The sequence below is a fragment of the Pseudofrankia asymbiotica genome, from assembly GCF_001983105.1.
Lineage (GTDB): Bacteria > Actinomycetota > Actinomycetes > Frankiales > Frankiaceae > Pseudofrankia > Pseudofrankia asymbiotica.
This window is the reverse complement of sequence record NZ_MOMC01000085.1, coordinates 1-40,735: the sequence shown is the minus strand read 5'-3', so window position 1 is coordinate 40,735 and position 40,735 is coordinate 1. Positions and strand designations below refer to the sequence as shown.

The window sequence follows — 40,735 nt, the reverse complement described above, 5'->3', positions numbered from 1 at the left end:
TGCATGAGCCGGCCGCGGGTGGTGACGAGGAGCGCGGCGTCGGGGAGAGTCAGGGCGCCGGCGAGGTGGGCCGCGGACAGGCCGCCGATCGAGTGGCCGGCGAGCAGGTCCGGGACGACGCCGTGGGCGGCGAGCAGGTGGTGCAGCGCCACGTGGTAGGCGAAGAGGGCGGGCTGGGTGTAGCGGGTCTCGTCGAGCAGGGCGGCCTCGGAAGTGCCCGCCCCGGCGAACATGAGGTCGCGGAGGGGACGGTCGAGGTGGCGGTCGAGCGCGGCGCAGGTCTCGTCGAGGGCGTCGGCGAAGACGGAATGGGTGCGGTACAGGTCCCGGCCCATCCCGGGGCGTTGTGAGCCCTGCCCCGAGAACAGGAACGCCGTTCGCCCGGACAGCGCGACGCCGTGGACCGCGCTGGTCGCCGTCGCGCCGGCGCTGACCGAGCGCAGGCCGGCGAGCAGCTCGTCGCGGTCGGCCGCGACGACGGCCGCGCGGTGCTGGAACGCCGTTCGCCGGGCCAGCGCGCCGCCCGCCGCCGCCAGGTCCAGGTCGGTGTGGCGCGCGACGTGGGCGACGAGCCGGCCCGCCTGCGCGCGCAGCGCCGTCTCGTCACGCGCCGACACGCGCCACACCAGTGGTACCGGCTCGACCGGTATGCCGTCGCCGGCGGGCTGGTCGGCGCCGGCGGGCGGCGGCTCGTCGGCTGGTGGGGTGGCTGTGGTGGGTGCCTGTTCGAGGATGAGGTGGGCGTTGGTGCCGCTGATGCCGAAGGAGGAGATCCCAGCGCGGCGGGGGTGGCCGTTGTCGGGCCAGGGCGTCGGGGTGGTGAGGAGGCGGACCGCCCCGGTGTCCCAGTCGACGTGCGAGGACGGGGTGTCGGCGTGCAGGGTGCGGGGGAGCTCGCCGTGCCGTAGGGCGAGGACCATCTTGATCACACCTGCGACGCCGGCGGCGGCTTGCGCGTGGCCGATGTTCGATTTGAGGCTGCCGAGCCAGAGGGGTCGGTCGTTCGGGCGGTCGCGGCCGTAGGTGGCGAGGAGGGCGCCGGCTTCGATGGGGTCGCCCAGGGTGGTGCCGGTGCCGTGAGCCTCGACGGCGTCGATGTCGGTGGTCTGGAGTCCGGCGGAGGTGAGTGCTTGGTGGATGACGCGTTGTTGGGCGGGTCCGTTGGGGGCGGTGAGGCCGTTGCTGGCGCCGTCCTGGTTGACGGCGCTGCCGGCGATGATGGCGAGGAYGGGGTGGCCGTGRCGCTGSGCGTCGGAGAGCCGCTCCAGCACKACSAGRCCSACSCCCTCRCTSMARSCRGYSCCGTCSGCSSYSKCCSCGAACGMCTKGCACCGSCCGTYCGGKGMSAGSCCGCGCTGCCGGCTGAACTCGATGAACACGCTCGGCTTCGCCATCACCGTGGCGCCGCCGGCGAGGGCGAGGTCGCACTCGCCGTCCCGCAGSGCGCGGSYGGCGAGGTGCAGCGCGACSAGSGACGACGAGCAGGCGGTGTCGACGGTGATGGCGGGGCCYTSGAGGCCGAGGGTGTAGGCGAYCCGGCCGGASGCSAYSSWCGCSGCGCTGCCGTTGGTCAGGTACCCCTCGAACTCCGGCGGCGGGCTGCTSGYSARCCGSSWGGCGTAGTCGTTGTACATGAYSCCGRYGAAGACGCCGGTGMKGSTSYCSYKSAGYGTYGTCGGRTCGATGCYGGCSYGTTCGAGMGCCTCCCAGGCGGTYTCSAGCAGGAGGCGCTGCTGGGGGTCGGTGGCCAGGGCTTCGCGTGGGCTCATCGCGAAGAAGGCGGGGTCGAAGTCGGCGGCGTCGTGCAGGAAGCCACCGTGGCGGGTGTAGCTGGTGCCGGGATGGTCCGGGTCGGGGTGGTAGAGGGTGTCGAGGTTCCAGCCGCGGTTGGTGGGGAACTCGGTGATGGCGTCCGTGCCGGCGGCGAGGAGGTCCCAGAGCTGTTCGGGGGTGGTGACGCCGCCGGGGTAGCGGCACGCCATCCCCACGACGACGATCGGGTCGCCGGGGGCGCCGGCCGCTCCGGTCGACGTGGGCGCGAGCGGAGCGGCCGGCCGTGCCTCGAGGGGAATCAGATCCGTCAGCAGATGCCGGCTCAGCGCGAGCGGTGTCGGATGGTCGAACACCGCGGTGGCGGCGAGCCGGACCCCGGCCGCCGCGTTCAGCCGGTTGCGCAGCTCCACCCCGGTGAGCGAGTCGAACCCGGCGTCCTTGAACGACCGGTCGGCCTCGACCAGCCCGGCGCTCGCGTGCCCGAGCACCGCCGCGACCTCTCCCAGCACCAGGTCGACGAGCAGCCCCTCCCGCTCGTCGGCCGGCACCGCGGCGAGCCGGGCCGCCCACGAGGCCGCCGAGGCCGCCGCCGCCGGCGCCGTCCCGCCCGCCGCCCGTCGGATCGCCGGGCGGACCAGGGCGTGCCAGAGCGGTGCCAGCCTCGGCTGGGCGCGCAGAGCGGCGAGGTCGAGGGCGGCCGGGACCAGCGCGGGCCGCGGGCTGGCCAGGGCCTCGTCCAGGAGGGCGAGCGCCGTGTCGGTGGGCAGCGGGCTGATACCGGTCCGGCCGAGGCGGCTCTGGTCGGCGGTGCTGAGATGCGCCGTCATGGTGCTGGCCTGCCGCCAGAGGCCCCACGCCAGGCTCGTGGCCGGCAGCCCCCGCGCGTGACGGACATGCGCCAGGCCGTCGAGGTAGGCGTTCGCGGCGGCGTAGGCCGCCTGCCCGCCGCCACCCACGACCCCGACGACCGAGGAGAACAGCACGAATCGCGCGATCGGCAGGTCGCGGGTCTGCTCGTGCAGGTACCAGGCCGCGTCGACCTTCGGGGTGAGGACCCGGCCGAGCCGCTCCGGCGTGGTCGCGGTGAGTGTGGCGTCGTCGAGGACGCCGGCGGTGTGGAACACGCCGGTCAGCGGATGGTCACTGGGGACGTCGGCGAGCAGGGCGGCGAGCTGGCCGGGGTCGGCGACGTCGCGGGCGACGATCGTGACCTGGGCGCCCAGGTCCTGGAGACGGGCGCGGAGCTGGTCGGCGCCGGGCGCGCCGGGCCCCTGCCGGCTCGTGAGCAACAGGTGGCGGGCCCCATGCCGGCTGACCAGATGCTGGGCGACGAGCCCACCGAGGGTGCCGGTGCCGCCGGTGATCAGGACGGTGCCGTCCGGGTCGAGCGCCGACGCGGCGTCGCCGGGCGCGGCGTCGCCGGACGCGGCGGCCGAGCTGTCCTCGCCCCGCCCCCGCGCCGCCGCGGACGCGTGGGTGAGCCTGGGCGCGTACGCGACACCCCGGCGCAGGGCGAGCTGTGGTTCGCCGTCACCGGTCGCCAGCGAGGAGAGCAGGACCGGGAGGGCGGCCACGCTCGCCGGGTGGTCGTCCAGGTCGAGAAGCGTGAAGCGGTCGGGGTGCTCGGCCTGGGCGGTGCGCGCGAGCCCCCACCCGGGCGTGGCGGCCAGGGCGCGGACCGGGTCGTCGTCGGCGATCGAGACGGCCCCGTGGGTGACGAGCACGAGCTGGGAACGCTCGAACCGCGGCTGTGCCAGCCAGCTTCGCAGCAGCTCCAGGACCCGCCCGGCGCCGGCGTGCGCCGCCGCCGGTGACCCGTCCGCGTCGCCATCCTCCGGCCCGCCCGGGCCGCCCGCCGGCGGCTCGCCCGCGGGCGCCGCGAGGTCGGCGACGACCAGGTCCGGTGCGGCCGCGCCGTTCTCGACCGCGGCCGTCAGCGCCGGCAGGCCGTCGTGCGTCGCCTCCGGCCGCAGCGCCTCGGCCAGCGGCCCGCCGTCGGCCCCCAGGGCCAGGACGGCGACGGTCGGGCGCACCAATGTGGGATCCGTCGCCGGGAGCGCGTTCCAGGCGAGCTCGTACATCGGCGCCGAGCCCGCCGCGGCGGCGGTGAGCGAAGCGCGGGCGACCGGCCGCAGCACGACGCCGTCCACCGCGGCGATGGGCGCGCCGGCCGGGTCGACGACCCGCAGGTCGAAGGAGTCCGGTCCGTGGGGGGCCAACCTGACCCGGGCCGCGGTCGCGCCGGTCGCGTACAGCCGCACGCCCGACCACACGAACGGCAGACGCACCTGGTCGTCAGTCCGGCCCGCGGCCAGGTCCTCGGCCGGGTTCCGCAGGGCCGCGTGCAGGGCGGCGTCGAGCAGCGCCGGATGGATGCCGAACCCGGCCGGGTCCAGCGCGTCCCCCTCGCCCAGCTCGATCTCGGCGAAGACCTCGTCGCCCCGCCGCCAGGCCGTTCGCACGCCGCGGAAGGCCGGCCCGTAGTCGTAGCCGTCCCCGGCCAGCGCCGGGTACAGCGCCGCGGCGTCCACCGGGCGGGCGCCCACGGGCGGCCAGGCGAAGCCGGCGTCCGGGCTCCCGGGCCAGCCCGTGGCCGCGTCGCCGCCCAGTCCCGTCGCCGCGCGGGCGACGACGGTACCGGCGGCGTGGCAAAGCCACGGCGCGGCCTCGTCGTCGCCCGCCTCGTCGTCGCCCGCCTCGCCGTCGGGCCTGGCGTGGACCGTCACCTGCCGCCGGCCGGCGGCGTCCGGGGTGTCGACGACCACCTGGATCCGCGTCGCGCGGTCGTGCGCCAGGACGAGCGGGGCCCGCAGCGTCAGCTCGTCGAGGTCGTCGAGACCCAGCCGGCGACCCGCGTGCAGGACGAGGTCGACGAACGCGGTGCCCGCGAGCACGGGCACGCCGGCCACCGCATGGTCGGCGAGCCAGGGAAACGCCGCGAGCGAGATCCGGCCGGTGAACACCGTCCGCCCGTCGTCGGCCAGCCGGACCGCGGCGCCGAGCAGCGGGTGGCCGGCCGGCCGCAGGCCCGCGGCGGCCAGGTCGCCCGACCGGGCAGGCCGCTCGATCCAATAGCGCTCGCGCTGGAACGGGTAGGTGGGCAGGCTGGCCGGGGCGACCCTGCCAGCCCGGCGGGCGGCCTCGGCGTCGGGACCGTTTCGCGCCCCGGCGGCGAGCGCACCGCGGTCGACTGGCACGCCGTGCGCCCAGGCGGTCGCCAGCGACAGCCGGAACCGGGCCAGGTCGCCCTGGTCACGCCGCAGGGTGGGGTGGGCGGCGCCGGTCCGTTCGGCCGCCTCGATGGTGTCGCCGAGGGCGCCCGTCAGGATCGGATGCGGGCTGATCTCGACGAAATGCGTGTGGCCGGAGCGCAGGAGCTCCTCGACCGTGGGGTGGAACCGCACGGTGTCGCGCAGGTTGTCGTACCAGTAGGCGGCGGTCAGCACCGTCGTGTCGAGCGGCTCCGCGGCTCCGGCCGGCCGGTCGGCCGGCGACCGGCCGCCGACAGTCGAGTAGAACGGGATCACCGCCGGCCGAGGAGCCAGATCGGCGAGCGCGTCGAGCAGCGCGTCACGCAGCGGCTCGACGTGGGCCGAGTGTGACGCGTAGTCGACCGGGATCGTCCGTGCGTTCACCCCGTCGCGCTGGTACTCGTCGACGACCGCGCGCARCAGGTCGGGGTCGCCGGAGATGACGGTCGCCGCCGGCCCGTTCACCGCCGCCACGTGCAGCCCGCGTGCCTGGGCCCGGTCGCCGACCCGGTCGGCGGGCAGCGGGACGGAGACCATCCCGCCGGAGCCCGCCAGGCGGCCGAGTGCCTGGCTGCGCAGCGCCACCACGCGGGCGGCGTCCTCGAGGGTCAGCGCCCCGGCGACGTGCGCGGCGGCGATCTCGCCCTGGCTGTGGCCGATGACCGCGTCGGGCCGGGTGCCGTATCGCTCCCACAGCCGGGCGAGCGCGACCATCACCGCGAACAGCGCGGGCTGGACGACGTCGACCCGGTCGAGCGGCGGCGCGCCGGGCGCCGCCCGCAGCACGTCGACGAGATCCCAGCCGGTGAACGGGCGCAGCGCTTCGGCGGCCGCGTCGAGGTGCTCACGAAAGGCCGGCTCCGTCTCGTACAGGTCCAGCGCCATGCCGGCCCACTGCGATCCCTGCCCGGGGAAGACGAAGACGACCTTCCCGCCGGTCGCCCGCGCGGCCGCGGTTCCGGCCGGCTGGGCGCCGTCCGCCAGGCCGGCGAGCCCGCGAAGCAGGTCCGCGCGGCCGGTGGCGACGACGGCGGTCCGGTGCTCGAACTCGCCGCGGTAGGCCGCGAGCGCCCGGGCGGTGCCGGCGAGCGGCACGGACGGTCGCGTCGACACCTGTTCGAGCAGCCGGCGGGCCGCCGCGCGCAGTGCCCGCTCGTCCTTCGCCGACAGCAGCCAGCTGACCGGCTCCGGCTCCTCGTCGGCCGCCGCGTCGAGGGCGACGTCCGGGCCGGTTCCTGGGCTGGCCGCGTCGTCGGCGGCCGGGCCGACGGACGGCTCCCCGTCCGTCCCCGTCCCGGTGTTCGGCGCGGTCGGTCGTTCGAGGATGAGGTGGGCGTTGGTGCCGCTGATGCCGAAGGAGGAGACGGCGGCGCGGCGGGGGTGGTCGTTGTCGGGCCAGGGGGTTGGGGTGGTGAGGAGGCGGATGGCGCCGGTGTTCCAGTCGATGTGGGGTGAGGGTGTGTCGGCGTGCAGGGTGCGGGGGAGTTGGCCGTGCCGTAGGGCGAGGGTCATTTTGATGACGCCTGCGATGCCGGCGGCGGCTTGGGTGTGGCCGATGTTGGATTTGAGGCTGCCGAGCCAGAGGGGTCGGTTGCGGGGGCGGTCGCGGCCGTAGGTGTTGAGGAGGGCGCCGGCTTCGATGGGGTCGCCGAGGGTGGTGCCGGTGCCGTGGGCTTCGACGGCGTCGACGTCCGCCGTGGTGAGCCCGGCAGCCGCCAGGGCGTCCAGGATCAGCCGCTCCTGCGCGAGCCCGTTCGGCGCGGACAGCCCGTTGCTGGCGCCGTCCTGGTTGATCGCGCTGCCGCGGATGACGGCGAGCACCGGATGGCCGTGACGCCGGGCGTCCGACAGCCGTTCGACCACGACGAGACCGACCCCCTCGGCCCAGCCCGTGCCGTCCGCCGCGGCCGAGAACGCCTTGCACCGCCCGTCCGGTGACAGGCCGCCCTGCCGGCTGAACTCGGCGAACATGCCCGGCGTGGCCATCACGGTCACGCCGCCCGCGACGGCCAGCTCGCACTCGCCGTCCTGCAGGGAGCGCGCGGCCAGATGCAGCGCCACCAGCGAGGAGGAGCAGGCCGTGTCGACGGTGAGCGCCGGGCCTTCGAGGCCGAGGGCGTAGGCGACGCGGCCCGAGGCGACGCTCGTGGTGCCGCCGGTCAGCAGGTAGCCGCCGGTGCGATTGTCGCCCTCGTCGAGCCGCGGGCCGTAGTCCTGGGCGGTCGCGCCGACGAACACCGCCGTGCGGCTGCCGCGCAGCGAACCGGGGTCGATGCCGGTGCGCTCCAGCGCCTCCCAGGTGCATTCGAGCAGCAGCCGCTGCTGCGGGTCCATCGACACGGCCTCTCGCGGGCTGATCCCGAAGAAGGCGGCGTCGAACCGGTCCGCGTCGTGCAGGAACCCGCCGTGCCGCGTCGCCGACCGGGCCGTCCCCTGGCCGTCGCCGGGCGCCAGCAGCGTGGCCAGGTCCCAGCCGCGGTTCGTGGGGAACTCGCCGACGGCGTCGGTGCCGGCCGAGACCAGCTCCCACAGTTGCTCCGGGCTCGTCACCCCGCCGGGGAGACGACAGGCCATCCCCACGATCGCCACCGGCTCGTCGGGGTCACGCCGCGGCGCCGCGCCCGGCCGCCGCGCGCCGTGCGCGGTGGGGCCGCCGCCGGCGGCGAGATGGCGGGCGAGGGCCGCCGGGGTCGGATAGTTGAACAGCAGTCCGGCGGGCAGCGGGACGCCGGTCGCCGAGGCAAGCCGTTCGCGCAGGTCCATCGCGGCCAGCGAGTCGAACCCGAGGTCGGAGAACGCGGCACCCGGTTCGACCGCGTCACCCGACGGGTGTCCCAGCACCGCGGCCGCCTCGGCGCGCACCAGGTCCAGGGCCGCCGGCGCCGTGAGCGCCGAGGAGACGCCGGCCGCGGCCTCAGTCGCGCCCGGGTCCGCGTCCGGCCGTCCCTCGCCGCTGTCGGGGGCGGTCGCCTGGACGGCGGATCCGGCCCTGGTTCCGCCGCCCGCCGCGGCAGTGTCGACGGTGCCCTCACCGGCGGGAGCGGCGCGTCCCAGCGCGGGAGCGCCGTCACCGGAGGCGCCGTCGTCCGTGACGGGGTCGAGCCAGTACCGCTCGCGCTGGAAAGGGTAGGTCGGCAGGCCGATCCGCAGCGCGTGCCGGGGATGGGCCGCGGGCGGCCAGGCGACCGGGGCGCCCGCGGCCCAGGCCGCCGCGAGTCCGAGCGCGAACGTGTCCGGCTCGGGCCGGTCCGCCCGCAGCGACGCCACCGCCGTGGCGGGCGGGGTGTCGCCGGCGGACGCGGCCGGCTCGGCGGGGGCCGCCGGGCCGGCCGGCTCGGCGGCGAGACACGCGCGGACCATGGCGGTGAGGGTGGCGTCCGGCCCCAGCTCGAGGAACGTGCCGACGCCGGCGCGGCGCAGCGTCTCGACACCCTGGTGAAACCGCACGGCCTGGCGGATGTGCTGAACCCAGTACTCCGGGTCGGCGAGCTCGTCGGCCCTCGTGAGCTCGCCGGTCAGGTTGGAGACCACGGGGATGGACGCCGGCCGGAAGACGAGGCGGCCGGCCACCGCCCGGAACTCGTCGAGGACGCCGTCCATGTGCGCCGAGTGGAAGGCGTGGCTGACCGTCAGCGACCGGGTCCGGCGACCGGCGGACCGCCAGTGCCCGGCGCACCGGCCCACCAGGTCGAGGTCACCGGACAGCACCACCGAGCGCGGCCCGTTCACCGCCGCGATCCCGACCGTCGCCCCGCGCCCCGCGCCGCCCTCCGCGCTGTCGGCGTCCAGGCCGCCCACGCCGTCCGGCGCGCCTGTGCCGGTGGAGTCTCCCGGACCGCGCGCGGCCGTGGCCGCACCGGCGATCGCGGCCAGCTCGGGCGACGACAGGAACGCGCGCATCTCCGCCTCGGTGGCCTCCACCGCCGCCATGCCGCCGCCCGGGGGGCCGGCCTGCATCAGCCGGCCGCGGGCGGCGACCAGCGTCGCGGCGTCGGCCAGGTCGAGGACGCCGGCGACGTGCGCCGCGGCCAGCTCGCCGACCGAATGGCCGATCAGGTAGTCCGCGGCGAGCCCCTGGCTGCGCACCAGCCGGTACAGCGCCACCTCGATCGCGAACAGCGCGGCCTGGGTGTACCGGGTCTGGTCCAGCAGGGCGGCCTCGGCCGAGCCGGCGGGCGCGAACAGGACGTCGCGCAGCGGCCGGTCGAGGTGTGGGTCGAGCGCGCCGGCCACCTCGTCGAGCGCGGCGGCGAAGACCGGGTAGGCGGCGTGGAGCTGCCGGCCCATGCCCGGCCGCTGGCTGCCCTGCCCGGAGAACAGGAAGGCGGTGGCACCCCGCGAGGCCCGGCCGCGCGCGACCCCTGCGCCGCCTCCGCGGTGTGTCCCGTCCGTCCCGCCGCCGCGGCCGTCGCCGTCCGCGAGGCGGGCCAGCCCGTCGAGCAGCGCCGCCCGGTCACGACCGACGACGGCGGCGCGGTCGGGCAGGCCGGAGCGGGTGTGCGCGAGTGCGGCCGCCACGAGGGTGGGGTCGAGCTCCGGGCGCGCCGCGGCGAAGGCGTGGACCTGGCGGGCCTGCGCGCGCAGCGCGGCTTGTCCGCGCGCGGACAGTGGCCACGTGACGGGTGCGCCGCCTGCCCAGGGCTGGCCGGCCGTGCCCGGGACCGGTGGCGCGCCGAGCACAACCGGCGTGTCGGGAATGCCGGGCGCCTCGGGAGTGCGCGGTGCCTCGGGGGTGCCCGGCGCCTCGGACCGTCCGACGGGGTCACGACGCCGCCCGGCGGTGTCCGGCGGGGCGCCGAGGACCAGGTGGCAGTTCGTCCCGCCCATGCCGAACGAGCTGACCCCGGCGACGAGCCTGTCGGCCGGGTGGGGCCACGCCGACGGCTCGTGCTGGACCCGCAGGCCCAGGTCGTCGAGCGGGATCGCCGGGTTCGGCGCCTGGTAGTTGAGGCTGGCGGGCAGCCACCGGTGGTGGATGCTCAGCGCCGTCTTCAGCAGCCCGACGACGCCCGCCGCGCCTTCGAGGTGGCCCACGTTGGTCTTGGCGGACCCGACCCGCAGCGGGGCCGGCCGGGTCGGCCCGGCCGCCAGTGCCGCGCCGAGCGCCGCCGCCTCGACCGGGTCGCCCACCCGCGTCCCGGTCCCGTGCAGCTCGACGTACTGCAGGGCGTCCGCCCCGATGCCCGCGCGCTGCCAGGCGGCCCGCAGCACCGCCGCCTGCGCGGCGGCGTCCGGCACCGTGATGCCGTCCCCGCCCCCGGTGCCGTCGTTGTTGACGGCGCCGCCGAGGATCACGCAGTAGACCGGGTCGCCGTCGGCGAGCGCCGCCGCCAGCGGTTTGAGGACGACGACGCCCGCGCCCTCGCCGCGGACGTAGCCGTTCGCCCGGGCGTCGAAGGTGTAGCAGCGGCCGTCGGGGGACAGYGCGCCGAACCGTTCGGTGCCGAGCATCGTCTGCGGTGCCAGGTTCAGGTTCACCCCGCCGGCGAGCGCGACCGTCGACGCGCCGGAGCGCAGGCTCTCGCAGGCCAGGTGTATCGCGACCAGCGAGGACGACTGCGCGGTGTCGACCACGAGGCTCGGGCCGCGCAGGCCGAGCAGGTAGGAGACCCGGTTCGCGATGAGCCCGCGGGACAGCCCGGTCACCGCGTAGCGGCCGGTGGGCCGGCCCGGCTGGGTGGCGAGCGTGGCGTAGTCGTCCCAGATGGCGCCGACGAAGACGCCGACCCGTTCCGCGTCGAGGCGGTCCGGCGGGAGCCCGGCGTCCTCGAGCGCCTCCCAGGCCAGCTCGCCGACGAGCCGCTGCTGCGGGTCCATCGCGGCGGCCTCGCGCGGGCTGACGCCGAAGAAGGCGGCGTCGAACTCGTCGACCCGGTCGAGGAAGGCGCCGCGCCCGCCGGCCGGCCCGGCGGCCCACGCCGCCGCGTCCCATCGTCCCGCCGGGACCTCGCCCACCGCGTCGCCGCCCGACTCCAGCAGCGCCCAGAACGCCGCGGGGGTCGGCGCCGCGGGCAGCCGGCAGGCCAGTCCGACGACCGCCACGGCGTCCTCGGGCGGGGCCTGGTCCCGGCGTCCGGGCACGGTCTCGGCGTTGCGGTCGGTCAGACGCGGCATGGCACGCTCACTGCCTCTCGTCGAGGACGATCCTTCGGGAACGGTCGAGGAACAGCCGCGACGGCCGGTCGCCTCCGTCCCGGCTCACCGCGGCACGGGAGTGCCGGCCTCACGCCGGGTGGCGGTCCCCAGCGGCGGCAGCGCCGCCCGCAGCGCGCGGAAGAACCCCGCCGGGTCGTCGCCGACGAAGAAGTGCCCTCCCGCGATCGTGTGGATGGCGGCCGGGGCGGTCGTGTGCAGCGGCCAGTCCGCCACCCGTTCGGCCGGCAGCAGCGGGTCGCTGGCACCCCTGAAGACGTCGATCGGGACCCGCAGCGGCTCGGTCTCGCGGTGCTGGTAGCTGTGGCAGACGGCCAGGTCGTCGCGCAGCAGCGCGACCGCTGCCCCCGCCCAGGCCGGATAGCGCAGCAGCTCCGCTGACATGCCGCCGATGCTGACCAGCCACCGGGCGACGTCCTCGTCGTCGCGGAAGGTCAGCTCCCGCAACGGGGGGCCGAGGTGTGGCGCCGGGTAGGCGCCGACCAGCAGCCGTCGCGGCAGCGGCGCGTGGTGGGCCTGCAGGTGTCTGGTGAACGCATAGGCGACCAGCGCTCCCATGCTGTGGCCGTAGAACGCGTACGGGGTCCGCAGCAGTGGCCGGAGATGACGGTCGAGCTCGTCGACCAGGGTCGCGACGTCCCGGATGCGTGGCTCACCGGCCCGGTACTCCCGGCCGGGAAGCTGGACTGGCAGGACGTCGACCTCGGGGCCGAGCGCGGCGGGCCAGTCCGCGAAGGCGGACGCGGCGCCGCCCGCGTGGTGGAAGCAGAACAACCGCAGGCGGCCGCCGGGTCCCGGCTCACGGGTCAGCCATCGGTCCTGGGTGCGCCTCGCGATCGGGGCAGGACTGGTCATGCGCTCGCTCCCGTCAGGCTGGTGGTCAGCTCGACGTGCTCCGGCGGCGGGCTGATCTCGGTCAGGTCGTGGCGGAACAGCAACTCGCCGCCGTGGTCGGCGATGAGCTGGAAGCCGGCGCGCGGGTAGAAGTCCCGGACCTTGCCGTTCTTCGCGGTCGGCCGGTACCCGGCGGTCACCGCCGACGCGCCGGCGGCCAGGGCCGCGCGCAGCACCGCGGTCAGGCAGGCCTGCTCGATGCCCCGGGCGAACACCCGGCAGCTGAGCAGGAAGTTGTCGATGTGCACGAGGTCGTCGTCGCGCCGGGTGAACACGGCGCCCACCAGCCCGTTGTCGCCGAACCGGTCGGCACCGCGGATGCCGAGCACGGACCAGGCTGGATCGGCGGCGAGGTCGGCGACCTGCTGCGGCTGCAGCCGCCTGGTGGTCAGGTTGAACTGGTTGGTCCTGGCGGTGAGCTGCGCGACGCGTGCCAGCTCGGGCTCGGTGGCCGAGGCCAGCCGCACCTGTACGCCCAGTTCGCGCAGGTAGTCCTCGAGGGAGCTGAAGGTGTCGAGGAAGTCGGACCTGACCAGGTCCTCGCGGTACTTCGCCGTGCGGGTACGGTCCTCGGCGGTGAGCTCCCGGACGTCGAACCAGCCGTCCCGCAGCAGCCGTTCGACGTGCAGCGCCGGCTCGTCGTCTACCCGCACCACAGCGACCGCCGGAAGCTCCCGGCGCACGAGGCCGGCCTCGTAGGGGCTGTCGTCGACGAAGACGAAACTGTCGACGCCGAGGTTGAGCGCCCTGGCGAGGTCCGCGAGGTTGTCGTGCTTCGGGCGCCAGTTCGCGTTGACCCGGACGAAGTCGTCCTCGCCGAGCACCATGCCGGGGTGCTCGCGCAGCACCTGGCGCACCGGCTCGACGTCGTTCTTGCTGACCGCCGCGAGCAGCACGCCCTGCGCCATCAGCTGGCGCGCGACGCGCTGGAACGCGGCGAACGCCTCGCCCCGGTAACCGGTGCCCACCTCGACGCCAGCCGGGCCGACCTCGCCGAGGACGCCGCCCCAGACGGTCTCGTCGAGGTCGAGGACCAGGGTCTTGCGGGTCCGCCCCGCCTGCGCCCGGGCCAGGTGCCCCAGCTCCCGCGCGTAGAGCCGCAGCAGGCCGGGCGACAGGTGCGACTGGGTGTAGGCGGCGAGCCGCGGGTCGACCGCCGGCCCGGAGGCCGCGATCAGGGGGTCGAGGTCGACGACGACCACGCGGGGCTGGCGCTCGGGCAGCCGTAGCAGCGCCGCGTTGTGCTCCCGCCAGAGCGCGCCGAGGGCGGCCCTGGACCGCGCGTCCACGAGCTGCGCGGTGTGCTGGCGCAGCAGCGGCAGCGTGTTGAGCACGACGGTGACGTGGGGCTGGGCCGCGCAGAAGGCGCCGACTACGCCCTCGACCAGGCGTAGGTTCTCGGCCAGCACCCGCGCGACGTCGTCGGGCCGCCAGGGTGTGCCCACCTTCTCGAAGATCATCGCCGGGGTGAGCAGCACGGCGACGATGTCCGGGTCCGCCTGGGCGAGGTCGCCGTCCGGGTCGGTGAGCTCGGCGACGTAGCCGTTGAAGCCGCCGACGTAGGGGCGCAGCAGCAGGCCGTGCCGGGCCAGCTCGGCGTGTAGCGGCGGGACGAGGTCGCGCAGCGTGCCGTGGCCGGTGACGGCGACGCTGACGACCGGCGTCGCCGGGTGCTCGCGCAGCACCGCGTCCGCGCCGACCCGTTCGAGGTGCCGCCCGGTGCGGACGAACTCGTCGCCCGGCTCGTCCAGGCCGCCGCCCAGCTCCGCCAGCAGCCGACCGGCGAGCGGGTACTCGGCGGCGAGCCGCCCCGCCCGGCGCAGCGACCGCAGCGCCTCGGCTGGCCCGTCCGGCGAGCCGCGGTCGGGTGGCTGCCAGGCACTCGGCGGCGTCGGCGATGGCGATGGGGGATCGGGCGGCGGACCGCCCGTGGAGTGTTCGGTGGCGGCCGGTGGACCGGGCACTGCCATGGAACTGGAGGACGTCGACATCCCGCGCTCCTGCCCTTCGCGGTCGGCGAGTTCGTGGTCCCTGCGGAGCCGTTTCCACGGTCACCGGCGCGGCTAAGCGGCCGCTTGGCGCGCTCTAAAGTGGTCCCGCCGCGGCCGAGGGGCGGGCGCCCACCCCGGTCGGGCGCGTCCGCGCACGGTCGCCGGATAGGGGTACTCGGACGCCGCCGGGCGGCTTAGCCTCGCTGTCATCCGCGGCGGGCGACACCGGCGCGCGGTCACCGAACCGGGAGCAGCCGATGGGAACCCCACCTCTGCCCACGCTTCACCTGGCGGTCGCTCTGGACGGCGCGGGCTGGCACCCGGCCGCGTGGCGGGAGCCCGACGCCCGGCCCGGCGAGCTGCTGACCGCCGGGTACTGGACGGACATCGTCCAGGAGTCCGAACGAGGGCTGCTCGACTTCGTCACGATCGAGGACACGCTGGCGTGGCAGCCCTCGCGGCTGGCGGTCGACGACCGGACGGACCAGGTCCGCGGGCGGCTCGACGCGGTGCAGATCGCGGCACGAGTCGCGCCACTGACGCGGCACGTCGGCCTGGTACCGACGGTGACCGTCACGTACACGGAGCCGTTCCACACCTCGAAGGCGATCGCCACCCTGGACTACGTCAGCTCGGGCCGGGCCGGGCTGCGCCCACTGGTCTCGTCGCGGCGATCGGAGGCACGGCACTTCGGCCGCCGCGACCTCCCCGAGCTGCGGCTCGCCGACCGCCACCGGCCCGAGGTGGTCCAGCTGATGAGCGACCTGTTCGACGAGGGCGCCGACTACGTCGAGGTGGTGCGGCGGCTGTGGGACAGCTGGGAGGACGACGCCGAGATCCGGGATGTGGCCACGGGCCGGTTCATCGACCGGGACAAGCTGCACTACATCGACTTCGAGGGCCGCTGGTTCCGCGTCCGGGGCCCGTCGATCACGCCGCGGCCGCCGCAGGGCCAGCCGCCGGTCATGGCGCTCGCGCACGCGGCCATCCCGTTCCGGCTGGCGGCCCGGGCCGCCGACGTGGTCTACGTGACGCCGCGCGACGCCGACCACGCGCGGGACGTCGTGCGGGAGGTGCGGGCGGAGCAGGCGGCGGCCGGGCGGTCCGGCGAGCCGCTGCTGATCTTCGCGGACCTGCTGGTCTTCCTGGACGACGACACACCGTCCGCGGCCGGGCGCAAGGGGYGGCTGGACACGCTCGCGGGTGCCGAGCTGGTCTCGGACGCCCGGGTCTTCGTGGGGACGCCCAGCACGCTCGCCGATCTGCTGACCRTGTGGCGGGAGGCCGGGCTGGCGGGGTTCCGGCTCCGGCCCGGAGCGATTCCCGGCGACCTGCGGGCGATCACCAGGGGGCTGGTTCCCGAGCTCCAGCGGCGTGGTCTGTTCCGCCACCGGTACGAGGCGGCCACCCTGCGCGGGCTGCTTGGGCTGCCCCGCCCGGCGAACCGGTACGCCGGGCGGTGACCCGGTAGGGGCCCCCTACCGGCGCGGCCGAACAGTAAGGGCTCACGCACCATCACACCCCTTCTCTCGGGGGTGTCGACAGCGGTAATAGGGGTATTCCGTCGGGCTTGGCCATCGCCTAGTGTCTCCGTGTGCGGCCGGTCGACACCGTCCGAGCGCCGATCGTTTCTTCCCTGGCCGGGCCGCCCGCCGAAAAGCATTTGAACGGCTTCGAGTGCGCCCCGGCAGTGGATTCCCCTGCCCCGCCTCGCCCTGCCCCGCCTCGCCCTGCCCCGCCTCGCCCTGCCCCGCCTCGCCCTGCCCCGCCTCGCCCTGCCCCGCCTCGCCCTGCTCCGCCGAGCCACGGGAGAATTCGCATGCACCGGGTCGGACCGGCATTTCCGCCAGTCGTACTCGCGCTGGTCGCGGCCGTCCTGGCGCTGGCCGGTTGCGGTGGTGGATCCGCCGCCCCCAGCTCCTCGACGCCGATATCCGGCGGTTCGCTGACGTACGCGATCGACACGGCGCCGACCTGTTTCGACCCGCACGTCAGCGGCCAGGACATCACCGCCGAGATCGACCGCAACGTCTTCGACTCGCTGGTCTCGGTGGACGCGAAGGCCCAGTTCCATCCCTGGCTGGCGACGTCGTGGGAGGCCGCTCCCGACCTGACGTCGTACACCTTCCACCTGCGCCACGACGTCACCTTCACCGACGGGGAGCCGTTCGACGCGGCAGCGGTGAAGGCCAACTTCGACCACATCGTGGCGCCGGCGACCAAGTCGCGCTACGCGGCGAGCCTGCTCGGCCCGTACGCCGGCACCGAGCTGCTCGACCAGTACACGGTCAAGGTCGACTTCTCCCGGCCGTTCGCGCCGTTCCTCCAGGCCGCGAGCACGGCCTACCTTGGCTTCTACTCGCCGAAGGCGCTCACGGCGAATGCCGACAAGCTGTGTGCCGGTGGCCCGGCGAACGTCGGCTCCGGCCCGTTCATCTTCAAGAGCTACACCAAGAACCAAAGCGTCGTGCTCACCCGGAACCCGGCATACCGGTGGGCGCCCGAGACCGCGAGGCACGACGGGCCCGCCTATCTCGACACACTTACGTTCCGCATTCTTCCCGAGGATTCCGTCCGGGTCGGGGCGCTCTCGAGCGGGCAGGTGGACGTCGCCCGCGCACTGCCTCCGGTAAATGTGCCGGCGGTGTCGAAGGACGGCGATCTACGGGTGACGCGGGCCGCTGTGCCAGGCAGCGTCTACAGCATCTACCTGAACACCGGGCTGGCGCCGTTCGACGACCCGCGCGTCCGTTCCGCGGTCCAACTCGGCATCAACATCGACCAGGACGTGAAAACGGTCTACTTCGGCCAGTACCAACGCGCCTGGAGTCCCATCTCGCCCAGCACGCCCGCGTACGACACCAGCCTCGAGAAAAGCTGGCCCTACAACCCGAAGCGGGCGGGGGAGCTGCTGGACGAAGCGGGCTGGACCGGCCGCGACGGCCAGGGCTTCCGCACGAGGAACGGCAGCCGGCTGACCGTCGTCTGGCCGGCGCCGCCGCGGGAGTACGTGCGCGAGCAGCGTGACGTCCTCGCCCAGGCGATCCAGCAGGACCTCGCGAAGCTGGGGGTGGAGGTCACCCATCCCTCCCTCGCCATCGGCGAGTACACCACCCAGGCGTACTCGGGCAAGTTCCACATGCTCGACCTCGCCTGGGCGCGTTTCGACCCCGACGTGCTGCGGCTGTTCTTCGACAGCGCCAGCGGGCCACCGACCGGGCAGAACGCCTCGTTCCTGCGCGACGCCGACGTGGACTCCTGGACGGCGGCGGGCGCCGCCAGCCTCGACCCGGCGGTCCGCGCGGACGCCTACGGCAAGGTCCAGCACAAGGTGGTCGACGTGGCCGCCGTGGTGCCGATGTACGTCGAGACGGCGATCATCGGAAGCTCCCGGCGCGTGCGGGACCTCGCCCTGGACCCGAACACCTGGACGCTTTTCCACGACGCCTGGCTCGACCGCGCATGACCCCGGCGTTCGCCCGGCGCACCGGCGACACGTCGGGCACCATCTCCGCCGAGCCGGGCACGACCGATCTCGCGGCTCCGGCGGGTGCGACCTCCGCCGCCGGCCCGGGGCGCGAGCAGGCGCCGCCGTCCGGCACCGGTGCCGCCGTCGCCCCGGACGCGGCCGTCGCCCCGGACGCCGCGGACGGCCTGGACGGCCTGGACGGCCCGACCGCGATCGGTGGCGCGCCCGCCGCCGGCCGGGGTCGGGGTCGGGGTCGGCGGATCGTGGTGGCGGCCTTGCGGGCGGTGGCCATCCGGGTGGCCTCCGCCCTGGCGGTGATGCTGGGGGCTGCCACCGTCGCCTTCGCCGCGCTCGCGCTGCTGCCCGGCGACCCGGTGTCCCGCCTGCTGGGCCCGATGACCACGGCGTCCCCGGCGGTGCGGGAGCAGATCCGCGAGGACTACGGGTTCGACAGGCCGCTGGTCGCGCAGTACGGGCACTACCTCGGTCAGCTCGCCCGCGGCCGGCTCGGCGAGTCGTACCAGCTCCAGCAACCCGTCTCGGCGCTGCTGAGGGACAGCCTGTGGCCGACGGCGCAGCTCGCGCTGGCCGCCCTCGCGTTCGCCCTGCTGGTCTCGACGGCCATCGCGGTGTCGACGGCGGGCCGGCGCCCCTGGCTGCGGGCCGCCGCCTCCCTCGGCGAGTTCACCGCGGTCTCGGTGCCCCCCTTCTGGCTGGGAATCCTGCTGCTCACGCTGCTCTCGTTCCGGTTCCAGATCTTCCCCGTCGCCGGCGCGAACGGGAGCCTGGCGCTGGTACTCCCGGCGCTCACCCTCGCTCTGCCGATCATCGGCGTGCTGTCCCAGGTGCTGCGGGAGGGGCTGGAGCGGGCGCTGCGCGAACCGTTCGTCGTCACGGCCCGTGCCCGCGGGCTCAGCCAGACGGCGGTGCGCGCGCGCCACGCGCTGCGCCATGCGGCGCTGCCCCTCGTGACGCTGACGGGCTGGCTGACCGGGAACCTGCTCGGGGGAGCGGTGCCGGTGGAGTCGGTGTTCGGCCGGCCCGGCGTCGGCTCGCTCGTGCTGGCGGCGGTGCAGGACGGGGACATGCCCGTCGTGATGGCCGTGGTGGTCCTCTCCGCGCTGGTGTTCGTCGTCCTGTCGACGGTCGTCGACCTCGTGTATGTCGTCGTGGACCCGCGCCTGCGCACCGCGGCGGGTGTGGTGTGACGGCGGGCGCGGCCAGGTCGGTGAACGGCGCACGGCCGGAGCCCGCGGTTGGGACGGCGCCCGCGCAGGCACCGGCCGGTCCCACGTCGCTGGCCGCGGTCGGAGTCGCGGCGCCGGCCGTGGCCGACACGCGCGGAGCGGCTGGCGGATCCGGCGCGCGGCGCGCGTTCGGCGCAGTGCCCGGCGTGCTACGGGGTCGGGCCGGCGTGGTCGGAGTGGCCCTCGCGGCGCTCGTGCTCGGCCTGGTGGTGCTCGCCGCGGCCGTCCCGAGCCTGCTGACATCCCGGTCCCCGACGGCCACCGACCCCGTGGGCGCGCTGGCTGGCCCGGGCACGGCGCACTGGTTCGGCACCGACCAGCTCGGCCGGGACGTCTACGCCCGGGTGGTGTTCGGCACCCGCTCGGCGCTGCTGATCGGGTTCGGGGCGACCGTGCTCGGGGCGTGCGGCGGCGCGGTCCTGGGCCTGACCGCGGGGCTCGGCGGCCGGGTCGTCGACCAGGTCCTGATGCGGCTCGCGGACGTGCTGCTCGCGCTGCCGCCGCTGCTGCTCGGCCTGCTGGTGGTGGCGGTGCTGGGCGGGGGCACCGTCGAGGTCATGATCGCGGTGGCGGTCGCGTTCGTGCCGCCGTACGGGCGGGTGGTACGGGCCGAGACCATGGTGGTTCGCCGGTCGGGCTACGTGGAGGCGGCCGTCGGGACCGGTCTTCGCCGGTGGCGGCTGATTCTCCGACACATCCTGCCGAACACCCTGGGATCGCTGCTCGTGCTCGCCACGGTCGGGTTCGGCGGCGCACTGATCTCCTCGTCGGTGCTGAGCTTCCTCGGCCTGGGCCCACGCCCGCCGGAGCCGGACTGGGGCTCGATGCTGTCCGAGGGCCGTGACTTCCTCTCGGTCGCCTGGTGGCTGGGTGTCTTYCCGGGCCTGGCGCTGACCGTCACGGTGATCGCCGTGAACGTGCTGGGCCGCGGCGCACAGGCTCGCCTGGGCGGCGGGAGGCTCCGGTGAACGGGTCGCCGTCGGCACCACCCGCCGAGCAGGCGCCGGCGCCGGGGGCCGGGTCGACGTCGGCGCCGCTCCTGCGGGTCGAGGGCCTGGAGGTGTCCTTCGGCACGGCGGGCGCGCCGGTGCGCGCCGTGCGCGGGGTGTCGTTCGAGCTGGCGCGTGGCCGTTGCCTGGCCGTGGTCGGTGAGTCCGGCTCGGGCAAGAGCGTCACGGTCCGGACGCTGATCGGGCTCGCCGGGGCGGGGGCGGCCGTGCGGGCCCGCCGCGTCGAGTACGACGGCATCGACCTCGCGGGCCTGACCGAGTCGGGATGGCGGGCCGTGCGGGGGCGGCGGATCGCACTGGTGCACCAGGACGCGCTGGTCTCGCTCGACCCGCTGCGGCGGGTGGGCGCCGAGGTGGCGGAGACGCTGCGGACCCACCGGGTGACCAGCCGGGCGGGCACGGCCGAACGGGTTCGCTCGCTGCTGGCGGACGTACGGATTCCCGACCCGGCCCGGCGGGCCCGGCAGTACCCGCACGAGCTGTCGGGTGGGCTTCGGCAGCGGGCCCTGATCGCCGCCGCGATCGCCGCGGAGCCGGATCTGCTGTTGGCCGACGAGCCGACGACCGCCCTGGACGTGACCGTGCAGGCGCGGGTGCTGCGCCTGCTGGCGGGTCTGAAGCAGCGGGGGACAGCGGTTCTGCTGGTGAGCCACGACCTCGCCGTCGTCGCCGGGCTCGCCGACGAGGTGGCCGTGATGCTCGACGGGCTGATCGTCGAGCGCGGCCCGGCGGACAGCGTGCTCGCCCACCCGCGCCACCCCTACACCCGCGCGCTGCTCGACGCCGTGCCGACCGGCCGCGCGCGGGACCGCCGGCGGCTCGCCGCCGCCGTCGCGCGGCCGGCACCCGGTCCGGCCGGGTGCCCGTACGCCGCTCGGTGCCCGCTGGCGGACCAGCGGTGCCGGGACCGGCTGCCGGACCCCGGTGACCCGCCCGAACCACCGGGGCGACCCGCCGGCGAGGCCGGCCACACGGCGCTGTGCTGGTATCCGGGCGCACGCCAGCCCGCGGCGCCGCCGGCCGCGGCCCCGTTCCCGGCGGCGTCCGGAGGCCCGGTGCCCGCGCCGGCCCAGTCCACGCCGGCCCAGTCCACGCCGACGCCCACCGGACCGGCGCCGGCGCCGGTGACGGCGACGACTACGACGGCGGCGGCGAGATCGGCGCCAAGCGGGCGAACTCCGGGCGAGCCGAGGCCTGTCGTTGAGGTGGAGGGCATCGCCAAGCGGTTCCGGATGCCAGGCGGCGGCTGGCTCGACGCCATGCGTGACGTCTCGTTCCAGCTCGACGCCGGCGAGACGCTCGGCGTCGTCGGTGAGTCCGGCTCGGGCAAGACGACGGCGGCCCGCGTCGTGCTCGGCCTGGTCACTCCGGACCGGGGCGTGGTGCGGTTCCGAGGCGCTCCCTGGAGCGGCGTGCGGGAACGTGACCGGYGCCCGATGCGCCTGTGGATGCAGGCCGTCTACCAGGATCCGCTGAGCTCCTTCGACCCGCGGTACACAGTGGAGCGGGTCGTGGGCGAGATGGTCGCCGCCGCCGGGGTGCCGCGCGGCCCGCGCCGCCGTGAGCGCGTCGTCGAGCTGCTCGACCTGGTGGGCCTGCCCGCTGGCCTGCTCGCCCGCCGGCCGCGGGAGCTCTCGGGCGGCCAGCGCCAGCGGGTGGCCATCGCGCGGGCGCTCGCGCCGTCGCCGGAGGTGGTGGTGTGCGACGAGCCCGTGTCGGCTCTCGACGTGTCCGTCCAGGCGCAGATCCTCGACCTGCTGGTCGACCTACGCGACGAACTCGGCGTGGCGATGCTGTTCATCTCGCACGACCTGGGCGTGATCCGGTACGTCAGCGACCGGGTGCTGGTCATGAAGGACGGTCTGGTCGTCGAGGCCGGCGACACGGACGAGCTGTTCGACCATCCGTCGGACCCCTACACGAGGGACCTGCTGGCCGCGCTTCCGACGGCCCCGGGCTCGCTCCCGCGACACCATCATCCCGACAGGAGAGGCGGTGGCGAGCATGCCCCCGACGAGTGACATCCCCCTGTCCGTTCTCGACCTGGCGCCGGCGGTCTCCGGCTCGACGGCCGCGCAGGCGCTGCGGAACACGATCGATCTCGCGCGGAAGGCCGAACAGTTCGGCTACCAGCGGTACTGGCTGGCCGAGCACCATCTGACGCCGGGCTACACCTCGTCGGCACCGGCGGTCCTGATCGCGGCGGTGGCCGCGGCGACCCGCCGGATCAGGGTGGGCTCGGGCGCCGTCCAGTCGGGCTACACGTCCGCGGTGCTGATCGCCGAACAGTTCGGGACGCTGGCGCAGCTGCACCCGGGGCGTGTCGACCTCGGCCTGGGCCGGACGAGCGCGGGGAAGCTGGTCGGCGGCTCCGGCCCGGCCGGCCCCGCGCCGGCTGGCTCCGGCGGCCCCTCGGCCCCGTCCCTCCCGTCCCTCCCGTCCCTTCCGGCGGTCACCGGCGCGCGGGCGGCCGCGCCGAACGGCCTGCTGATCCCGGCACCGACGAAGCTGCCCATCGACACCGAGCGGCTGCGGCTCCTGCTCGACGTCGTGGGCTACCGGAGCGGGGCGGCGGACGACTACGAGGGGCTGGTCCGCGACATCCAGGCGTTCATCGCCGGCGACTACCGCTCCGCGGACGGGGTCGGCCTCTCGGCGCCGGTCGTGGAGGGCTCCGACCTCCAGTTGTGGATCATGGCCGCGACCGCGGGCGGCAGCGCGCGGACGGCGGGCGAGCTGGGACTGCCGCTCGCGGCCAGCTACCACATCTTCCCGTCCGCGGTCCTCGACACGATCGGCTCCTACCGGGCGGCGTTCCGGCCGTCCGCGGCGTTGCCGGAGCCGCGCGTCATGGTGTCCGCCGACGTCGTCGTCGCGGCGGACGACGCGACCGCGCGCCGGCTCGCGAGCGGGTACGGACCGTGGGTGGCCAGCATCCGGTCCGGGAACGCCCGGCCCTATCCGTCGCCGGACGAGGTGGCGGCGCTCGACTGGACCGACGACGACCGCGCCCTGGTCGCCGACCGTGTGGACACCCAGTTCGTCGGCTCCCCGACGACGGTGCTGCGCGGCCTGCGGACTCTGTGCGAGGCGACGGGGGCGGACGAGCTCCTCGTCACCACGATCACGCACGACCACGCGGACCGGGTCAGGTCCTATCAGCTGCTCGCCGAGGCATGGCGGCGGTTCGACTGAACTGCCCGGCGAGGGCAAGGGCGTGGACGAGCGCGAGCACGGACCGGAAGGCGACGAGCGATGGCACCGATCGACGGGCCGGTGAGGCAGCTGCGTCTCGCCGCCCACCTGCCCGGCGTGAACAACACCGTCGTCTGGAGCGACCCGGAGTGCGCGAGCACGATCGAGTTCAGCTCGTTCGTCCACTTCGCGCGGACGGCGGAACGGGCCAGGTTCGACTTCTTGTTCCTGGCGGAGAGGCTGCGCCTGCGCGAGCACGCGGGGCGGTTCCACGACCTGGACGTGGCGGGCCGGCCTGACACGTTCACCGTGCTGGCGGCCCTCGCCGCCGTCACGGAGCGGTTGGGGCTGGCCGGCACGATCAACTCGACGTTCAACGAGCCGTACGAGGTCGCCCGTCAGTTCGCCAGCCTCGACCATCTTTCCGCGGGCAGGGCGGGATGGAACGTGGTGACCAGTTGGGACGCATTCACGGGGGAGAACTTCCGCCGTGGTGGCTTTCTGCCGGAAGACCAGCGCTACGAGCGGGCGCAGCGGTTCCTGCACGTCGTGAACCTGCTGCTCGACTCCTGGCAGGGGGACGAGATCGTCGCGGACAAGGCGTCGGGCGAGTTCCTCGGYGACCGGTGGGCTGGCGCCTTCGACCACCGCGACGATCACTTCGACATCTCCGGCCGGTTCAACGTCCCACCCGGCCCGCAGCACCGTCCGGTGATCTTCCAGGCCGGCGACTCCGACGCGGGCCGCGAGTTCGCGGCGTCGGCGGCGGAGGTGGTCTTCAGCCGGCACGGTGAGTACGAGGCGGGCCGCGCGTACTACGCCGACGTCAAGCGCCGRCTCGCCCGGTATGGCCGCACTCCCGACCAGCTCCTCGTGCTGCCGGCTGTCGGCGTCGTCCTCGGCGACACCGACGCGGACGCCCGGGAGCGCGCGGACGTCGTGCGCCGCCAGCAGGTCAGCGGGCAGACCGCGATCCGCTTCCTGGAACGGGTGTGGAACCAGGACCTGAGCTTTGTCGACCCCGACGGGCCGCTACCGGATCTCGACCCGGTGACGAAAGGAGACCCGATCCCGCAGGGCCTGGCGAGCACTCGGCTCTTCGCGGACCGGCACGCGACCGTGCGCCGCTGGCGCGAGATCGCCGCGGCGGGCAACCTCTCCGTCCGGGACCTCGTCATCGCGGCCACCAGCCGGCAGACGTTCGTCGGATCGCCGGCGACCGTCGCCGAGGAGATGATCAGGTACGTCAGGGACCGCGCCTGCGACGGCTTCATCCTCGTGCCGCACGTCATTCCCGCCGGCCTCGACGACGTCGCGGACCGGGTGGTGCCCCTGCTCCAGGAACGCGGCGCCTTCCGGCATGACTACGCGGGGACGACCCTGCGCGACCACCTCGGGCTCGCGCCCGTGGCCCCGTCCCGGCGCGCCGGGCAACCCGTCGGCGGACAGCCGCACCCCTGAGTTCGCGGCCGTCGGTGACCGCGCGACGTTCCAACCTGTGGGTTCCGGAACGCGACCGCCGGGATTGAACTGGATTATGCGCTTGCCTGCCCGACGGTGATATTCGGCCCTGTCGGGGTAGGCGTCCAGACGCTGGCCTGCCGTCATCCGAGGTTCTCGACCGGTCGATGGGCAGCGCGTTGACAACGGGTTGCCCCGCGGATCGCGGGCTGCGGAAGAGGTGGCGCGATGCGGGTGCTCCCGGCGACATCGACGGGCCGCGGTGACGGCGCCGCGCCGCACCGGACCGCGCGCACGCTCCGGTCATGCCTCGCCCTCGCCGTGATCGTCCTGCTGGCGTCGATAGCCGCGCGGCCGGGCGTGCGCTCGTTGTTCGTCGCCCCGGAAGGGGACGCGCCGGCGGGTCCCGTGGAGGCGGACTACTCGTCGGCCGGCCGCTACGTGACGACGACCCAGGTCGTGGCGGACCCGGCTGGCACCGCGCGCTACCAGCTTTTCCGGCCGGCCGACTACTCGACGCTCGGGTTCCTGAGCCCGATCGTCACCTGGGGAGACGGGACCGGCGCCACCCCCGGCCAGTACTCGGCGCTGCTCGACCATCTCGCGTCCTACGGGTTCACCGTGATCGCGCCGGACCAGCGCAACACCGGCAGCGGCGACGAGATGGCGGCGGCGGCGCGTTATCTGATCGCGCAGGCCGGCACCGCCGGAAGCATCTTCAAGGGCCGCCTCGACGTGGACAGGGTGGCCGCGGCCGGCCATTCCCAGGGAGCCGGCGGCGCGGTCCGGGCGGCCACCGGAAACCCGGGGTTGATTGACACCGTCGTGACTATCTCGCTGCCCAGCACGAGGTGGGTCATGGCCAACGCGGACTGCCCCACGAAGGCCGAGTGCATGTTCGACGTGGCCCGGCTGAGCCAGCCAGTGTTTCTCGTCGGGACGCATGGCGTGTTCGATTCGGTCATCGCCAGCGCCTCGACCGAGCGGGGCTTCTACGACCAGGTGCCGGGCCGCGCCGTGCTCGGCCTCATCCGGAGCTCCGGCGGGAAGGTGGCCGACCACAATTCCGTGACGGACGGAGACGGGCCCCGTGGCTTCCTCGGCTACGTCACGGCGTGGCTGTGCGCCGAGCTGCGCGGCGACACCACGGCGGCCGCCGCGTTCGACGGCACCCGTCCTGAGCTCGTCGACAACGCCAACTGGCCCGGCAGCGCCGCCAGATGATGTTCCTCTGCCGGACCGCGAGGAGGCGAGGAGAGAGGAGAAGAGCGGAGTGAACCGAGAGGTGCGCGCTCCGTTCCGCGGGCAGCCGGGGGTGTGATCCCCTGGGGCCACCCGCCAGGCCAGCCATCGGCCGTCTGGCCACCGGACGCGGATCTACGCGTGGGCAGGCGGGTCACGCTGTTCCAGGGCAGCCACTCTGGCCTCAAGGTCGTCGATCCGCTGCTGGAGCAGCTCGACCAGTGCTTCGTCGCCGAGGCGCTGCTCCCACTTCCGGCGCAGTCGCGGGGACTCGCCGGCCCGCGCCGCGACCATCGCCAGCGGTACCAGGCGCTGTGGACCGTGCGGGCCGTCGACCAGGCGTGAGGGGATGAGATCCCCGCGGTACCAGGTCCGCAGCGCCGCTCGGGATACGCCGGTCCTGGTGGCCGCCTCCTGGAGGGTCACCCAGTCGGAGTCCTCCAACTGGGAGGCGAGTTCTCGTTCGACGTCCCACTGATCCAGGCGATCGTCCCAGGTCACGGCTACCTCCTCGTCAACCCTACTATTAGCATGGTATTGACCGGGTCAGAAGATGGGTCGATGGTGACCTCATGTTCGAGCGATTCACCACTCAGGCCCGCCACGTCGTCGTCCTCGCCCAGGAGGAGGCCCGTGGACTCGATCACAACTACATCGRCACCGAACACCTCCTGCTCGGCCTGCTCGGCGAGACCGACGGGATCGCCGCGCGCGTCCTCGCCGAGATCGACCTGTCGATCGACATGACCCGGTCACGTGTCGTCGTCGCCGTCGGACGGGGCAAGAAGCCCCTCAAGGGCCACATCCCGTTCACTCCCCGGGCCAAGAAGGTCCTCGAGCGGTCGCTGCGGCAGGCGCTTGGCCTGCGGCACAACTACATCGGGACCGAACATGTCCTGCTCGGCCTGCTGGACCTCGACGAAGGTCTGGCCGCGACGATGCTGGAAGAGTGGCAGGTGGACAGCGGGGCGCTGCGCGCGCGAGTTCTCGAGCTCATCGCCGCGGAAGGGGCCGACAAGGCGACCGGACGGCGGCCGCGCGGTGCGCTCGCCGACGTCGACAGCGGCATCCTCGGCATCGAGGAGGAGCCGCGCCGCACCGCGGCGGCGATGGCCGGCATCTCGGGCGCGAACGGCTATGCCGGTCCTGACCCGGTCGGCTCGCACCATCTGTTGTTGGCCCTGCTCAGCGACCCCAGCAACGCGGCGACCAGGACGCTGACAGGCCTCGGCGTCGACCTCGCGGCCGCCCGTGAGGCCCTGCTCCGCGCCGAGCTGACCGGCACGTCGGACGAGCTGCCGGAAATAGCCGGGCGCCGCGGGATGTCGCTGCGCCTGACCGACTCGGCCGTCGTGGTGGAGGCCACCGATCGCCGACTGCTGGGCCTGGCTCGCCTCGCCTTCAGCGCACTGAGCAGCCACCGGGCCTCCCAGGCCTCCCAGGACTCCGGGCCGGTGGCCGCTGCCACCGCTTCCTCGGACACCGACGGTGACCCCGCCGCCGTGCCGTCGCTCAGCGGCACGGATGCCTTCGCCGGCAGCCTGTCCGCCGTGTGGAAGACACTGGAGGCCAGCCTGGAGGACATCCGTTCCCGCGCCGCGGCCGCGGGACGACCACCTGCCTCGTCAGACGGCACCGACGAGACGACCACCGCACGGCCCGACGACGAGCGGCCCGCGGGGCCCTCGGTGAGTTCCGGGCGACCGTCGTGACGAGGATTGAACGTCTTTGAGCTTGCGCCGCACAGACCGACTGGCATCGGCCAAGCAGGACCGCGACTGCTTTTCCGAGATCCGCACGGGCCGCCGATCGTAAGTGCAACGCGAAACTCCGCGAGCGCTACCCGCCAGCCAAGGCCGCGTGGCAGCGACTTCGGGGGTGATTCTTCACGGGGTGGTATTGCGAAGAGACCGTTCCTTGTCTGGGCAGGGGTCACGGAAGTAGTTGACCGGTTGCCAGGCGCCGCGGTCGATCCGCGCGCTTGAACGGTCCGCTTCAAGGGCGGCCTCGATGAGCTGGTCGGTTCCGAGGGGAACGGCGGCCATGTAGACCAAGCCGACGTGGCGACACAGGGTGGGATCGTAGTCGTGGTTTTCCGGTGTCTCGCCGGCCACCACGGCCAAGTCCTCGATCGTCCATCCCAGTGGCCCCGCCATGGCGTAGAGCTGTTTTGGGGTGTGGCAGCGTCCGCTTAGCATTCCCCGTATCGTCGACTCAGAGAGACCGCGAACGGAAACMGGTCGGCCGCGAGGCCACGATTACGGATCAGGCCGCTGAGGATGTCTGGAAACCTGTCGGCGTTGGACGTCGCCCCGCTCCCTGCGGGTGGCGACTCGGGAGGCGTCGGGTTCGAGTTCCGCGCAGGCAGAGCCCGGATGAAGTCCTCGAGTGCCGCCAGCTCCGTGTGCTGGCAGAACGTCACCTGGTAAGCGAACTCCCTCACGACGTCTGGATCGTGGTTCGAACATGGTCACGCCTCCGTTGCGGCGAGGACCTCGGCGAGGTCGCTGGCGACATGGGAATCTTTCCATGACTCGGGATGGCCATGGCGCCGCGTGCCAATTATTGATGGTCTCAGGCGTGGCCGTTCTGGAGGTAGAGGACGTTTCCGCTGTCCAATGCGGTCAGGGCCGCTTGAACACGTCGCCATTCGTAGGGGCGTAGGAGTTGTGCAGCCTCGTCCCGGGAGCAGAAACGGGCCGCGGCCAGCTCAGGGTCCACCGGACGGAGGTGTTGGGCTTGGTCGGCGGACAGCGTGCCGCCGTTGAACACGAAGGCCACGAGGTCGTCCCAGGGGCCGTGTGGTGCGACCCAGTCGACGCAGAGCAGTTCGCCGATATGCAGGTCGAGATCTAGTTCTTCCTTCAGTTCTCGACGTAGCGTCTCTCTCGGCGGTTCGTTGGCTTCGGCCATGCCGCCTGGCAGGTCCCAGCCTGGCTTGTAGGTCGGGTCGACCAAGAGCAGGCGGCCGGTCTCATCCTGGATGACGGCGTCGGCGGAGACCCGCTTGCGGGCCTGCCGGGCGTTGCCCTCGGCGAGATGCGCGAACTCGGCCGGGTCTCGGCCGCGGTAGCTGTCTTCCCACTCCTGTTCGATACTCACGACGCCTCGGCTGCTCGGTGGGCGGGCAAGGTGGATGTGACGCGATCGAGGAAGTCATCGACGGCCGTCACGTTGCTGTGTGGTTCGAGTTGGCGGCCGAGTCCCCGAAGTTGGCTGACCACTCGGTCCGAGGCCAGGCGTGTCGCCGCGTCGAGCACCTGCGCACCGGTGTCGCAGGCGGCATCGAGATCACCGCGCCCAAGGTGGACGGTGGCCAGGGTCAGGTGGGTGAGGGCTCGGCTCCGTGCCCGGTCCGGAGTGCGTAGCTCCAATACCCTCAGCGCCTGACGTTCGGCGGCGTTCCAGTCGTTCAGGTCGCGCAGGCAGATGGCTGCCTCGGCTGCGAGCGCTRCTTCGTCGAAGGGGCTCAGCCATTCGTGCCCACCGGCTGTCGCACGGTTCAACTCCCGCTCGGCGTCCCACAACGCGGCCAGGCACTCGGCCGACGCGCCCATAAGCGCGTTCCCCCGAGCCTTCATCGCGCGCAGCCGGCTACGTAGCTCCCCGCACTGCTGGTCATCCGGCACCAGCGCGAGGCCCGCGTCGGCCAATCGGACGGCTTCGCGGGGATGGTCATTCTCCAAGGCTAGGTGACTCTGGCTGACGAGCGTCTGAGCGCTCAGCGCCTGGTCGCAGGCCGCGGTCGCCAGGCCGAGGGCCTGGACGAAGTGCTGGGCCGCGAGGTCGCCTCGGTTGTCGTCGTGGGCAAGCCACCCGGCCATGTCGGTCAGCGAGGCCGCCGCGGAGAAGACAGCCGACGGCGGATACACATCGCCAACGAGCTGCGGGGCAACCTCGGTCTGGATGAACCTGACCACGACGGGGTACAGCCGGCCGCCTCCGAGCTGCCGGTCGGCGGTGCGGAAAGCCAGCACCGCCCACCGGATCGTCTCCAGCGTTCCACCCGAGGCGAATACCGACGTCAACGACTCGACGCGTGAGGGCATCTCCCGCCGCGTTGCGACGGGTGCCGGTCGCAGTCGTGGTCGTCCAGGAAGGTCGAACCACAGGAGGTGAGGAGGTAGCCGCAGCATCCGGGCCCAGTGCGTCAGCCGGTCAAGGTCCCGGACCGGCGGGCCGCTTTCGATTCGGCTCACCTGGGCCTGGGTCAGGCCGAGCCACCGACCAAGCCGTTCCTGGCTGATGGGTCTGCGGTGGTGAGGGTTCATGCGGTACGCCACGGACACCAGCCCGATGTGCTGAGCAGCAAAGGCGTCGCGGAGTTGATCGGTGTGCCAGAACTCGTCCGGGAGCTCCGGCGCCTCGTCCTGTTCCAAACGGCCGCGGCGCAGGCAGCGAGCACAACGGGAGCCGGCGTTGTCGCGTGCCAGACGGCCTCCGCAGGAGTGGCAGTACCGGCCGGGTGCGGCGTCCATATCTCGCCTTACCTGCTCCCCATCGTGGTCGTCTGAGTGTGCTTGGTCGGCAGTGTAAACCTCGTTGATTACGGGAGGTGGAATTCCAGCGCCGTCATGTATGGGCGTCATACGTGGCTCGGCATGGCCAGCTCTCTGTGACGCGCGCACGCTTGGGCCAGGCGTCCGGGTCGGGGCAGGAAAACTCCTCGGCCTCGGGTGTCAGCCAAAGGCCTGGCGGATGGAGGCAGCTGTGGACATAAGACCGCCCGCGGCATCACCTGATAGGTGTCGCGTGCGGCGCCAGCTTGGACCGCGGACACTCGCGCTCGTCGACCACGGCGATGGGCCGGCACTCGCGTGGGTCAGGCTCTATCGCAACGACGGCCACAGTCATCGCGACGCCGAGAAGGCCGCTTTCGCCGAGGCTGACCATGACGGCGTCGCGGCCGGAACGAAGAACTACGGTGTGGGGTGGTGAATGCGTGACCGGGCGGGGGACCGACGTCAGGTCAGGCCCAATGGCACGGTGAAGGTGTCACCGGGAATGGAATTGGCCGATCTGGTGGTGCAAATAGCAGGTCTGCCGAGTGGTTCGGTTTCATCGGTGGATTTGGAGACGTCGGCGTCGTGCGGCCTTCGGTCCGACAGACGGCTCGGCTCCCGAACGGGAGATCTTGGCGGYCGTCGTCGGGACACTGACACCACAGATCGTCGCCGGGTAATATTAACTCGACATGACGCGTGCGCCATGTCGATGATCTAACGGTATTGCGGAGAGGCTACCGGGCGGTGCCGCCCGGACACCGGGTCTTCCTGTGGAGAGCCATCATGAGAAAATGGCCATCTCTCGTCTACCGTATGAACCTTCCACTCGGAGCCTTTCTCATGTCACTGCCCGCAGACCGTTGGATGATCGAGCACCCCGCCTGGCTGCCCACAGAGAAGGGGGCGCACCGCGTGTTCCTGCTGCCCAGTGGGGCCGTTCTGGCTGAGGTGAAGCGTGATGCTCTCGTGCTCACCGCGCTCGACGGCGACGAGACGGAACCGGCCGGAGATGTGTTCACCCTGCCGGAGGGCGCCGCCGCGGACGTGCCCGAGCTGGCCAAGGAGCTCACGGGACTCGGCCAGGTGGGACGCCTGCGCAATCCCTCCCTGTGGGAAGCGCTCGGGACCGCGATCATGCGCCAGGTCATCCGAGCGGCCCAATCCAAGGCGCTCTTCCGTGCGCTGTGCACAATCCATGGCCGGCGTGTGATGCTGCCGGACGGCAATTCTTACGCGATGTTCCCCACGGCCGAGAAGGTCCTCGAGCTGGACGACGAACAGTTCTCCAAGTTGGGGCTGGCCTTCAAAAGACCTGTGCTGCGGTCGGCCGCCAACGCGTACGTCACCCACGGCGATGACTGGGCCGGTCTCTCCCCATTGGAACTGGTCGACGAATTGCAGAGTGTTCGTCGCGTCGGACCGTGGACTGCCGGAGCCGCGGTCGCTGACTATACGAATCGCTGGGACCTGTACTCCTACGCCGACCTGGCCGTACGCACCTGGGCCGGGCGCGCCGCTCCGTCACACGTCTGGTTCCACGACGAGCGTGCGTTCGGCGCCCAGTGGCGCCACCTGGCCGGCGAGCACCTTTCCTCCCTTACCCTGCTCACCCTCGCTTGGGGATCGCACCATGGAGACATCGGATGACGGCGCCGTCTTGGGCGCCGACCTGAACCGTCCACTCGACGCCCTGTTCGTCAACGCCCCGCTACGTGACTACAGCCACCGACCCCGGGTGAACGACTTCACCCTGCCGGTTCTGGGCATGGCCTATATCGCGACCTATACGGCAGCTCAAGGATTCAATGTCGGTGTTCTCGATGCCGAAGCCATGGGCCTCGGTATCAAAGAGACGTGCCACCTTGTCAACCGCCTCGGTCCACGCTGGGCCGGATTCAACCTGCTCGCCCCCACCTACGAGGTAAGCGCCCAGATCGCTGCCGGCCTCGATTCCGGCATCATGGTCATGGTCGGCGGCCATCAGGCAAAGGCTATGCCCGACACCATCATCACCGACCCCCGCTTCGCGGCGCTGGAGGCCCTGTTACTCGGCGAAGGCGAAACGCGCGTAGCGGAATTGCTTCGAGACAGGCGTTCGCGTGCGGACCTACCTGGCGTGATGTGGCTCGATCCCATCCTGCGCAGGCCCGTCACCGGCGGCGGTCCCGGAGCCGGCCACCATCTCGCCCCGGACGTGGACCGTCTGCCTTTCGTCGACCGTCGCTTCCTGGTCAACGACCCCTACCCGGCCCCGGACGGCAGGGTGGAGGCCAACATGGTCGGCGCCCGAGGCTGCCCGTATGACTGCTCCTTCTGCGGCGCTGCCGTCAGCGCCAACCCGGACATCACCATCCGCACCCGCACGCCCGCCGGCATCATCGCCGAGATGGAGGCGCTCCACGCCGCCCACGGCGTGACCGCATTCCGCTTCGTCGACGACCTCTTCCTCGGATATGAGCGGTTCATCCGCGAGTGCATGAACGCCTTCACCGCCGCCCGCCTCGGTGACCGCTTCGTCTGGGATGCCACCGGCCGGATCAACGTCCTGCACCGGGCCGACGACGCCCTTCTCGACCTACTCGCCGCCAACGGCCTGCGGGAAGTCGCCCTTGGCGTCGAGTCCGGCAGCGAACGGCTGCTCAGGTACATGGGCAAGCGGATCAGCCCGGAGATGACTCGCTCCGTGATCCGACGCCTCACCGAGCGCGGGATCAACGTCAAGGGCTACTTCATCCTCGGCTTCCCCACCGAGAGCCGAGAGGAGCTGGCCGCCACCGTCGGCCACGTCCGGGAGCTGTGGGAGGAGGCTGATCGCAATCCGGGAGACTTCCGGGCCTCCACGTTTGAGTTCCGTCCGTATCCCGGCACGCCGGAGTGGGACCGCCTCCTCGGCACAGGACGCTACGAGCCCGCGCAGCTGCTGGCCTACACCGCCGTGGACCTCACCGAAGGCGGTCTCGACGAAGCGATGCGCGGCCGGGACGAGTTCAACTTCTCGGTCAACATCCAGTTCGGCGGGGCCTCCGTGGACGAGGTACGGGCCGCCCTGGTGACGCTGTCCCGCGACCAGCACGCCCGCTCCAGCATCCGCCGATGAGCCGGGGCTTCTTCCCGCCGTCGACAGACCCAGAGGCGTAGCCAAGAGCACCATCACAGCCGCCCCGGCGCTAGCGCCGGGGCGGCTGCCGAACCCGAAGGCACTGGCCACGGCCTTTCTGGTGCACGACATCGGGACTCAGCCGGGCGACGAGGTGGCCATGGTGTCGGCGGCGTCGGTGTCGTCCCTGCTGGTCGGCACCTGCACCGCTCTGTCCTGGGTAGCTCGTACCAGGGAGTCGTATGTCTCTGCGGTGCGCACTGCCTCGACGCCCAAGGACGTGACGAACGCTGCCAGCTCGTCCTGGACGACCGTGGCCGGCTGGTCGTCCGGCATCATCCGTTCCAGCTCCAGGAAGRTCCCTACGCCTTCGACCTCATCCAGGCACAGTGTCGTGTCGCCATGCCGGCCGGTCCGCCGGGACTTCGCGACACGCACTGTGACCCGATAACCCATACGCAGGGATTGCCTCGTGCATCTGCTGACGGTTCACGACCTCCGTCTCGTACTCAAGACAGTCTTGCGCATTCGCGCCAGGCTGCTTGAGCGCGAACCAGTGGCGGCCGTCCACCGTGCGCAGCCGCAGGAAAGAAACCCCGATCTTGCTGTCACYGAACGACCAACCCGACGGGGCATAGGCCTGGTCATCCTGGTACACCGCCGCGCCGAGGTGGACGCCCCGGACTCTGAGAGTGGCGAGCAGCGCTTCGACGTTCTCCACGGAATACTTGACCTCGACCTCGCGCACAGCATCTCCCTTTTGGACCGCGGAGCAACGGGGAAAATTATAGCGAGAGGGCTGTCAAATTGAGTGACGGGGTAGCGGGAAATCATTCTCCGTGTACACTCTCGGCTCGCGACCTTCGCGCATTCAGTTTGATTGTTCAGCGGACATGGCATCACGTTGCCTGGCGGGGCGCGTGTCCACTTGGACCGCTTCGGCCGTCGCCTCGCCGTGGTGTTGTCCATGGCGTGGGCGGCCCGGGCCTACTCGATGCTCAACCTGTTGGTGGCCTGAGCGCGGCGGCGCGTGTCTGGTGCCCGTRCTCAGAGGGCCGCGATGGTGGTGATGGTGCCGTCGGGCCCGATACGGCGGATCCTGTTGTTGCGATTGTCGGCGATGTAGACCGCCCCGGTGCGGTCCACGGCGATGCCCGTCGGGCCGCTGAGTATGGCTCCGTTCGCTGGTCCGCCGTCGCCGGAGAAGCCTTCCTGGCCGCCGATCCCCGCGACCGTGYGGATGATCCCGTCGGTGCCGATCTTGCGGACGGTCTTGTTGGCCTGGCTGACGAGATAGAGCGAGCCGTCGGGCCCGAACGCGAGGAAGGGCATGGCTATCTCCGCGTCGCTGGCCGGGCCTCCTTCGCCGGAGCGGCCCRTCAGATCAAACATTCCGCTGGTGCCGGCGATGGTGGTCAACGTGCCGGCGGTGTCGATGCGCTGGATGGTGGAGCTGCCGTGGTTGCTGAAGTAGAGGGCGCCGTCGGGGCCGAAGGTGATGCTCTCGGGGTTGAAGACCCTCGCGGACGCGGCCGGAGCCGGGCCCAGGGTGAAGTCTTCCACGCCGTTGCCGGCGAGGGTCGAGATGATGCCGTCGGGGGTCACCTCGCGGATGCGGTTGTTGTCGCGATCGGGAATGTAGATCGTGCCGTCACCGGACACGGCGATGTCCTGGACGATGCTGATCGCCGCTTCGGTCGCCCGGCCGCCGTCACCGGAGTAGCCGTCGACGCCCGATCCCGCCACCACGCTGACCGTGCCGTCGACGGCGATTTTCCTGATCACCCTGTGGATGACGTCGGGGATGTAGAGATTGCCGGCGTCGTCCCAGCGGACCGTGCCGAAGGCGTGTACCGGGAGCGGCTCGACCTTTCCGTCGGGCGTGATCCGGTCGATGGTGAAGCCGCTGTAGATGTCGCTGGACGCGCGGCGGCTGACGTACAACGTGCCGTCGTCGCGCACCGAGAGGAACCACGGTTCGCCCCCGAGCCTGACCGGCGGCCCGGAGTAGGCGGGCCCAGCGGCGGCCCGCGGCGGGGCGGGCGGCCGGAGAGCCGCGGCGGGGGTCGGTGCGGGCGCGGAGGACACAGCCGGGGCCGACGCCACGGCCGGTGTGGCGCGCGGCGAGTCCTTCGAGCTGAGCATGATGCCGCTGGTCACGCCGCCGGCCGTGAGAACGACGACGGTGCCGATGACGGCCGGGATCAGCCAGGGGCGGTGCCGCCGCGCCGGGCCCTCGGCGGCGAGCACCGGGCCCTCGGCGGCGAGCACCGGGCCCTCGGCGGCGGGGACAAGGGGCGTGGCTCCTGCCGGGGGCAGGGTGGCGATGGGCGGGCCGGCGGGCCCGGGCTCCGGCGGGGCCCAGACCGTCGCGCTGGGTTGGCCGCTCCAGTGGGCGCCGTCAGGCGGCGTCCAGCCGGCTCCCTGGGGGAGATGCGTGCCGTCACCGGGTGCCGAACCAGCCGTCACGGTCGTCTGCGCTCCCTTGCTCGTACCCGGTCGACCTGCCATTTGGCAGTAAATGTCGAAAGTGGCCGGATGCTAGCGCACGCGCGGAGCGAGGAGGTGTCAGGGCCTGCCGGCGTGCGGCCAGGACACGCGGCGCCGCGGGCCCTCACCGGTGACGGGCCGCGAACGCGGCGCGGGGAACGTGGCTGGACCACTCGCATCGACCCGGCGGTCATTGTCGCCGCCTCAGGTAAATCGCTTGCCGTGCCTGGTGGGTTCCGGGAGGGTGGTCGCATGATGCTCTGACCGATAGCGCCAGTTCCGCGCGTGCCGATCCGCGCCGCGCGCCTCGGTCGTGTTCTCTCTCCGTGGAAAGAGCGTCTTTCTTGTCTCAGCCACACTTCGGCCGGATTTCCTCATCACGGCCCGATCCGGCGCGGCCATGACGGTCAAGGACTCGGCGACGGTCACCATGTTCGCCTCGCCCGCGAGCTGGATCGAGTCGGACGCCGTCGCGCAGTGCCACCAGGTGGCCGCCCTCGAGGGCATGATCCATGTGGCCGGGATGCCGGACCTGCATCCCGGGAAGGGCGCCCCGATCGGCGCGGCGATGGCGTCGAGCGTGCTGTACCCGCTGTTGGTGGGATCTGACATCGGTTGCGGTATCGCCGTTTTCCCCATCAGGCTCGGCCGCGCCGCGCCGGAGAAGCTCGCGAGGCGTTTCCCGGATCTCGACCGCGCGCTCGATCCCGAGCGGGATGCCGACGACCCGGCCTGGGACGTCGCCCGGGATGACATTCCCGCGGGCCATGAGGAGGGCCTCGGGACGGTCGGTCGAGGTAACCATTTCGTCGAGCTGGCGCGGGTCGCCACCATCGAGGACCCGGGGCACGCGAGCCGTCTCGGGCTTTCCGCCGGTGACCTGGTGCTTGTCGTCCACAGCGGCTCCCGCGGGCTGGGCGAACGGATCCTGCGTGCGCACACCGAGGTTCACGGCGCGGGCCCCGCTGCCGACCCCGTCGCCTACCTGGCGGCGCACGACGACGCCGTGCGCTGGGGGTCGCTCAACCGCCGGCTGATCGCCGCCCGGGTCGCCCACGCGCTGGGCGCCGAGCCCACCGAGGCCGTCGTCGACCAGTGCCACAACCTGGTCGAGATCCACGACGGGGTCTACCTGCACCGCAAGGGCGCGGCGCCCGGGGACGGCCGTGACGTGCTCGTCGCCGGCACCCGTGGTACCGCCTCCTACCTGGTGGCCGCCCATGCCGGGGCGGCGGCCAACCATTCCGTGGCGCACGGCGCGGGCCGCAAGATGTCGCGCGCCGACGCGCTGCGCCGGGGCCGGGCCAAGCACACGGTCGAACAGCTGCGCCGTACCCCGGTGGGGTCGGTGGTGGTCTGYGGCGATCGTCAGCTCCTGTTCGAGGAGGCCCCGACGGCCTACAAGCGCATCGAGCAGGTGATCGCGGACCTCGTCGGCCACGACCTGGCGACCCCCGTGGCCACCACGATCCCTCTCGTCACCTACAAGACGCCCGACCTCTCGGACCGCCAGATCCGCCACAACCGCGAAAGCCGCCAGAACCGCGAGAGCCGCCGCGAGCGAGGCCGGCGCTGACCTCGATACAGATCGCCCGCGGGTGACCCGCGGGTCACCCGCGGGCGAGTGGCAGCAGCAGCGCCACGGCGGCGGGGAGGTCGGCGGGCCGTTCGACGGCGGTGGGCAGGTCCGCCCAGCCGGGGCCGACCGCGACGAGCACGGGTCGGTGCTGGTCGTGCAGGCATGCCTGAAGCTGGTGCGGATCGGCGGTTGTCCGCGCGTGCGACCAGATGACGACGGCGGTTGGCCGGGTTCGGCGGACGGTTTCGGTGAGCGCCGTCGTGGGGACCCTGGGGCCGAGCAGGCGGCTGGGCACGTCGTGTTCGGCCAGGGCGGCGGCGAGTGCCTCGAGAGGCAGGCTGTGCTGTTCCTCGGCGGCGCACGCGAGCAGCAGCCGGGGCGGTCGTGCGCGGTCGGTGGGCCGGGGCACCGTGGCGAGCGCCTCGGAGACGCATCGGGAGAGCAGGTGCTCGACCTCGATCAGTCCGCCGGTGGCGGCGTGCCGGTGCCCGAGGCCGGCGAGTACCGGCAGCAGGACCTCGTCCCAGGCGCCGGCGACTCCTCGTTCCTGGATGGCCGCGGCGATGATCTCGCGCATCGCGAGCGTGTCGAGCCGCGTCGCGGCGCGGGCGAGGCCCCGGGCGGCGGGGTCGGCTCGGCCGACCGGGACCGTACGGCCGCCGCCGTCGCGGACGACGGTGGGTGAGCCCCTGGGGGAGGGATCCCCGGCGAGGGCGGTCCGGGCCGCCTCCGCGGCGGGAAGGCCGCGGGCGGTGAGCCGGGCCATCAGGTCGAGCCTGGCGATGTCGGCCTCGGTGTAGCGGCGGTGTCGCCCGGGGGCGTGCTGGCTGGGTCCGAGCCCGTAGCGTTGATGCCAGGTCCGCAGGGTGGTGACCGCGACGCCCAGCCGGCGGGCGACGTCACCGGCGCTGGCGGCGTCCGGCTCGTGTGTCCACTGGCCGGTCATGACTCGCGTTGGCTGGCCGCGGCGATGAGGTGGCCAAGCGCCTCGCGGGTCGCCGGGTCGAGCGGAGCGTCGTCGACGGCGGCGAACGCGCAGGCCACCCGCTCGGAGATCATCCGGTCCAGCTCGGCCGCCGCGCCCGTACGGGTGAGCAGCGCGGCCAGTCGTGGCAGATCCTCGGGAGCCCGGCGGGCGAGCAGCCGCCGCAGCTCATCGGCCTCGGCACCGGTGGCCATGGCGCGGGCGAGTTCCAGCAGCACGGTCGACTTGCCGCGGGCGAGATCCTCGCCGACCGGCTTGCCGGTGACGCGCGGGTCGCCGTAGACGCCGAGCAGGTCGTCCCGCAGTTGAAACGCCTCGCCCACCGCCATCCCGTACCGGGTGTACGCCCGCGTCAGCGGACCGTCGACGGCCGCACCGCCGAGCACGGCTCCGTAGATCAGTGGTCTTGCCACCGTGTAGCTCGCCGTCTTGAGGCGTGCGACGCGCAGCGCGCGCCCGATCGAGGACGATTCGAGCGCGCCGTCGCCCAGCAGGTCCAGGAACTGCCCGGCGATCGCCTCCAGGCGCATGCGGTCGTAGCCCCGCCGAGCGGCGATCAGCGTGGCCGCGGGTAGGTCCGCCCGGCTGGCGAGCCGATCCGCCCAGACCATGCACAGGTCACCGATGAGGATGGCGGTGCTGCGCCCGAACTCGTCCGGGTCGCCGGGCAGCCCGAGGGCGATGTGCCGGCCAGCGGCCGCTCGGTGCGCGGTGGGCAGGCCGCGCCGGGTGGCCGAGGCGTCCATGACGTCGTCATGGACGAGCGCGCACGTGTGCAGGAGCTCCAGCGCGCCCAACGCCGGAAGTACCGATGTGGCGGCCCGTCGCGGCCCGACGGCGCCGCGCCACCCCCAGAAGGCGAACGCGGACCGAAGACGCTTACCGCCGCCGAGCACCATCTGCCGCGCGACGGTGACCATCACCTCGAGGCCGGGGTCCAGGCTCGTCAACGACGCCGCCTCGGCGTCGAGGAACTCGGTCAGCAGTCGGTCGACGGAGGTGGCGATCTCCCCGGGACGGGGTGACACGGTGCCGCCCACGTCGGGGATCGACCTGATGAGGGCGTCCTCTGTCACGCCCACACCGTACCCGCGTCGACGGGTTGCGTCGATCTATGCGTCGAAATGCAAGTGAAGATGATTATGCCGAGGCGCGGTGGGTGACGGTGGCGGCGTGGGCGGCGGTGGGGGTGGGGGTGGCGGCGAGCCAGGGCGAGCCAGTATCCACGGCTCCGGCCGTGCTGGGCGGGGCTGATCGCGGGTTCTGGCGCGGTACGGGCCTGGGGACTACCTGTCCAGCAGTACGGCGCCGAGGAGGAAGGCCAGAATGCCGACCACGGTCAGCGCGCACAACGCTTGGCCGAAACCGGTGAGCGCGCGGAACGACGGGGCGAGCTGGAACAGGAACAGCATCACCGCGGTGAGCAGGAGGACTCCGGCGACGATCGGTATTCCGAGCAGGAAGAACACGAAGGTCACCGCGTCGTGGCCGTGCAGGGAACACCCGAAGCCGATCCCACTGCACTCCCCTCCGCGAGCGGGGGCGGCCGTCGCGTACGCGAAAGTGAACGCTGCGAGATATCCGGCGACGACGAGAGCGACGGCCCAGGTATAGGCAGATCCGCGAGGCCGCTCGCCGCCGTCCTGGTCGCCGGCGTACAGGTCGTCGACATCATTCATTGTGGCCTTCAACCGTCGTGGATGGGTTCGCGCGGCGGGAAATGCCAGCGGTTGGCGATGGTGTGTGACGCGGATCAATCACCTGGCACACCACCTCGACAAGGATCAGGCCCAGGGGCTGGGCCTTCCGTACGAACCCTCGCGGGCCGGCACACCCATATCGTCCGATCCGTCACTGCTGCCGGAAAGTGTCCAATTGCATAGGCTGGAGGCATGTCCTGAGCGTTCTCGCTCATCACTGGCTAGTACGGCAGCAACAGTGATCGCCGGTGGTCTCAGGCCGGCGCGGCGGCCGGCTGCGCGGCGCGGATGCGCCGCCGGTAGTGGTWGTAGCGCGCCATCGCCTGGTGGCGGCGGCRCCAGGTCGACCACCACAGAACGACAGCCGGTGGCATCGCGACCTCGCGGAGCAGCCCGAAGATGTGACGGATCTCGTTGAGCGTGAACGGAATCATCGTGTTCCTGTCCGGTCTGACTGGTTCGCTGATCGGAATTCCGTGGGGGAGACGCTCGTATCCCACCGCCGACCTCCCGCCGCCGATGGCTGGCGGATGTTTCTCACGGCTCTGCGCCGCGCTCACGGCGAGCCACGCCTGCGCGAGCATCGCAAGAGTGATGTGCCGGTACCAGGCACGGTAGAGGCGGACCTGATAATGGTCGAGTCCGACCTCGTTCTTACCGGCCTGGAAACACTCCTCTACGCCCCAGCGACGG

25 protein-coding genes and 2 pseudogenes are annotated in these 40,735 nt (G+C 73.0%); 13 read left to right on the top strand and 14 right to left on the bottom strand.

Annotated elements, in window-relative coordinates; all coding sequences use genetic code 11:
* The 3 genes and pseudogenes from BL253_RS43115 to BL253_RS33490 all read right to left on the bottom strand — a co-directional run.
* Positions 1–11,138, bottom strand: a pseudogene (locus BL253_RS43115) (type I polyketide synthase); the annotation flags it as partial.
* 84 nt (positions 11,139–11,222) lie between these two features.
* The gene (locus BL253_RS33495) at positions 11,223–12,032 is read right to left on the bottom strand and encodes a thioesterase II family protein (protein ID WP_076821537.1); all 810 of its coding nucleotides are present in this window, start codon (positions 12,030–12,032) and stop codon (positions 11,223–11,225) included.
* Complete coding sequence (locus BL253_RS33490) at positions 12,029–14,062, bottom strand: HAD-IIIC family phosphatase (RefSeq protein WP_241835368.1); 2,034 nt, start codon at positions 14,060–14,062, stop codon at positions 12,029–12,031. The genes BL253_RS33495 and BL253_RS33490 overlap by 4 nt, the downstream gene beginning before the upstream one ends.
* A gap of 257 nt (positions 14,063–14,319) precedes the next feature.
* On the opposite strand from BL253_RS33490, the gene BL253_RS33485 reads away from it, so the two are divergent.
* The 8 genes from BL253_RS33485 to BL253_RS33450 all read left to right on the top strand — a co-directional run bounded on the left by BL253_RS33485 (position 14,320) and on the right by BL253_RS33450 (position 25,668).
* The gene (locus BL253_RS33485) at positions 14,320–15,525 is read left to right on the top strand and encodes an LLM class flavin-dependent oxidoreductase (protein ID WP_076821535.1); all 1,206 of its coding nucleotides are present in this window, start codon (positions 14,320–14,322) and stop codon (positions 15,523–15,525) included.
* Positions 15,526–15,881: 356 nt separating this feature from the next.
* Complete coding sequence (locus BL253_RS33480; RefSeq protein ID WP_076821549.1) at positions 15,882–17,528, top strand: ABC transporter substrate-binding protein; 1,647 nt, start codon at positions 15,882–15,884, stop codon at positions 17,526–17,528.
* On the top strand, positions 17,525–18,739 hold the full coding sequence (locus BL253_RS33475; RefSeq protein WP_081438952.1) for an ABC transporter permease subunit: 1,215 nt from the start codon (positions 17,525–17,527) through the stop codon (positions 18,737–18,739). Before BL253_RS33480 ends, BL253_RS33475 begins: the two co-directional genes overlap by 4 nt.
* 206 nt (positions 18,740–18,945) lie before the next feature.
* Complete coding sequence (locus BL253_RS33470; RefSeq protein ID WP_241835367.1) at positions 18,946–19,746, top strand: ABC transporter permease; 801 nt, start codon at positions 18,946–18,948, stop codon at positions 19,744–19,746.
* The gene (locus BL253_RS33465) at positions 19,743–21,809 is read left to right on the top strand and encodes an ABC transporter ATP-binding protein (protein WP_081438951.1); all 2,067 of its coding nucleotides are present in this window, start codon (positions 19,743–19,745) and stop codon (positions 21,807–21,809) included. The genes BL253_RS33470 and BL253_RS33465 overlap by 4 nt, the downstream gene beginning before the upstream one ends.
* Positions 21,793–22,983 (top strand): LLM class flavin-dependent oxidoreductase, encoded by a 1,191-nt coding sequence (locus BL253_RS33460; RefSeq protein WP_076821543.1) that lies wholly within the window; start codon positions 21,793–21,795, stop codon positions 22,981–22,983. The genes BL253_RS33465 and BL253_RS33460 overlap by 17 nt, the downstream gene beginning before the upstream one ends.
* 69 nt (positions 22,984–23,052) lie before the next feature.
* On the top strand, positions 23,053–24,444 hold the full coding sequence (locus tag BL253_RS33455) for an NtaA/DmoA family FMN-dependent monooxygenase (protein ID WP_096336148.1): 1,392 nt from the start codon (positions 23,053–23,055) through the stop codon (positions 24,442–24,444).
* 228 nt (positions 24,445–24,672) lie between these two features.
* Complete coding sequence (locus BL253_RS33450) at positions 24,673–25,668, top strand: alpha/beta hydrolase (RefSeq protein ID WP_076821532.1); 996 nt, start codon at positions 24,673–24,675, stop codon at positions 25,666–25,668.
* 153 nt (positions 25,669–25,821) lie between these two features.
* Here BL253_RS33450 and BL253_RS33445 read toward each other — a convergent pair whose 3' ends face one another.
* Positions 25,822–26,187, bottom strand: a complete 366-nt coding sequence (locus BL253_RS33445) for an excisionase (RefSeq protein ID WP_076821530.1) — start codon at positions 26,185–26,187, stop codon at positions 25,822–25,824.
* 71 nt (positions 26,188–26,258) lie between these two features.
* Here BL253_RS33445 and BL253_RS33440 point away from each other — a divergent pair, with 71 nt between their 5' ends.
* Positions 26,259–27,398: a Clp protease N-terminal domain-containing protein gene (locus BL253_RS33440; RefSeq protein ID WP_076821528.1), complete on the top strand. Its 1,140-nt coding sequence runs from the start codon at positions 26,259–26,261 to the stop codon at positions 27,396–27,398.
* A 174-nt stretch (positions 27,399–27,572) separates the two neighbouring features.
* Here the strand turns inward: BL253_RS33440 and BL253_RS33435 are convergent, their stop codons facing one another.
* From BL253_RS33435 to BL253_RS33420, 3 genes are all read right to left on the bottom strand, one after another.
* On the bottom strand, positions 27,573–27,803 hold the full coding sequence (locus BL253_RS33435; protein WP_158230469.1) for a hypothetical protein: 231 nt from the start codon (positions 27,801–27,803) through the stop codon (positions 27,573–27,575).
* A gap of 457 nt (positions 27,804–28,260) precedes the next feature.
* On the bottom strand, positions 28,261–28,788 hold the full coding sequence (locus BL253_RS33425; RefSeq protein ID WP_076821523.1) for an NUDIX domain-containing protein: 528 nt from the start codon (positions 28,786–28,788) through the stop codon (positions 28,261–28,263).
* Positions 28,785–29,606 carry an NsdA family TPR-like regulatory protein gene (locus BL253_RS33420; RefSeq protein WP_158230468.1) on the bottom strand — a complete coding sequence of 274 codons (822 nt, stop codon included), beginning with the start codon at positions 29,604–29,606 and terminating at the stop codon, positions 28,785–28,787. Before BL253_RS33420 ends, BL253_RS33425 begins: the two co-directional genes overlap by 4 nt.
* Positions 29,607–30,438: 832 nt before the next feature.
* Between BL253_RS33420 and BL253_RS33410 the strand changes: the two genes are divergently transcribed.
* The 3 genes from BL253_RS33410 to BL253_RS33400 all read left to right on the top strand — a co-directional run bounded on the left by BL253_RS33410 (position 30,439) and on the right by BL253_RS33400 (position 33,288).
* Entirely contained in the window at positions 30,439–30,624 is a 186-nt protein-coding gene (locus tag BL253_RS33410; RefSeq protein ID WP_076821517.1) for a hypothetical protein, read from the top strand.
* Positions 30,625–31,031: 407 nt separating this feature from the next.
* The gene (locus tag BL253_RS33405) at positions 31,032–31,838 is read left to right on the top strand and encodes a DNA glycosylase family protein (RefSeq protein WP_198946503.1); all 807 of its coding nucleotides are present in this window, start codon (positions 31,032–31,034) and stop codon (positions 31,836–31,838) included.
* Complete coding sequence (locus BL253_RS33400; RefSeq protein ID WP_076821515.1) at positions 31,822–33,288, top strand: B12-binding domain-containing radical SAM protein; 1,467 nt, start codon at positions 31,822–31,824, stop codon at positions 33,286–33,288. The genes BL253_RS33405 and BL253_RS33400 overlap by 17 nt, the downstream gene beginning before the upstream one ends.
* A gap of 138 nt (positions 33,289–33,426) precedes the next feature.
* Here BL253_RS33400 and BL253_RS44940 read toward each other — a convergent pair whose 3' ends face one another.
* The 3 genes from BL253_RS44940 to BL253_RS33385 all read right to left on the bottom strand — a co-directional run bounded on the left by BL253_RS44940 (position 33,427) and on the right by BL253_RS33385 (position 35,757).
* The gene (locus BL253_RS44940; RefSeq protein WP_274535288.1) at positions 33,427–33,744 is read right to left on the bottom strand and encodes a CYTH domain-containing protein; all 318 of its coding nucleotides are present in this window, start codon (positions 33,742–33,744) and stop codon (positions 33,427–33,429) included.
* On the bottom strand, positions 33,665–34,036 hold the full coding sequence (locus BL253_RS44935; RefSeq protein WP_076821511.1) for a CYTH domain-containing protein: 372 nt from the start codon (positions 34,034–34,036) through the stop codon (positions 33,665–33,667). The genes BL253_RS44940 and BL253_RS44935 overlap by 80 nt, the downstream gene beginning before the upstream one ends.
* A gap of 299 nt (positions 34,037–34,335) precedes the next feature.
* Positions 34,336–35,757: an NHL domain-containing protein gene (locus tag BL253_RS33385; protein ID WP_131831640.1), complete on the bottom strand. Its 1,422-nt coding sequence runs from the start codon at positions 35,755–35,757 to the stop codon at positions 34,336–34,338.
* Positions 35,758–36,178: 421 nt separating this feature from the next.
* Between BL253_RS33385 and BL253_RS33380 the strand changes: the two genes are divergently transcribed.
* On the top strand, positions 36,179–37,354 hold the full coding sequence (locus tag BL253_RS33380) for an RNA ligase RtcB family protein (RefSeq protein ID WP_076821507.1): 1,176 nt from the start codon (positions 36,179–36,181) through the stop codon (positions 37,352–37,354).
* Positions 37,355–37,388: 34 nt separating this feature from the next.
* Here BL253_RS33380 and BL253_RS33375 read toward each other — a convergent pair whose 3' ends face one another.
* The 4 genes and pseudogenes from BL253_RS33375 to BL253_RS44260 all read right to left on the bottom strand — a co-directional run.
* A complete protein-coding gene (locus BL253_RS33375; RefSeq protein ID WP_076821504.1) occupies positions 37,389–38,303 on the bottom strand; it encodes a MerR family transcriptional regulator in 915 nt (304 codons plus the stop codon).
* Positions 38,300–39,418, bottom strand: a complete 1,119-nt coding sequence (locus tag BL253_RS33370) for a polyprenyl synthetase family protein (RefSeq protein WP_241835366.1) — start codon at positions 39,416–39,418, stop codon at positions 38,300–38,302. Before BL253_RS33370 ends, BL253_RS33375 begins: the two co-directional genes overlap by 4 nt.
* 210 nt (positions 39,419–39,628) lie before the next feature.
* On the bottom strand, positions 39,629–40,021 hold the full coding sequence (locus BL253_RS33365) for a hypothetical protein (protein WP_076821502.1): 393 nt from the start codon (positions 40,019–40,021) through the stop codon (positions 39,629–39,631).
* 275 nt (positions 40,022–40,296) lie between these two features.
* Positions 40,297–40,735 (bottom strand): annotated as a pseudogene (locus BL253_RS44260) (IS701 family transposase); the annotation flags it as partial.

Coding starts and splice junctions, on each gene's coding strand:
- BL253_RS33490 (WP_241835368.1), bottom strand. CDS start 14,062: ATGTCGACGTCCTCCAGTTCCATGGCAGTGCCCGGTCCACCGGCCGCC.
- BL253_RS33480 (WP_076821549.1), top strand. CDS start 15,882: ATGCACCGGGTCGGACCGGCATTTCCGCCAGTCGTACTCGCGCTGGTC.
- BL253_RS33495 (WP_076821537.1), bottom strand. CDS start 12,032: ATGACCAGTCCTGCCCCGATCGCGAGGCGCACCCAGGACCGATGGCTG.
- BL253_RS33405 (WP_198946503.1), top strand. CDS start 31,032: ATGTCACTGCCCGCAGACCGTTGGATGATCGAGCACCCCGCCTGGCTG.
- BL253_RS33460 (WP_076821543.1), top strand. CDS start 21,793: ATGCCCCCGACGAGTGACATCCCCCTGTCCGTTCTCGACCTGGCGCCG.
- BL253_RS33375 (WP_076821504.1), bottom strand. CDS start 38,303: ATGACCGGCCAGTGGACACACGAGCCGGACGCCGCCAGCGCCGGTGAC.
- BL253_RS33365 (WP_076821502.1), bottom strand. CDS start 40,021: ATGAATGATGTCGACGACCTGTACGCCGGCGACCAGGACGGCGGCGAG.
- BL253_RS33450 (WP_076821532.1), top strand. CDS start 24,673: ATGCGGGTGCTCCCGGCGACATCGACGGGCCGCGGTGACGGCGCCGCG.
- BL253_RS33475 (WP_081438952.1), top strand. CDS start 17,525: ATGACCCCGGCGTTCGCCCGGCGCACCGGCGACACGTCGGGCACCATC.
- BL253_RS33400 (WP_076821515.1), top strand. CDS start 31,822: ATGGAGACATCGGATGACGGCGCCGTCTTGGGCGCCGACCTGAACCGT.